Here is a 56,427-nt window from a genome sequence, read left to right as displayed (position 1 = left end):
TCATGTGCCGATGGCCGCGCCGGGCGACGTCGTCGGCAGCGACGGCTCGGTCAGCGCCGGCGCGCACCACCAGCAGCCGCCCTGCCGCCACTATCCGCTATGCGGCGGCTGCCAGCTCCAGCATCTCGACGACACCGCCTATGCGCGCTTCCTCGTGGATCGGATCGAAGGCGGGCTCAAGGCGCAAGGGCTGGCGACCGAGATCCGCGCCCCGATCCTGTCGCCGCCGCGCACCCGCCGCCGCGCGACGCTCCACGCCGAACGGCGCGGGCGGCAGGTGCATCTGGGCTTCACCCAGGGGTCGAGCCATCACCTCGTTGATCTCGACGAATGCTGGGTCCTGACGCCCGCGCTGTTCGCGGTGCTCGCGCCTTTGCGCGGGCTGCTCGCGGCGCAGCTCACCGAATCGCGGCGCATCGACGTCCACCTCGCCGAGGTCGACCAGGGCATCGATGTGGTGCTGCAGGGTCAGCTCCGCGACGGGCTTGCCGCCGCCGAGGCGATCACCGCCTTTTCACGCCGCCACAAGCTCGCGCGGCTCTCGATCGACGATGGCTTCGGCCCCGAGGCGCGCTGGGAGCCCGACCCGGTCACCATCACGCTCGGTGGCGTCGCAGTGCCGATGCCCGCCGGGGGCTTCCTCCAGGCGACGCGCGAGGGCGAGGCGACGCTGGTCGATACCGTCCGCGCGATCATCGGCGAACCGCGCACCGTCGCCGATCTGTTCGCGGGGCTCGGCACCTTCGCACTGGCGATGACCCCCGCCACCAAGGTCTATGCCGCCGAGGGCGCGCGCGAGGCGCTGCTAGCGCTCAAGGCGGGGGCAGGGCGCGTCCAGCGCCAGCTGTTCGCCGACCACCGCGACCTCTTCCGCCGCCCGCTCACCGCCGAAGAGCTCAATCGCTTCGATGCGATCATGCTCGATCCGCCCCGCGCCGGCGCGCACGAACAGACGCTCAACCTCGCCATGTGCAAGGTGCCGCACGTTGCCTATGTTTCGTGCAATCCCAGCAGCTTTGCGCGCGATGCAAAAAAGCTGTGCGAGGGCGGGTACAGCTTGGATTGGGTGCAGCCGGTCGGCCAATTCCGCTGGTCGACGCATGTCGAACTCGTGGGGTGCTTCACGCGCTGAGCGTCATCGGGGCCACACCCTCACACCGTTCGTGCTGAGCTTGTCGAAGCACCGTTCTTCTTTTCCTCCGGTGGCGAAAAAAGAACGGCACTTCGACAAGCTCAGTGCGAACGGATTTGATTAGGCGGGATAATCCGCCGCCACGAAATACAACCCCTCCGCCGGCGCATTGAGCCCCAGCGCCGCCCGATCGCGCGCCGCCAGCGCCTCGCCGATATCGTCGGGTGTCCATTTCTCCTGGCCCACCAGGGCCAGGCACCCCACCATCGACCGCACCTGATGATGCAGGAACGACCGCGCCGAAGCGAAGATTCGGATCAGCTCGCCTTCGCGCACCACCTCGAGCCGGTCGAGCGTGCGCAGCGGGCTGTCGGCCTGGCAATGCGTCGATCGGAAGGTCGTGAAGTCATGCCGCCCGATCAGCTGCCGCGCACCCGCCGCCATCGCCTCGGCATCGAGCGGATTGGCGATCCGCCACGCGCGGCCCAGTTCGAGCGTCAGCGGCGCGCGGCGCGAGCGGATGCGATATTCATAATGCCGCGCGGTGCAGGCGAACCGCGCATGCCAGTCGCCCGCGACCTCGACGCAATCGAGGACCGCCACCGGCTGTGGGCGCAGCACCGCGTTCAGCCCCTCCATCAGCCGGAACGCGCCGATCGGCCGCTCGACATCGACATGCGCGCGCATCGCCAGCGCATGCACCCCGGCATCGGTCCGCCCCGCGGCATAGACGAGCACATCCTCGCCCAGGATCCGCCGCGCGGCATCCTCGATCGCCTGCTGGACGCTGGGGCCGTGCGCCTGGTGCTGCCACCCCATGAACGGGCGGCCATCATATTCGATCGTCAGCGCGAACCGGGTCACGCCAGGATCGTGCCTACGGGGATGGGGAATCCGCGGAGCAGTTCGGCGGGGGTCATCGCACCGCGCCCCGCGCGCTGGATGAGGGTGGGGACGAGATAGCCCTCGGCGCACGCGACGGCGAAGCCCGGAGCATGATCGATGACCGCCCCCACTTCGTCATTCCCACAAAAGGGGGAATCGAGAGTCGCCAACGCTTCCGCTCCTGCAATGACTTCGGCCCCTTCAATCCCCGCCTGCGCGGGGATGACCGATGCTTGGAGCACCCGAACCCGCTCACCCCCCACTTCGAAAAACGCCCCAGGCGCCGGGTTGAACGCCCGCACCTGACGCTCGACTTCGACCGCGCGCAGCGAAAAATCCAGCCGGGCCTCGGCCTTGTCGATCTTGGGCGCATGCGTCGCGCCCTCGGCCTGCGCCACCGGCGGATATCCCGCCAGATCGGCCAGCACCTCGACCATCAGCCGCGCCCCCATCGCGCTAAGCTCGGCGGTCAGCGCGCCCGCGGTCTTGCCGTCGACCGGCGTCCGCCCCTCGAGCCGCACCGGTCCGGTATCGAGCCCGGCCTCCATCTGCATGATCCCGACTCCGGTCTCGGCATCGCCCGCCAGGATCGCGCGCTGGATCGGCGCCGCCCCGCGCCAGCGCGGCAGCAGCGAGGCATGAACGTTGAGGCACCCGTGCCGCGGCGCGTCGAGCACCGCGCGCGGCAGTATCAACCCATAGGCTGCGACCACCGCGACATCGGCACCGTGGCCGGCAAACACCGCCTGCGCTGCCGCATCGCGTAACGATACCGGGTGATGCACCGCGATTCCCCGCGCCTCGGCGCTCGCCTGCACCGGCGAGGGCGTGAGCGCCTTGCCTCGCCCGGCGCGGCGCGGGGGCTGGGTATAGGCGGCGACCACCTCATGCCCCGCGGCGACCACCGCATCGAGGATCGGAACGGCGAATTCGGGGGTGCCCATGAAGACGATACGCATGCTTCTCCTGAACCGCTTGGCAGGCGGGCATGCAACCCCCTATCTGTGGCTGCGATGGCATCTCCCGAAATCGACGCGCTCACCCAGGCGCTGGCGCGGCTTCCTGGCCTCGGACCGCGTTCGGCGCGGCGCGCGGTGCTGCATCTGCTCAAGCGCCGTGAAACCGCACTGGCGCCGCTGCTCGCCGCGCTCGACGCGGTCAACGAGCGGCTCGTCACCTGCTCGACCTGCGGCAATGTCGACACCAACGATCCGTGCGGCGTCTGTTCCGATCCGCGCCGCGACGGGCGCGCGCTGTGCGTGGTCGAGGAGGTCGCCGATCTCTGGGCGCTCGACCGCTCGCGGTTGTTCCCCGGCCGCTTCCACGTCCTCGGCGGCAAGCTTTCGGCGCTCGAAGGCATCCGTCCCGAGGACCTCGCGATCGATGCGCTGGTCCGCCGGATCGAGGCGGGGGGGATCGACGAGGTCGTGCTCGCGATGAACGCCACGCTCGAGGGGCAGACCACCGCGCATTATCTCGCCGAGCGGATCGAGCGCTTTCCGGTACGCATCACCCAGCTCGCGCATGGGCTGCCCGTGGGCGGCGAGCTCGATTATCTCGACGAGGGCACGCTGGCGCAGGCGTTGCGCGCACGCCGACCGGTCGCGTGACGCCGCCCCGGTGCTTGACCCCCCGCGCGCGCAGACTTAATTTGGCAACATGGCCATTCTCCCGATCATCGAAATTCCCGACCCGCGCTTGAAGCTGGTATCCGAACCCGTCGCCGACATCGACGACGGGGTGCGCAAGCTGGTCGCCGACATGTTCGAGACGATGTACGACGCCCCCGGAATCGGCCTCGCGGCGATCCAGGTCGCGGTGCCGAGCCGCGTGCTGGTGATCGACCTTCAGGAGGAGGACGAAGAGGGCAAGTCGGTGCGCAACCCGCTGGCGTTCATCAATCCCGAAATCCTCGAAGTCTCCGACGAGCTGCGCGTCTACAACGAAGGCTGCCTCTCGATCCCCGACCAATATGGCGAGGTCGAACGCCCCGCGCGCTGCCGCGTCCGCTGGCTCGACCCCGAAGGCGCGACCCACGAGGAGGAACTCGACGGCCTGCTCGCCACCTGCCTCCAGCACGAGATGGACCATCTCAACGGCGTGCTGTTCATCGATCACATGTCGCGGCTCAAACGCGACATGGTGCTCCGCAAACTGGCCAAGGCGCGCAAGGCGGCGGCTTGAGCGTGACGCCATGACGCGGTAGGTTCGCGCTTCGTTCACCCGGAGTGCCGCCGCTTATGGATCCTGTTTTCGCAATTTTGCTCGTGGTGGCGGCGTTGGTCGTTGGCGCGGTGCTCGGCTGGTTCCTCGGCAATCGCGGGCTCGAGAGCGTGCGCGCCGAACGCGACGCGCGCGAGGCCGAGTTCAAGAAGGCGATCACCGATCTCGCGCTGGCGTCGGACCGCGCCGAGCGCGTCGGCGTACTGGTCGCCGAAAACGAAACGCTGCGGATCGAGCGCGACAGCGCGCGGCTCGATCTGGCGACGCTCAAGGCCGACGCCCGCGCGTTCGAGGCGCGGCTCGAGGAGTTCAAGGCGGCCAAGGACGCAATGGCCAACCAGTTCGCCGACGTCGCCAACCGCTTGCTCGGCGATGCGCAAAAGGCCTTCCTTGCGCGCGCCGACGAGCGTTTCCATCAGGCGGGCGAAAACAACGAGATGAAGATCAAGGCGCTGCTCGCCCCGGTCGAACAGACGCTCAAACGCTATGAATCGGGGGTCGAGCGCGTCGAGAAGGAGCGGTCGGAAGCCTATGGCAACCTGACCGGGCTGATGGAAGCGATGCGGATCGGCCAGGAATCGGTGAAGAGCGAAGCCGCCAAGCTGGTCAACGCGCTGCGCGCCGCACCCAAGGCGCGCGGGCGCTGGGGCGAGCAGCAACTCAAGAACGTGCTCGAAACCTGCGGCCTCACCGAACACACCGATTTCCACATGGAAGTCTCGGTCGATGCCGAGGGCGGTCGGCTGCGCCCCGACGCGACGATCCGCGTTCCCGGCGATTCGCTGCTGGTGATCGACGCCAAGGTGTCGCTCAACGCCTATCAGGACGCCTATGGCGCGATCGACGAGATCGAACGCGCGCGCCACCTCACCGCGCATGTCGCCTCGATGAAGGCGCATGTGAACGCACTCGGCAGCAAGGCCTATCAGGGCCAGTTCGCCAACACCCCCGAATTCGTGATCATGTTCGTCCCCGGCGAGCATTTCGTATCGGCGGCGCTCGAGCACGAACCCGGCCTGTGGGACTTCGCCTTCGAAAAGCGCGTGCTGATCGCGACGCCGACCAATCTGATTGCGATCGCCCGCACGGTGTCGGCGGTGTGGCGGCAGGAGAAGCTTGCGGGTGAGGCGCGCGAGATCGCCAATCTGGGCCGCGAGCTCCACGCGCGGATCGTGACGATGGGCAACCATATCGCGCGGATGGGCAAGAATCTCGAAAGCGCGAACAGCGCGTACAACGCCTTCGTCGGCTCGATAGAAAGCCAGGTGATGACCTCGGCCAAGCGCTTCGAGACGCTCAACGTCGACACCGGCGACAAGGCGATCGATTCGCTGCCGATGGTGGAGAGCAGCCCGCGCCCGCTGTCGAAGCTCAAGACCGCGCTGATCGGGGCCGAGGCGGAGTAGGGGGGCAATCCTCCCCCGCCAGCGGGAGGGGGACCAGCGAAGCTGGTGGAGGTGGCAGATTACCAAGGGCCGCTCGTGTCCTCCCCCTCCGTCAGCCCTGCGGGCCGCCACCTCCCCCTGGCGGGGGAGGAACAAGTCGCTCACCGCCGCTGGTTCAGCACCTCATACGCCATCACCGCCGTCGCCACCGCGGCGTTCAAACTATCCGCCTTGCCCAGCATCGGCATCTTGACCCGCAAATCGCATTCCGCCGCATAGGCAGCGGGCAACCCCTGCGCTTCGTTCCCCGTCAGCAGGAAGGTCGGCGCGGCGTAGCGCGCTGCCTGGTAGTCGACCTCGGTATCGAGGCTGAGCGCCACCAATTGCCCCGGCCCACTCCGCAGCCACGGCAGGAACTCCCCCCACGCAGCCCGCGCGATCGGCACGGTAAACAGCGCCCCCATGCTCGCGCGCACCGCCTCGACCGAAAACGGATCGACGCACTCTTCGATCAGGATCAGTCCGCCCGCACCCACCGCGTCGGCGGTGCGCAGGATCGTCCCCAGATTGCCCGGATCGCGCAGCCGCTCGGCGACGAGCCAAAGGTCTGCGCGCGTCCGATCAAGGCTGTCGAGCGGGGTGAGGAATTCGGCGTAAACCCCTACGACCGATCCAGGGTTATCCTTTCCCGACAGCTTCGAGAGGATATCGGCATCGGTCTCGATCGCCTCGCCGCCATGCGCCTCGGTCGCCTCGACCAGCGCCACCACCAGCGGATGCTGTGCGCTGTCGGCGGCGTAGAAGACGAACTGCGGCAGGATCCCCGCCTCGCGCGCTTCGGTGAGGATCCGCAGCCCCTCGGCGAGGAACAGCCCTTCCTCGCGGCGGTGGCGCTTGTCGCGCAGCCCGCGGATACGCTTGACGAGCGGGTTGGAAAAGGCGGTGATCTGGCGGGGCATATTGTCTTTTAATCCCCCTCCCGCGTGCGGGAGGGGCTAGGGGAGGGGATGTCGGTTTCGCGTGACGCTATCAGCACATGCCCTCCCCCGACCCCTCCCGCAAGCGGGAGGGGAGGAATGACCTCAATCCTCGCCGAACCGCGCCTCGACCAGTTCGCAGAGCGCCGCCACCGCGCCCTCGGCCTGCTCGCCCTCGGCGCTGATCGTGATCGTGTCGCCCATCGCCGCGCCGAGCATCATCAGCCCCATGATCGAGGTGGCGGTGACGAATGATCCGTCCTTCTCGACGGTGATCTCGATCGGTTGCGCCGAGGCGAGCGTCACGAACTTGGCGCTCGCGCGCGCATGCAATCCGCGCCGGTTCGACACCAGCACGCTGCGCGAGACCGCGCTCAAGCCGCCGCCTCGCCCAGCACTTCGGACGCGACCGAGATATATTTGCGCCCCGCATCGCGCGCCGCCGCGACCGCTTCGGTAACCTTCATCGCCTTGCGTGCGCCGCCCAGCCGGATCAGCATCGGCAGGTTGATCCCCGCGATCACCTCGACCCGCCCGGTGTCGAGCAGCGAGATCGCCAGGTTCGAAGGGGTGCCGCCGAACAGGTCGGTCAGCAGGATCACGCCCTTGCCGTCGTCGACCTCGTCGATCGCGCGCGCGATGTCGGCGCGGCGTTCTTCCATGTCGTCGTCGGGGCCGATGCACACCGTGGCGATCCGCTCCTGCGCGCCGACGACATGCTCCATCGCGACGACGAATTCTACCGCGAGCCGCCCGTGGGTCACGAGTACCAAGCCGATCATCGAATGTTGTTCTTCCATAGCCTTCATGGCGTAACCGGGGCGATGGCGAGCGAGTCCTGCGGCGCCGACCCGAGGTCGCGATGCGTCACCGTGGGCGAAAATCCAGCTTTACGCAACTGTGACGCCATGCGTTCGGCGACATGCACCGATCGATGTCTCCCGCCGGTACAGCCAAAGGCGATGGTAACATACGCCTTTCCCTCGGCGCGGTAGCGCGGCAGCAGCAGTTCGAGCAGCGCGGCGATCGATCCGAACGCCTGAGCATAGGCCGGGTCCCCTATCACATACTCGGCGACGTCGGCATCACGCCCGGTCCCCGGGCGCAGCGTCGGCACCCAATGCGGATTGCGCAGGAATCGCATGTCGAACACCAGGTCTGCGTTGCGCGGCAGCCCGCGCGAATAGCCGAACGACAGGATCGACAGCGTCGGCTCGCCCAGGCCATCGCCCGAAAAGCCATCGCGGATCGTCTGCGCCAGCGCGTTGGCGGTCAGATCGGTGGTGTCGATCAGTCGGTTCGCCCAGTCGCGCAGCGGCGCGAGCAATTCGCGCTCGCGCGCGATTCCGTCGCTGGCGGGGCGATCCTGCGCCAGCGGGTGGCGGCGCCGCGTTTCCGAATAGCGCCGCTCGAGCTCGACCCCGCTGCAGTCGACGAACAACGTACCGACCGCAAAGCCATGGTCCTCGCTCAGCGTGCGGATTCGGCGCACGATCCGCTCGGCGTCGAAGCCGCGCGTCTGCGCACCGATCCCCAGCGCCAGCGGGCGGTCGTCCTGCTCGCTATGCGAGGGTATTTCGGTCGCGAGCAGCCGGTCGAGCAGCAACAGCGGCAGATTGTCGACGACTTCCCAGCCGAGATCCTCGAGCGTTCGCAGCGTCGTCGACTTGCCCGCCCCCGACATGCCGGTGACCAGCAGCAGGCGGCGTGGCCGCGACGCGGGGCTCATGCGCGGGTGGCCAGCAACCGACGGACTACCAGTTCGACCTTGATCGGTGCCGAAGGCTCGAGCGCGGGCAGCGCGAATTGGGGTACCGCGATGCCCGCGATCGGGCGGACGCTATCGCGCTCGGGCATCCGCTCGGGATTGGGATCGATCACGATCACCGCCGCCACCGGTGCCTCTGCAATGCAGGGCAGCTCGACCACGCCGATCCCGCGCACTTCGATCTGGCCACGGATCGTCTGCGGGGCGGCGGCGTACAGCACGCCGTCGCGGCGCAGCAGCAAGGTGTAGTCGTCGCTCACCAGCACCGCGCCGCGGTCGATCAGTCGCAGCGTCAGGTCGGACTTGCCCGCCCCCGATGGTCCCTCGATCAGCACCGCATGGCCGTCGATCGCGACGCAGGAGGCATGCAGCGTTTCGGACGATAACTGGCTCACCGCATGCTCCGCGCTCATGGGGCAGGCGGCCCCGGCAACCGTACCACGAACCGCGCGCCGCTCGCCTGATCCTCGCGCGATTCGACATGAATCGTGCCCAGATGTCCTTCGACAATCGTGCGCGCGATGGCAAGGCCGAGCCCCGAATGGCGGCCAAAGCCTTCACCCTCGGGGCGCACCGAATGGAAGCGGCGGAACACTGTCTCGCTCGCCTCGGCGGGAACCCCGGGGCCTTGATCCTCGACGCACACCACGACTGCCGCGTCGCCGGTGGTAACCGCGACGGTAACGATCCCGCGATCGGGCGAGAACGAGATAGCGTTTTCGATGAGGTTTTCGAACACGCGCTCGAGCCGCACGCCTTCGCCCTGAACCGTCAGCGCCACATCGGCGTCGCGATCGAAGCGCAGCTCCACCCCGCGCTCGATCCCGCGCGCGTGCCACCCCGCGACCATTGCCGCGAGCATCGCCCCCAGGTCGACCGGCTCGAACTTGGCGCGGCTCAGTTGCGCGTCGAGCCGCGAGGCCTCGGAAATGTCCGAGATAAGCCGGTCGAGCCGCAGCACGTCGTCGCGGACGATCGCCAGCAGCCGGCCTTGCAGGTCGGGATCTCGGACATTGCCCAGCCCCTCGACCGCCGATCGCAGCGACGCGAGCGGGTTTTTGAGCTCGTGCGCCAGATCGGCGGCGAACGCCTCGGTCGCGTCGATCCGCGCGCGCAACGCCAGGCTCATGTCCGACAGCGCACGCGCGAGCATCCCGATCTCGTCGCGGCGCGAGGGCAGGCGGGGTACCACCACTTCGCGCGCGCGCCCCAGCCGGACGCGCACCGCGGCGCGCGCCAGCAGCCGCAGCGGGCGGACGATCGTTCGCGCCAGGAACAGCGACAGCAGCACCGACACCAACGAAACGATCGCCAGCACCACCCCAAGCCGGAAGCGCTCGACCCGTACCACGCTGGTGATGTCGCGCGCGTTGACCGTCGTCAGCAGCGTGCCGCGCGACCCCAGCGGGGCGGCGGCGGTGATCACCGGGGTGCGATCGGGCGCGCGCCACAATGTCGAGGGGGCGGTGTGGTGTTGATAGGCGGCGCGCACGTCGGGCCAGTCGAAGCCGCGCGCGCGCGGGCGCTCGCGATAGAGCGGCGCGCGCGCCGCGCCGACGACGGTGTCGATCCCGGCGTCGAGCACGCGCGCCGCCTCGGTCTGCCAGCGATCCTTGTCGGGATCGCGCAGCAGGAAGTTGCGCACCCCGAGCGAGCGGCTGTCGCTGCGCTCGACCCCGTCGGCGGCAAAAGTGCGAATCCGCGTGCCCGTCTGCCGCGCGAGCCGGGTGACCAGTGCTTCCTCGTCCGACAGCCGCGTCGCCATCAGCGCCTGCGCGACCAGCCGTGCCTCGCGGCTCGCTTGTTCCATCCGGCTGTCGAGCAGCCGCAACCGGTACGAATCGAGGTAGAAGAAACCCCCCGCCAGCAGCGCCAGCGCGAAGATGTTCACGAACAGGATGCGCGGCGTGAGCGACAGCCGGCCCGACCAGCGAAGCGGAAACTCGCTCTCGTCAGTCGTCGGAAAAGCGATAGCCCGCTCCGTACAATGTCTCGATCGCGTCGAATTCGGGATCGACCTGTCGGAATTTGCGCCGCACGCGCTTGATGTGGCTGTCGATCGTCCGGTCGTCGACATAGATGTCGTCGTGATAGGCGGCATCCATCAGCTGGTTGCGCGTCTTCACGATGCCGGGCCGCTGCGCCAGCGTCTCGAGGATGAGGAACTCGGTCACCGTCAGCGTGACGTTGGCGCCCGCCCAGGTCACGCGGTGGCGCGCTGGGTCCATCGCCAGCCGCCCGCGCTCGATCACCGGCTGCGGCGGCGGCGCGGCTTCGCCATGTTCGCCGGGCACCGCGACTTCGGTGCGGCGCAGGATCGCACGGATCCGCGCGATCAACAGCCGCTGGCTGAACGGCTTGGCGATATAATCGTCGGCGCCCATCGCCAGGCCGAGTGCCTCGTCGAGCTCGTCATCCTTGCTCGTCAGGAAGATCACCGGCACCGCCGACTTCTCGCGCAGCCGCCGCAGCAGTTCGAGCCCGTCCATCTGCGGCATCTTGATGTCGAGCACGGCCAGGTCGGGGGGATTGTCGACCAGCGCCTTCAGCGCCGCCTCGCCGTCCGAATAGACGCGGGTGACGAACCCCTCGGCCTGCAGCGCGATCGAGACCGAGGTGAGGATGTTGCGATCGTCGTCGACGAGCGCGATCGATGCGGTGGTCATGCGTGGTTCCACGCGGTGGTACGGCCCATCGGTACGGCGTAGCCCAAACCCCCTCGCGGCTCAATTCCCCGCGCGGCGCGTTCAATTGACGGATAGCAGCGCAACCCATAAGCGCGCGCTAACAATATAACAGCTGCGACGAACATAGTCGTGGGAGAGGAATGATATGATAAATGAGCCGATCGCGCGCCACGATCTGGCGGCGCAGGGTATCGCTACCGACGCCGCACAGCATTGGAACCTTGGCAACGCTGCCTTGGTCGAACAGGCACTACGCCGCGGCGAGGGGCATTTGTCTGACCATGGCGCGCTGGTCGTCGAAACCGGTCGCCACACCGGGCGCTCGGCGCAGGACAAGTTCACCGTCCGCGATGCCGCCACCACCGACAGCATCTGGTGGGGCCCGAGCAACAAGCCGATGGAGCCCGATGCCTTCGCCCGGCTCAAGGCCGATTTCCTCGACCATCTGGCCGGCCAGGAAACGCTGTTCGTCCAGGATCTGTTCGGCGGATCGCAGCCCGAATATCGCGTGAACGTCCGCGTCATCAACACGCTGGCGTGGCACAACCTGTTCATCCGCACGATGCTGGTGCGGCCCGAAGCGCACGAACTCGCCGATTTCGTTCCGGGCTATACGATCATCGATCTTCCCGATTTCCGCGCCGATCCGCCGCGCCACGGTTGCCGCAGCGAGACCGTGATCGCGGTCAACATCACCGACCGGCTGATCCTGATCGGCGGCACGCGCTATGCCGGCGAGATGAAAAAGTCGGTGTTCGGGCTGCTCAACTATCTGCTCCCCGAACAGGGCGTGATGCCGATGCATTGCTCGGCCAATATCGGCCCCAAGGGCGACACCGCGGTATTTTTCGGGCTGTCGGGCACCGGCAAGACGACCTTGAGCGCCGATGCCAGCCGCACGCTGATCGGCGACGACGAACATGGCTGGTCGGATACGCATGTCTTCAATTTCGAAGGCGGCTGCTACGCCAAGACGATCCGCCTGTCGGCGCAGGCCGAGCCCGAGATCTACGCCACGACGCAGCGCTTCGGCACCGTGCTCGAAAACGTCGTGATGGACCCCGACACGCGGATCCTCGACCTCGACGACGCGACGCTCGCCGAGAACAGCCGCGCCGCCTATCCGATCGACTTCATCCCCAATGCCAGCGCCGACAATATGGGGCCGGTGCCGCGCAACATCGTGATGCTCACCGCCGATGCCTTTGGCGTGCTGCCGCCGATCGCCAGGCTAACCCCCGACCAGGCGATGTACCACTTCCTGTCGGGCTACACCGCCAAGGTCGCGGGCACCGAAATGGGCGTCACCGAGCCCGAGGCGACCTTCTCGACCTGCTTCGGCGCCCCCTTCATGCCGCGCCATCCTTCGGTCTACGGCAATCTGCTCAAGGAGCGGATCGCGCGCGGCCAGGTCGATTGCTGGCTGGTCAACACCGGCTGGACCGGCGGCAAATATGGCGTCGGCAGCCGCATGCCGATCAAGGCGACGCGCGCGCTGCTCAACGCCGCGCTCGACGGTAGCCTGAATGACGGCGACTTCCGCACCGACCCCAATTTCGGTTTCGCGGTTCCGGTATCGGTCCCCGGCGTCGACCCGGCGATCCTCGACCCGCGCGACACCTGGGCCGACAAGGCCGCCTATGACGAAACCGCCGCCAAGCTCGTCGACCTGTTCGTCGAGAACTTCGCGCCCTTCGAAGCCCATGTCGACGAAGGCGTCCGCGCCAGCGCGCCAAAGGCGGTGGTCCCGGCCTAAGCGCGCTCCGGGGGGTGACGAAGGGCGCCCCAACCGGAACCCAGCCCCGCACCCGCCGTTCCCCCGCACATGCCCGCATTCGACATCGCCGCCTGGAATATCCCCGAGCCGCTGCCCACGCTCGCGATCACTGCGCTCGCGGTCGTTGCGGCGTTGGTGCTCCACGCCATCGGCTTTCGCCTGCTGCGCCGCTTCACCTCGCGCACCCCGTCCTCGTCCGACGACGTGTTCGCCGAGGAGGCGCATCGCCCCTCGCGCTGGCTGGCCGTGGCGATCGCGCTGGCATTCGTCCGCCGCTTCGTCGATCTATCCCCCACCAGCGATGCACTGTGGAACCAGCTCGCGGGCCTCATCGTCCCCGGCATCCTCGGCTGGCTCGCGATCGCGATGGTCCGCGCGGTCGGCCGCACCGTCGAGCTCAACGCTGACATCAGCGTCGCCGACAATCTCCGCGCGCGCCGCCGCCGCACCCGCAGCGCGATCCTCGGGCGGATCGTCATCTTCCTCATCGGCTTCATCACCATCTGCCTGATGCTGCTGAGCATCCCGAGCATCCGCAACGTCGGGGTCACACTGATGGCGTCGGCGGGCATCGCCGGCCTCGCGGTCGGTGCCGCGGCGCAGCCCGCGCTCAAGAACCTCATCGCAGGCATCCAGATGGCCTTCACCGAACCGATCCGGATCGACGACGTCGTGATCGTCGACGGCGAATGGGGCAGGGTCGAGGAAATCCGCCTCACCTATGTCGTCATCGCGATCTGGGACGAGCGGCGGCTAGTGGTGCCCGTCTCGAAATTCCTCGAGGAATCGTTCCAGAACTGGACGCGCAACACCTCGAAGCTCCTGGGATCGGTATTCCTCTGGCTCGACCCCGCCACCGACATCCCCCGCCTGCGCGCCAAGGCCGAGCAAGTCATCGCTGCCAACCCGCGCTGGGACGGCCGCGCGCAGGGGCTGCAGGTAACCGACAGCAAGCCCGACGCGATCGAAGTCCGCATCCTCGCCACCGCCAAGGACGCCGGCACCACCTTCGACCTGCGCTGCGACATCCGCGAGGCGCTGCTGGCGTTCGTCCGCGACGAAATGCCCGAAGCGCTGCCGAGAACGCGCGCGCTGGTCGAGCCGATTTCGCCCCGCCCGGAACGGTGAGGGCAACGACCGACCGCCCCGATACCTCCCCTCCCTGGAAGGGAGGGGGCGGGGGTGGGTAGGTTCGAGGCACCCGGAACGCCCGCCACGCGCCGACCCACCCCCAACCCCTCCCTTCCAGGGAGGGGAGAAGCGGCAATCACCCCCGCCGCGTCACCATCCACCGGTCGATATTCCCCGCCAGCACCGTCAGCGGCACCCCGCCGCCGCCGACCACCGCATCGTTGAACGCCTTGAAGTCATAGCGCGTACCCAGATCGGCCTGCGCCTTGGTCCGCAGCCGGTTGATCTCGCTATGCCCGATCTTGTAGCCGCAGGCCTGGCCCGGCCACGCGCAATAGCGATCGACCTCGCTGGTCACTTCGCCCACCGACGATCCGTTGGTCCGTGCGAACCAGTCGATCGCATAGTCGCGTGTCCAGCGCTTGGTATGCAGCCCGGTATCGACCACCAGCCGGCACGCGCGGAACGCGATCGATTGCAGATAGCCCAGCCGCCCGACGGGATCGTCGTCATACACCCCCAATTCGTTGCCCAGTTGCTCGGCATACAGCGCCCAGCCTTCGCCCATCGCGCTGAACCCCATCAGCGAGCGCAGCAGCGGCAGCTTCTGCGCATATTCGCCCTGCCACACATGGCCGGGGATCGATTCGTGGAAGGTCAGCGTCGGCAGGCTGTATTTGGTGTGGAGCGCGGGGTCTTTCAGGTTGATCCAGAAACGCCCCGGCACCGATCCGTCGATCGTCCCCGCGCCGCCATAAGCGAGCGGCGCGCCTTCCTGCTCGGCGATCGCGATCCTTTTGACCTCGACGATCCCCTTCACCGGCGCGCCGAACGCGCGGGGCAGGCGGGTGCGGACATCGGCGATCGTCGCCTGGATCATCGCCATGATTTCCGCGCGTCCTGCGTCCCCCGCGGCGAACTGGAAGCGCGGGTCCTTGCCTAGCCCCGTCATCCGCTCGCCGACGCTGCCGTTGGTATAGCCAAGCGTTTTGAGGATGCCGTCCATCTCGCCCTGCAGACTTTTGAGCTCCTCCTGGCCCATCGCGTGAACTTCTTCCGGGGTCATCCGCGTCGTGGTCGCCGCGCGCAGCGTCCAGGCGTAATAATCGGGGCCGTCCTTGAACTTCCATACCCCGGCATCGGCATTGGCCGCCTTGCGATGCAGCTCGAGCTCGGCGATCTGGCGATCGAGCGCAGGCGCGACGTCGGCGGTTGCGATCTTCTCGGCGCGCGCCCCCCAGTCGCCGGGGATCGTCTTGGTGCGCCGTGCGAGCGACTCGACGATCAGCCAGTCCTTCGCCGGCCCCTCGCGCGTCATCTTGATCGAAGCCAGCGTCTTGTCCATCAGCACGTCCGACGCGATCACCCCGCGGCCCCGCGCATCGCGCAGCCGCTCGGTCTCGCCATCCAGATTGTCGGCGAACGCCGCCAGCCGCGACAGATAGGCGTCGGCATCGGCCTTGGTCGCGACCTTGTGCGTCGCGTCGAGGAACTTGGGCACGTCGAGATACGCGCCCATATTTTGCGCAACGACATAGGGTCCGTTGCGCCACCCGCCGACCGCCACCGCGCCGTAAGGAAAGGCGAAGCCGTCGATCGCGGTCGCATAGGCGGTGGTCGCCACCTCGATATCGGTCCGGATCCCCGGCGACAGCGCCGCGGTATCGACCGCGCGCAGACGGTCGAGCGCGCTCTTCGTCCACGCCGCGCTATGCAGCCTCCCCGCGCTCGATCGATCCGACGAGCGTGCCTTGAGCCCCGCGCGCGCGCCGGTGTCGATGCCAAGCCCCGTCGCGCTCTCGGGCGAGCGCAGCAGATATTCCTCGGCGATCGCGTCCATCAGCGCCTGTGCGCGTACGTCCGCGCTGGCTTGCGCGGCGCGCAGCGGCAAGGCGGTGAGCGCGGCGCTCGCGCCGGTCGCGAGCAATAATTGGCGGCGGTCGAGATTCATGCAGTCACTCCAGGACGATCGGTTCGATGATGAGGGTGGTATTCTGGACGCCGACGACGCGTGCGATCGCGCCCACCGGCAGCACCGGGCCGCGCGAGGGCCATTCGCCATCGGCGACGCGCACCCGTCCGCTGCCATCGGCACCCGACGACACGACGGTCACCGTCGCGCCGAGCATCCGCGCGCCGACATCGTTGAGCAAAGGATCGGCGCTGTCGGGTGAATAGTCGCGATACCAGCGCCGCCCGATCGCGATCGTCACCGCGCTCCACGCGGCAAGGCTCGCCAATTGGCCAGCCAGCGGCAGGTCGGGAAATAGCAGCACGAAGGCCCCGGTGATCGCCGCGGCGATCGCGACGAAGACCAGGAACACCCCGGGCACCAGCAGCTCGACCCCCGCCAGCAGCGCCCCGGCGGCGATCCACCACAGCCCCGGATTGTCCCAGTCCATTTGGGCTCAGTCTTCCGCCGCTTCGATCCGCGGGCGCGGCGGCGGGGCAGGGGGCGACGACGCACCGCCGACGATCTCCTTCGCCAGCTCGCCGATCCCGCCCAGCGTCCCCATCAATTGCGTCGCCTCGACCGGGAACAGGATCGTCTTGGCATTGGGGCTGGTCGCGAACTTGCCGATCGCCTCGACATATTTCTGCGCGATGAAATAGTTGAGCGATTGCGGGCTGCCCTGTTCGATGGCGATCGAGACCAATTCGGTCGCCTTGGCCTCGGCCTCGGCGGCGCGCTCGCGCGCTTCGGCATCGCGGAACGCCGATTCCTTGCGCCCCTCGGCCTCGAGGATGCGTGCCTGTTTCTGTCCCTCGGCGCGCAGGATTTCGCTCGCGCGCGTGCCTTCGGCCTCGAGGATGTTGGCGCGCTTCTCGCGCTCGGCCTTCATCTGGCGGCCCATCGCGTTGACGATGTCGGCGGGCGGGCGGATGTCCTTGATCTCGACGCGGGTGATCTTCACCCCCCACGGCGTCGTCGCCTGGTCGACCACGCTCAACAGCCGCGCGTTGATCTCGTCGCGCTTCGAAAGCGTCTCGTCGAGGTCCATCGATCCCATCACGGTGCGCAGGTTCGTCGTCGTCAGCTGCATCAGCGCCATGTACAGGTCCGACACCTCATACGCCGCCTTGGGCGCGTCGAGCACCTGGAAGAACACCACCCCGTCGGTCGAGATCATCGCATTGTCGCGGGTGATGATTTCCTGCCCCGGAATGTCGATCACCTGCTCCATCATGTTCACCTTGCGGCCGACGCGATAGAAGAAGGCGGGATACAGGTTGAACCCCGGCCGCGCGACGGTGGTGAAGCGCCCGAAATGCTCGATCGTATAGTTATAGCCCTGGCGGACGATCTTGATGCTCGCGAACAGATACGCCAGCACCAGTGCGACGATCACCGTCAACAGCCCTGCAATCACATCCATGCCGCCATCCCCGCTTGCCCGTTGCGGCGATGCTAGCAGGATCGCCGCGTCAGGCCAGCACAACCGGCCCAGCACCACCACCGGCACGCCACGCGCCCCCTAGCGCCAGCGCCCCCCCTTGGTTACATGGGCCGCCAACCTCTCCCCCGCGCAGGATTCGGCACCTCATGGACATTCCCCTCGGCCTCACCTTCGACGACGTCCTGCTGTACCCGGGGGCGTCGGACGTGGTGCCGAGCCAGGCCGATGCCCGCACCCGCGTTTCGCGCGAACTCAGCCTCAACATCCCGATCCTGTCGTCGGCGATGGATACCGTCACCGAATCGGACATGGCGATCGTCATGGCGCAGCTTGGCGGCATCGGCGTGCTCCACCGCAATCTGTCGGTCGCCGAACAGGTCGCGGCGGTGCGCCAGGTCAAGCGCTTCGAGAGCGGCATGGTCGTCAACCCGATCACCATCCACCCGCAGGCCCCACTCGCCGAAGCGCGCGCGCTGATGCAGCGCCACAAGATCAGCGGCATCCCGGTGGTCGAGGCCTCGGGCAAGCTCGTCGGCATCCTCACCAACCGCGACGTCCGCTTCGCCGAGAACCCCGCGCAGCCCGTCGCCGAGCTGATGACGCGCGACAACCTCGCCACCGTCTCGACCGCGGTGTCGCAGGAGGAAGCGCGCCGGCTGCTCCATCATCGCCGGATCGAGAAACTGCTGGTGGTCGACGACGCCTATCGCTGCGTCGGCCTCATCACCGTCAAGGACATCGAAAAGGCGGTGCTCTACCCCGACGCCACCAAGGACCGCACCGGCCGCCTGTGCGTCGCCGCCGCGACCACCGTCGGCGACAAGGGCTTCGACCGCACCGAACAGCTCGTCGATGCCGAGGTCGACCTGATCGTCATCGACACCGCGCATGGCCATAACCGCGACGTCGCGCGCGCGGTCGAGCGCGTCAAGAAGCTCTCGAACTCGGTCCAGGTCGTCGCGGGCAACGTCGCCACCGCCGAAGCCACCCGCGCGCTCATCGACGCCGGCGCCGACGGGATCAAGGTCGGCATCGGCCCCGGATCGATCTGCACCACCCGCGTCGTCGCCGGCGTCGGCGTGCCACAGCTCACCGCGGTCATGGAAAGCGCGCGCGAGGCGGCCAAGTCGGGCGTTCCCGTCATCGCCGATGGCGGCATCCGCACCTCGGGCGACATCGCCAAGGCGCTCGCCGCCGGCGCATCGACCGTCATGGTCGGCTCGCTGCTCGCGGGCACCGAGGAAGCCCCCGGCGAAACCTTCCTCTACCAGGGCCGCGCCTATAAATCCTATCGCGGCATGGGCAGCGTCGGCGCGATGGCGCGCGGCTCGGCCGACCGCTATTTCCAGCAGGACATCAAGGATCAGCTGAAGCTCGTCCCCGAGGGGATCGAGGGCCAGGTGCCCTACAAGGGCCCCGCGCGCGACGTGATCCACCAGCTGGTCGGCGGGGTGAAGGCGGCGATGGGCTATACCGGCGCCGCGACGCTCGAGGAGCTGCGCGAAAAGGCGCGTTTCGTGCGGATCACCGGCGCGGGCCTGCGCGAAAGCCATGTTCACGACGTCACGATCACCCGCGAGGCCCCGAACTACCCGACGCGGTAAGGCCTCCGGCTAAAGGTTGCCCACACCCCTCAACCGCTCGTGCTGAGCTTGTCGAAGCACTGTCCTTCTTCTGTGACCCGCGCGCAAAAGAAAAACGGTGCTTCGACAGGCTCAGCACGAACGGACTAGGGTTAGTCCCTGGACCTCACCCCGCCGGCTCGACCCGCGGCGCGAGCCAGCGCATCGTCACCGCGCCATTGCCCGATCCCACCTGCTCGGCGGCCACCCCCGCCTCGGTCAGCGCCGCCACCACCATATCGGCCTGCGCCCCCGATACCCCGATCGGCAGCTGCAGCCGCCGCGCCGCCCAGATCGCGGTGGCGATCGCGCGGCTACCCTCGGCATCGGGCGCGTCCTCACCGAAGCTGACGCCCCCCGGCACCGCGGGCGGCGGCACCAGCTCGACCGTCCAGCCCTCCGCCGCCCCCGCCACCCGCGCCTCGAGCGCGCGATACACTTCGAGCCCCGCGCCCGGCAGCGGCGTCGCGGTCACCACCGCGCGGCGATGGTCGCGGTCGACCAGCACCCGGTCGGTCGGCACCCCCGCCACCAGCGACAATTGCTCGCCGATCTGCGTCACCGCGCGCGCCTCGCGGGTGGCGCGCTCGCTCGCCTGCGCGCGCGCCAGCTGCGTCGCCTCGGCATCGCCCACCCCGACGCGGAACTGCTCGATCGTCAGCCCCACCGGCCGCCCCAGCGTCGCCTCGAGCTTCGCCTTCACGCTTCGCTCGGCCTGCGCGACGAAGCTCGGCGTCAGCACCGTCGCATCGACGCGCACCGGCTCGGCGGTATAGTCGATCTCGAGCTGGCTCACCCGCGCATTGTCGCCGAATTGCTGCGACACGATGTCGCGCGCCTGGCGCGAGGCATTGGTCTCCCACGCGATCTGGCGCAGCGTCAGCCCCAGCGGCACCGCCAGCGCCGCGAACACCGCCAGCATCGCCGCGGTCTGGAACAATGTCTGCCGCGGCGACAGCCTGGGGCCGAAGCCGTATAGCCGCGCCATGATCGCCGCCGACAGCGCGATCACCATGAAGTTGGTGAAGAACAGCAGCAGCGCGCCGAAGAACACCGTCCAGTTCGCGGTCGCGAGGCCAAAGCCGACGGTCGCCAGCGGCGGCATCAGCGCGGTGGCGATCGCCACCCCGACGATCGCGCCCTCGCGCCCGCGGATCATCGCATAGGCCCCCGCCAGCCCCGAAAACAGCGCCACCAGCAGGTCGAACAAATTGGGCCGGGTGCGCGCGGCCAGCTCGCTGGTAACCGTCTGCAGCGGCGACATCGACACGATCGCCGCGCAGAACAGGATCGCCATGATCGTGCCCAGCACCATCGCGACCAGCGCGCGCCGGATCTCGACCGCGTCGAACAGCGCGACGCCGAAGCCCAGCCCGATGATCGGCCCCATCAGCGGCGAGATCAGCATCGCGCCGATGATCACCGCGGGCGAGGACAGCAACAGCCCCAGCACCGCGATCCCCGCCGACATCAGGATCATGAAGGCATAGCGCCCGTCGAACGCCTCCTCGTCCTCCACCTTCTCCACCACCGATCGGTGATCGACGCTGGTGATGACGTGGTTGCGCCACCAATGGAGGAGCGGATGCGGGTCGGCGGCTTCGGTGGTCATGGGGGAGGGGGTAATGCGGAAGGCGGGGGAGGGCTAGGGGGGGAGGGGGCCCCGCACTTAGGCAGTAGGGCCCTATCCTTGAGCGCCGAGCATATCATGGTCGATTAACCGCCTAGGCCTTGCTTGTCCTCCGAATTTGGCAATGGCACGTTTACTCCTCTCAGTGCATGGTATCACGATGAGTACGGTGAACCCCGATATCCTTAAATGGGCGCGCGTGACCGCTGGGCTTGATTTGGAAACTGCTGCCCGCAAAATATCGCTAGGCGACGCGCGGGGCACTTCTGGGGCCGATCGTTTAGCTGCGTTGGAGGCAGGGGAAAACGCCGCAAGCCCGGCGTTGTTGAAGCGGATGGCGCGGCAGTATCATCGCCCTCTGCTAACATTTTATATGGCCGAGGCGCCCGCTCCTGCCGACATCGGCGAGGACTATCGAACGTTACCGGATCGTGGCGATCCGTCTAACGTTTTGCTTTCTACCCTTTTGCGCGATGTAAAAGCTCGGCAGGCGCTCGTTCGGGAAGCTTTAGAGGACGACGAAGAATACAATCCTATTGATCTCGTCGGTTTAGAAGCGGGCGTGCGAGATCCGAGTCAGTTGGCGCGCGCTATTAAGCAATCTATCGCTTTTGATCGTGACACATTCCGCAACAAATCGTCGATCGATGAGGCTTTTTCCTACCTACGGAACCTGATTGAAGCGAAAGGGATATTTGTTCTCCTGGCAGGCGATTGCGGTCATTGGTCGACAGCAATCGATGTCAGTATTTTTCGTGGTTTTGCTATAGCAGATGCGCTCGCGCCGTTCATAGTGGTCAACGACCAAGACGCTAAATCCGCTTGGTCGTTTACGTTGCTCCACGAGCTCGCTCACCTTTTGATTGGTGAAGGAGGAATCAGCGGCGGCTTACCTCAGGGAGGCGTTGAACGCCTTTGCAACGACGCGGCGGCAGCTACGCTGATATCGATGGTGGAGATTGAGCGCTTACAAATTACTGGCGATAGTGATGATGTAAGTGAAATTCGCGCTTTAGCGAACCGCGCTAAGGTCAGCAGGTCGATGATAGCATATCAACTTTATCGTGGAGGCCGGATTTCCACCGCCCAATGGGAAGGTTTACGCGACGAGTTTCGGGGCGACTGGCTTGCACACAAGGCAAGGGAAAAAGAGCGTAGTCGACAGACAGAAGGCGGCCCGAACTGGTATGTCGTCCGCCGACATCGCTTAGGTGCCGCGCTACTCGCCGTTGCCCGCCAAGGAATGGCTGATGGCTCGCTCACTCCGACCCGCGCGGCAAGGATGCTCGGAGTCAAACCAATGAATATATACCCACTTTTGGCGGGCCCACCGAGAGCCTTCGCCTGATGTTGTATCTTCTCGATGCAAATGCACTCATAACGGCGCATAACACATGGTACGGACTCAACCGGGTGCCAGAATTTTGGAAGTGGCTTCACTATCACGGGGCTATGAGTTCCCTGAAGATGCCAGCCGAAATTTACTCGGAGGTCGAGAGCGGGAATGATGAGCTAGCAGCTTGGATGAAGCAGTCTGAGACCAAACGTACTTTGCTACTGGACGAGGAGATTGACGCGCGCAATGTTCAAACTGTTCTCGCCCAATATGGTAAAACTCTGACCGAGGCCGATTTGATTACGATTGGGCAAGACCCATTCCTTATCGCTGCGGGTCTTGGGCACTCTGATAGGTGTATCGTGACGGCGGAAGTTTCCAAGCCTACAAGAAGCGGACCTCGTCGCCATGTTCCAGACGTTTGCAACGACTGTCAGATCAGATGGATACATCCTATCAAACTGATTGCGGACCTCAACTTCTCTACCACCTGGGATGACTTCGACAAGCTGCTATAATGGCGACGCCGGGGTATTGTCGGCACAACAGTGAAACGGGGCAAATGATCCCCGCCCTGCCTCAACCCCCAACCCCCTGTCCTACAAGCCCCCATTCGGCTACGCCCGAACCCATGCACCCCCTCCACACCCGCACCACGACCACCCCGTCGAACCCGCCCCACCATACCCCGCGCGCGCGAAGCCGCGCCGCCATCCGCACCCCCCGCCACCACCCGGAAGGGGCGAATCCGGGGGGTACGTACTGTAGCTTTTGTAGCCTTCCGACCCTTTCGGGCCGCCCCGCATGACGCCGCCGGCACGCGTCCAGGCCGCGATCGACCTGCTCGACCTCATCATCGCCGCGGCGCGCGAGGGCGGGGCGGCGGCCGATACGATCATCGCGCGCGGATTCGCCGCGCGGCGCTATGCCGGGTCGAAGGATCGGCGCGCGGTGCGCAACCTGGTCTATGACGCGATCCGGCTGTGCGGCGAGCTGCCGCGCGACGGGCGCGCGGCGATGCTCGCGCTGGCGCAGCGCCTCCCCGGCGTCGCCGCGGCGTTCGACGGGTCCACCTACGGCCCGCCCGCGATCAACCCCAATGAAAAGGCCGCCGTCCCCGGCGTCGCCCCCGCCTGGCTGGTCACCGCGCTCGCCGCGTCAGGGCTGGGCGAGGCCGAGCAGGAAGCGTTGCTCGAACGCGCGCCGCTCGACATCCGCGTCAACCGGCTGCTCGCCGCGCGCGACGATATCGCGATCGAGGGTGCGCAGCCGCTCGCCTTCGCCCCCGATGCGCTGCGGCTGCCCCCCGATACCTCGGTCGACAAGCATCCCGCCTATGATTCGGGGCTGATCGAGGTGCAGGATGCCGGCAGCCAGCTGGTGACGCTCGCCTGCGGCGTCGCGCCGGGGATGCGCGTGATCGATCTGTGCGCGGGGGCAGGGGGCAAGACGCTCGCGCTCGCCGCGGCGATGGCGAACCAGGGCGATCTGCTCGCCACCGATACCGATCGCGGGCGGCTGCAACGCCTGCCGCCGCGCGCCGAGCGCGCCGGGGTGACGATCGCGCGCACCTTGCTGCTCAATCCGGGGCATGAGGCAGAGATGCTCGCCGACGAGACCGCACGCGCCGATGTCGTGCTGATCGATGCGCCCTGTTCGGGCACCGGCACCTGGCGCCGCAATCCCGAGGCGCGCTGGCGGCTCACCGCCGATCGGCTGACCAAGCTCGAGGCGACGCAGGCACGCCTGCTCGATCTCGCGGCAACCTTGGTGCGGCCCGGCGGCGCGGTGGTGTATGTCGTCTGCTCGCTGCTCGATGCCGAGGGCGCCGACCAGGCCGCCGCCTTCCTCGAACGCCATCCCGGCTGGCAGGCGGCGGCGATCGACCTGCCCGCGGGCACCCGCCACGGCGCGGGGATGCGGCTGACGCCGGCATCGGATTCGACCGACGGCTTTTTTGTCGCGATGCTGCGCACCACATGATAGCCAGCTAGCTGTGTCTGTTTCGGAGAAGATCATGCGGTTCACCACCGTCACCATCGCCCTGTCGCTCGCAGCGGTCAGCATCTCGACCTCGCTCCACGGCCAGCGCCCCGACGACCAGATCGACGCGCGATCGGTGGCCTTGGTCGAACGCGCCAAGACGGCACGCGCCGCGGGCAATCTGACCGGCGCGAACGACCTGCTCGAAACCGCGCTCGTGGTCGATCCGCGCAACCGCGAAGCCTTCGTCGTGCTGGCGGAGGTCGCACGCGCGCAGAACCTCCCCGGCAAGGCGATCCGCCTGTACCGCGAGACGCTGTCGCTCGAGCCCAACGACGTCGCCGCACTGCGCGGCCAGGGCGAGGCGCTGGTGCAAAAGGGCGCGGTGGTGAAGGCGAAGGAAAATCTCGCCAAGATCCGCACGCTCTGCAAGGCCGAGTGCGGCGACGCGACGAGGCTGGCGGCGGTGATCGCGAAAGGCCCGCCGGTAACGGCAACCGCGGCAGCGACTACGACGGCCCCACCGGTGGCAGGCAAAAACTAATCCGTTCGTGCTGAGCTTGTCGAAGCACGCCCCGAACCTTCAAAGTGCGGTCCAGCCGAAAATGCGGGCCGCCCTTCGACAAGCTCAGGGCGAACGGGGCAGGGGGTTAGCCCAAGCCCCTATTTCCCCGCATCGATCACCCGCGCAATCGCACAAAACTCGCCTACGCTAACCGTCTCCGCCCGCCGCGTAGGATCGATCCCCAACCCCTCGACCGCCGCCAGCGCCCCCGGCATCCCCTTCAGGCTGGCGCGCAGCATCTTGCGCCGCTGCCCGAACGCCGCCGCGGTCAGCGTCTCGAGCGTGCGCAGCCGCACCCCATCGGGCTGGTCGCCGGGCACCACATGCACCACCGCCGACATCACCTTGGGCGGCGGGGTGAAGGCCGATCGATGCACCGGCATAGCGATTCGCGGGGTGCTGCGCCACTGCGCCAGCACCGCCAGCCGCCCATAGGCGTCGTCATTGGCCTGCGCCACGATCCGGTCGGCCACCTCGCGCTGGAACATCAGCGTCAGGCTCTCCCACCACGGCGTCCAGCCGGCCGACAGCCACCCGACGAACAACGCAGTGCCCACGTTGTAGGGCAGGTTGGCCACCACATGCGGCTTGCCCTCGAACAGCCCCGCATGGTCGATCGCCAGCGCATCGCCCTCGATGACGGTCAGCTGCCCCGGATACGCCTCGCCCAGTTCGGCGAGCGCCGGAATACACCGCCGGTCACGCTCGATCGCCGTCACCCGCGCCCCGGCGGCCAGCAGCGACCGGGTAAGCCCGCCCGGACCCGGCCCGACTTCGAGCACCTCGGCTCCCGAAAGATCGCCCGGTACCCGAGCAATCCGGTCGAGCAATTGCTGGTCGAACAGGAAATTCTGCCCCAGCGCCTTGCTCGCGGTCAGCCCATGCGCCCGGATCACCTCGCGCAGCGGCGGCAAGGCCACCGTCATGCGCTGCGGGTCAGACGACGCTCGGCAGCGCTCGCCGCCATCCGGATCGCCGCGATCATCGCGCCGGGCTCGGCACAGTCCTTCCCCGCAATCCCGAACGCGGTCCCATGGTCGGGCGAAGTCCGCACGATCGGCAGCCCCAAAGTGATGTTCACCCCCTCGTCGAAGTGCAGCGTCTTCAGCGGGATCAGCGCCTGGTCATGATAGCAGCAGATCGCCGCATCATACCCGGCGCGTGCCCTGGCATGGAACATCGTGTCGGCGGCAAGCGGCCCGACCGCGTCGATCCCCTCGGCGCGCAATTGCTCGATCGCCGGGGCGATGATCTCGATCTCCTCGCTGCCCAACGCCCCGTCCTCGCCGGCATGCGGGTTGAGTCCCGCAAAGGCGAGCCGCGGCCGTTCGATCCCGAAATTCTTGGTCAGCCCGCGCGCCGTCACCCGCGCTTTGGCGACGATCAGCTCGATCGACAGCAACCCGCGCACCGCCGACAGCGCGACATGTGTCGTCACCGGCACCACGCGCAGCGTCGGCCCGGCGAGCATCATCACCGTATTCTCGGGCGCCAGGCCGCACCGCTCGGCGATGAATTCGGTCTGCCCCGGATGCTGGAAGCCGATGCGATACAGCTGCGTCTTCGATACCGGCGCGGTCACCAGCGCACCCGCCGCCCCCGACCGTGCGAGGCCGACCGCGAGCTCAAGTGATTCAAGTGCACTGCGCGCGCCCTCGCCATCGGGGTTGCCGGGGGTCACCATGCCGGCATCGTGTACCGCGAGCACCGGCAGCGCGGTGTCAAATACGCTCGCCACCTCGTCGGGATAGGCGATGCGCGCCACGGGGCCGTCCCAGACCTGCTCGATCGATCGCGGGTCGCCCACCGCAAAGAACGGTGCGAGCCCGTGCAGTTGGCGATGCGCCCACGCCTTGGCGACGATTTCGGGGCCGATCCCCGCGGGATCGCCCAGCGGTACGACGAGCGGGCGGATCATCGCGCCGGGGGTCGCGGGGTTATTGATATTCGACGATCGCATCGCGGCGAAGATCGCGCAGCATCCGCTGGGCGCGCAAGTTCACGCGCTCTTGCTCGAGCCCCGCCTGGATCTGCTCGGGATTGGGCGCATTGGCGGTCGCTGGATCGTCACGACCGCACAGCACCAGCACGCGCACGCCCTCGGTCGGCGAACCGAACGGCGGCGTCGCCTGGCCGACCTGCAGGTTGATCATCAGGTCCTGCAACTGCGCGGGCAGCTCGCGAATGCGGATCGCGTCGTTGTCGACGACCTCGGCGCCAATCTGCTGCGCCACAGCATTGACGTTGCCGCAGCCCTGGATCTTCTGCGTCACCTGCGCGAACTCGGCGGCCCGCGCCTGGATCTGCTCCTGGGTGAGCGCGGTGGGGAACTTCACCGACATCTGCCGCAGGCTGAGCCGCGCGTCGCGAGGGTCGGCGGTCAGCACCTGCCGCTTGTCGACCATGTACAGGATCGAATAGCCGCCCGGGATCGCGATCGGGCCAGCAATCTGGCCGACCTGCATCGTCTTGGCGGCCGCCGCCAGCTGATCGGGGAGCACGGCGGGATTGATCCAGCCCAGATCGCCCTCGACCGCCTTGGTCGTCGCCTCGGAGAAGTTGCGCGCGAAATACTCGAACGGCGCGCCACCGCGCATCTGTTCGATCATCTTGCGACCGTTTTCGAGCACTTCAGCCGCGCGATCGGGGGTGGCGCTGAGGTAGATTTCCTTCAGATGCGCTTCCTCTGTCCCCTTGGCTGCCTCGAGGCGCGCGATGATCGCCTTCACCTCTTCCTCGCCGACACTGATGAAGGGCTCGACCTGGCGGCGGAGCAGCCGCGTCCAAGCGAGCTCGCCCTCGATCTGCCGCCGCAGCGACCGCTCGGACGAACCGATCTGTTCGAGAAACGCCTTCATCTGTTCGGGCGTGCGCTGGAAATTGCGCGAGACCCGCGTGAAGCTCTGTTCGATCTCGGCGGGTGCGACCTTGATGTCTTCGTTGGCCGCGGCCTGGATCTGCAGCGTCTCGTCGATGATCGCGCGCAGCACCTGCAGCCGCAGCTGGTCGCGCTCGGCATCGCTCACCTTTACGCCGCGAAGCCCGGTAATCATCGCCAGGCGCTGATCGACGTCGGTGCCGGTGATCACGGTTTCGTTGACGATCGCGGTCGCCTTGCGGATGTTGGGATCGACCTTGCCGAACACCTGCAGATTGCTCGGCAGGTTGAGGTTGGTTGCCGGCGTGTCCTGTCCGGCTCCCGCCTGCGGATCGCTCACCGTCTGCGCAGCGGCGATACCCGCGAGCATCGTGGCGGCGGCAAGTGCGCCGAGGCGCTTCATCTTCGTACCCAAATCCGGTTACCCCATCACGCGCCGAGGCGAATACCCGCCGGCGGCGTTGCCATGTCATTACGAGCCTGAACCTCACCTTAGCGCCCCAGGTTCGTCAATGCCAGCGTCAGCAGGAAGCTGTTGCCGCGGCGTGCATCGCCGATGTCGGTATAGTCACGTCGCCACGCAATGCCGAGCCGCAGGCAATCGTCCTCATATTCGACCCCGATCCGATGGCGGACGGGATCGAAGCCATCCGACAGCGACAGCGGGTCCTCGCTGCGGTCGGTGAGGTCGACCGTCGCCGAACCGAACACCGACCACAGCCGCGCGAACGCGACCCGGCCCGCAACGCGCGCCTCTTCGCGGTCGCGCAGATCCTCGAGTTCGATACCGATGTCGCGGTTCAGGCGGAGATAGCCGATCTGGGCATACGTCTGGCGCGATCCGATCGTCGCGTCGATCTCGTTGCGGCGAAGCGCGAACCCATCCTTGTCGATACGATAGCGATGGGTGAAGCTGACGAACTGTCGAAAGCGAATTTCGGTGCGACCGACGAAATCGGACCAGCGATCGTTGAGCCCGGTGCCGTCGGGGAACAAGGCGGACCGCTCGGTCAGACGATAGCTTTGCCCGACATTGGCATTGATCGCGATGCCAGGAAGGTCGAGCGCATAATCGAGCCCGTAGGTAAACCGCGTCGAATCCTCGAACCGGTCATAGCCGGGGAAGCGATTGAGCGCGAAGAGGTTCGAATCCTCGAGGTCGACCGCGCGTGCGTCTTCGTTTGGGATCGACAGATTTTCGACATGCGGCGCCACCACCATCTGTACGCGCGGCGTGAAGCGCTGTGTGCCCCCCAGCGCCTCGCCGATGAACGGCCATTTGACGTCGACCGCGGCGGCACCGATCGCGCGCGCCGAAAAGCCTTCGTCACCGCGATACGACACGACGCTGGTCAGCAGCGTGTCCTGCGTGTTGTACACATCGGCGCGGGCGAGCGCGCTGAATGTCACTTCCTGGCCGAGTGTCGTCACCCGGCGCAATTCCCACAGCGCCGAGGCAAAGGCGCGCTGCGTGTCCTGGCCTGATTTGCGACCGATCGCGAGGCTGTTGAGCTGGAAGGTGAAGCGGCCGCCGAGCAAGCTGTCTTCCATCCGCTTGCGATAATCGATCTCGGGCAGCGCCAGCGGCTGCGCGGTGCCGGTACCGTCAAGCCGGAGCGACTGCACCGCCCAGCCATTGATCGCGAAATAGCTGTCGGGGGTGATCCGCATCACCCCGACATTGCTGCGCAGCCGGTCGTCGCGGGATATATCGTAGCGTCGCAGGAAGGTGCGATCGGTGGCTACCCGGATCGATGCATAGGCGCTCCATTCGGGGGTGAATTGCGCACGGCCCGAAGCATCGACATAGCCGCGAAACGCGTTCTCGCTGGTGGCCGGCACGTCGGTGACGATCAGGTCGTCGCTGCGCCGGCTATAGGTGCCATAGGCATTGATGCGGAACGCGCCGAGGCTGTTGAGTTCGCGATAATCAGCCTGGAGCATCGGCAGCGATCCGGTGAACACCCGCGGGGTGATCGTCAGGTCGCGATTGGGCCCCATTTCGAAATGATAGGGCAGCGCGAATTCGAGCCCGTTGACCCGGCCATAGCGAATCTCGGGGGCGAGCACGCCTGCCGCGCTCTTGCCGCCGATCGTGTGCGAGAAGCTGGGCAGCGGCAGAGTGAGGCCGAGCAGGGTGATCCGCGCGCCCTTGTAGCGCACCCGGCTGCGGGCAGGGTCGTAGGTGACCTCGCGCGCATTGATCTTCCAGCTCGGTTCCTTGGGGCAGTTCGCGGCGGTGGTGACGGTGCAGGGCGTATAGGCTGCGCGCGTCACGCGGATGATACCGCCTTCCTCGCGCACGCCGCGTTCGGCGGCGAGCCTCCCGCCCTGTTCGAGCACCACCAGCATGTTCTGCACCACCCCGTCGCGCAGGCTGTCGGTCAATTCGATCCGGTCGCCATAGGCGATGTCGCCCTGCGGGTTGGTGACCGCGATATTGCCTTCGGCGACGACCTGTCCGGTGGTGCGGTTCCAGGTGACCTTGTCGGCGCGCAGCCGTTCGCCCTGGCGCGACAGTCGGACGTCCCCGCTGGCATCGACGACGTCGCCATCGGTGTTGTATTCGAGAAGGTCGGCGCTGAAATCGATTTCGTCATCGGTGCGCGGGTCGGCGCCGGTCTGCTCGGGGGCAGGCGGCGGGACCACGCGATCCTGCAGATCCTGCGCCTGCGCCGCGACCGCGAGGCCGAGGGATAGCGGCAGCGCGGCGGTACGCAACAGGGCCAGGCGCTTCACGATGGTCAGGGTCCCCTTTTGCCGCGAAATACAAGCGGCCAGCAGCGCCCTATCGCACCGCGCGCTGGCTTCCGCAATCGGCGCCTTTTGCGTGTCGCGCCGCCAGTCCCTAGATGGTGGCAACCCAGCGCACCCCGCGCCCGATGGAGAGAGCATTCGCGCATGCAGATCGACTTTACCGCCACCGCCCCCGAAACCGCCGAAGCGATCGCCTTGATCGTCGGGCGCGACGGCAAAGCCGCGCTCGATCGCTTCGATGAAGCGACGCGGTCGCTAATCGCCGGTGCGTTCGCCGCTGCGCGCTTCGACGGCGAAGCCGGGACGATCGCCGAAATTTTCGTGCCCAACGGGCGGGTTCTGTTGGTGGGGATCGGTTCGGGTGACGAGGTCGAGCACGAAAAGGCCGGCGGCGCGCTTGCCGGACGATTCCTCACGGCGGGTATCGCCGGCATCGTCGTCGATTTCGCGGGCACCGGCCCAAGCCCCGCAGCGGTCGCGCGCTTCGCGGGCGCGGCGGCGGCACGCGCCTGGCGGTTCGACGTCTATCGTACCAAGCAGCCCGAACGGCAGAAGCCGACGCTTGCCGCGATCACGATCGCCGGCGCCCCCGACGGCACCGATGCGGCGTGGGCCAAGGCCAAGGCGCTCAACGAGGGGCTCGAACTAACACGGACGCTCGTCTCGGAGCCGCCCAACATCCTGTACCCCGAAAGCTTCGTCGACCGCTGCCGCCACCTCGAGGAACTCGGCGTCACGCTGACGATCCTCGACGAAGCCGCGATGGCTGAGCATGGCATGGGCGCGCTGCTCGGCGTCAGCCAGGGTTCGGCGCGCGAGGCGCGGATCCTGGCGATGCACTGGAACGGCACCGACGGCACCGGCGATCCCGATATCGCGCTGGTCGGCAAGGGCGTGACCTTCGACACCGGCGGCATCTCGCTCAAGCCGGGGCCGGGCATGGAAGACATGAAGTGGGACATGGGCGGCGCGGGCGCGGTCGCGGGGGCGATGAAGGCGCTCGCTGCGCGCAAGGCCAAGGCGAACGTGATCGGCGTCGTCGGGCTGGTCGAGAACATGCCCGACGGCAATGCGCAGCGGCCGGGCGACGTCGTGACGTCGATGTCGGGGCAGACGATCGAGATACTCAACACCGATGCCGAAGGGCGGCTGGTGCTTGCCGATGTCATCACCTGGGTCCAGCACGCGCATCGCCCCAAGGCGATCGTCGACCTGGCGACGCTCACCGGCGCGATGATCATCAGCCTGGGCAGCGAGCATGGCGGATTGTTCGCCAACGACGATTCGCTCGCCGAGCAGATCCTGGCGGCGAGCCGGGCGTCGGGCGACGCGCTGTGGCGCTTCCCGATGTCGCCCGCCTACGACAAGCTGATCGATTCGCCGATCGCCGACATGAAGAATGTCGGGCCGCGCGGCGCGGGGTCGATCACCGCGGCGCAGTTCATCCAGCGCTTCGTCGATCCGGGCGTGCGCTGGGCGCATCTCGATATCGCGGGGATGGTGTGGTCGGACAAGCCGGGCAACACCTATGAGAAGGGTGCGACCGGCTTCGGCGTGCGCGTGCTCGACCGGCTGGTGCGCGACAATTTCGAAGGGTGATGCTTCGCTGCTGATAGCGGGCAAGGTTGGGCGGGGCAGGGTATGTCCCGCCCGAGGCCAACTCGGCGGGAAGGAAGGGTAGGGCGCGAATGCAGGTCGATTTCTATCATCTGACGCTCACGCCGCTCGCACGCGCGCTGCCGCAGATCGCGCAGAAGGTGCTTGGCAGCGGGCAGCGGCTGCTGATCGTGTCGGATAGCGAAGAACAGCGCGGCGCGATCGACCGGCTGCTGTGGACCTATGCCGCCGACAGCTTCCTGCCGCACGCCTGCGCGGGGTCGGGCGACGACACGGTGCAGCCGATCCTGATCGGGTTGGAGCCGGCACCCGCCAACGCCGCGCGGATGATCGCGCTGATCGACGGCACCTGGCGCGACGAGGCGCTGGCGTTCGAGCGCGCGTTCCATTTCTTCGACGACGACGCGATCCATCCCGCCCGCGCCGCGTGGAAGCGATTGGCCGAACGCGAGGGCGTCGAGCGGCGGTATTGGAAGCAGACCGAAAGCGGCTGGGAACAGGCCGCCTGAGCGCGCTTGCATCGCTACCTGTGCCCGACTAAGGCGCGGCCATTCCATTCACGCCTTATAGCAGGAGCCGAACGGCCATGGCCGCGACCCGCACGTTTTCGATCATCAAGCCCGATGCCACCCGCCGCAACCTGACCGGTGCGGTCACCAAGATGCTCGAGGAAGCCGGCCTGCGCGTCGTCGCTTCGAAGCGCATTCAGATGACCCGCGAACAGGCCGAAGGGTTTTACGCGGTCCACAAGGAGCGTCCGTTCTTCGGCGAGCTCGTCGAATTCATGATTTCGGGCCCGGTCGTCGTCCAGGTGCTCGAAGGTGAGAACGCGATGCAGCGCAACCGCGACATCATGGGCGCGACCAACCCAGCCAATGCCGAAGCCGGCACGATCCGCAAGGAACTGGCCGAGAGCATCGAAGCCAACACCGTCCACGGTTCGGACAGCGACGAGAACGCCGCGATCGAGATCGCATATTTCTTCAAGCCTGAAGAAATCGTTGGCTGAAACCGGCGATGTGACAACCGGACGCTGCCTGTGCGGCGGCGTCCGGGTCACCTTGCCCAAGCCCGTGCATGACGTTGGTGTATGTCACTGCCGTCAGTGCCGTACCTGGACCAGCGGACCATGGATGGCGCTTCAGGTGCCCGAGGCCGTTGTCGAGGGCGATGACATGGCGATTTTCCGGTCTTCAGGCTTTGCCGAGCGGGGATTTTGCCGGACATGCGGAAGCCATATTTTTCATAGGCCGATAGATGGCCCTGAACTGGCGGTTTCGGCGGGGCTGTTCCGCGACGACCGGCAATATGTCGACGGTGAAATTTTCGTCGATAGCCAGCCTGCGCATTATCGGTTCGAGGGCGTTGCCAATCGCCGCACCAGCACGTCGATGGCTTTCGAATGGTTGCCCAAGCTGATCGCGCGACGCGCAGGTAGTTGGTTCGTGCGGCGTTAGAACTCGGCTGCTACATCCATCAGCTTCGTCAGCCGCTTGGGCGCGACGCTGCGCCAGCTTCGGCCGAGCCAGTCGGCGATATGGTCCCAATCGGTGCGACCGGTATCGAGGCGGATCGCGATCCAGCCCGAGGGCGCGTAGAATTTGGGCAGATAATATAGCTCGGGGTCCTGGTCGACGACCGCCGCCTGCTCGTCGCCGCCGCTCGTCTTGACCAGCAACGCGATCGCGTCCTCGCCATGATGGTGGATCGAGACATAGGCGAAATATTTGCCCGTCTTCTCGCCGCCTACCCGCCAGCCGGGGGCGCCATGCGAGGGCCGCGCGTCGGTTTCGGGCAGCGCGAGCGCGAGTTCGCCGACCTTGGCGACGATCCAGTCAGGGTCGGCCTCGCGCGACACATAGTCGCTGAGGGTCCGAGCATATAGCTGATGCTCGGCGATCAGCACGCGCGCGGCCAGTGTATCGGTGGTGTCGCCGGGCTGGATCGCGACCGCGCACTGCCCCAGCACCGGCCCGTCGTCGAGCTCGGCGGTCACCAGATGCACGCTGCACCCGGCCTGCGCATCGCCCGCGTCGAGCGCGCGCTGGTGCGTATGCAATCCCTTGTATTTGGGCAGCAGCGAGGGATGGATGTTGAGCATCCGCCCCTCCCACTTGCGCACGAAGCCGGGCGTGAGGATGCGCATATAACCTGCCAGCGCGACATGATCGGCGCCGCTCGCGCGGATCGCTTCGTCCATCGCGGCGTCGTGGCCGTCGCGGTCCATTCCCTTGTGCGAAAGCGCAAAGGTGGCAACACCCTCTGCCGCCGCCAGCTTCAGTCCCGCCGCGTCGGGATTGTTCGATGCGACCAGCACCACCGCATAGGGGCAGGCGGGTGCGCGCGACGCATAGAGCAACGCCGCCATATTGGTGCCGCTGCCCGAAATCAGGATCGCGACGCGGGCCTTATCCCGCATGAGTCGCAGTCCACGCGGCGCGCGCGCTCCAGGTTTCGACCGATCCGGCGACAGTGCAGCCCTTGTCGCCCGCATCGATACGACCGATCCGGTGGACCACTTCGCCAGCGGCTTCGAGCTCGGCGCGAACCGCGTCGGCCTCATCCGCGGCGACGATCGCCACCATCCCGATCCCGCAGTTGAAGGTACGCGCGAGTTCCTCGGGCTCGATTCGCCCCTGCGCCTGCAGGAACGCCATCAGCCGCGGCAGCGGCCAGCTATCGGCGTCGATCATCGCGTGGCAGCCTTCGGGGAGCACCCGCGGGACGTTCTCGAGCAAGCCGCCGCCGGTGATATGCGCCAGCCCATGAATCCGGCGCGCGCGCAGTAGCGGCAACAGGCTGGCGACGTAGATCCGGGTCGGCGCCATCAGCGCGTCGATCAGCAGCACGTCCTGATCGAACAGCGACGGGCGATCCAGCTTCCACCCGCGATCGGCGGCGAGCCGGCGCACCAGCGAATAGCCGTTCGAATGCACCCCCGCCGAGCCGAGCCCGAGGATGACGTCGCCGGGCGCCACCGCGCTCCCGTCGAGCAACGCCTCGCGCTCGACCGCACCGACGCAGAAGCCCGCCAGGTCGTAATCGCCATCGGCATACATGCCCGGCATTTCGGCGGTTTCGCCGCCAATCAGCGCGCATCCGGCCTGGCGGCACCCTTCGGCGATCCCGGCGATCACGCGCTCTGCGACGGCGTTGTCGAGCTTTCCGCTCGCATAATAATCGAGGAAGAAGAGCGGCTCGGCACCCTGGACGATCAGATCGTTCGCGCACATCGCCACCAAATCGATCCCGACCCCGTCGTGGCGGTCATGCTCGATCGCGAGCTTCAGCTTGGTGCCGACGCCGTCGTTCGCCGCCACCAGCAGCGGATCGGTGAACCCCGCCGCCTTGAGGTCGAATACGCCCCCGAAGCCGCCCAACGACGCATCGGCACCCGGCCGCCGCGTCGCCCTGGCCAACGGCGCGATCGCGCGCACCAAGGCGTTGCCCGCGGCGATCGACACGCCTGCTTGTGCGTAGGTATAGGAGCCGCCGCTCCGATCGGAATCGCTCATCGAACAGCGCCTAGCCATATCGCCCTTGGATTTCCACGTCCGCTTCGCCAAAAGGGCGCCGATATGCGCAAGCCATCGATTTCCCTCGCTCTCCGCCTCGGTGCGGGCCTTGCCCTGATGGGGGCGGGCGGGTTCGCGCTTGCCCAGATCGAGGGCAGCCGCGGCGCGGCGCCGATCGACAGTTCGGGCAGCTTCGAAGTGTCGGGGGTCCCGGTCGACGTTGTTGCCGGCAATGCCGAGGCGGCACGGCTGGGCGGCTGGCGGCTGGCGCAGCGCAAGGGCTGGGCGCAGCTGTCGCAGCGACTGACCGGGCGCAACGGATCGCTATCCGATTCGGCGCTCGATTCGCTGGTGACCGGAATCATCGTCGAAAGCGAACAGATCGGCCCCAAGCGCTACATCGCCAAGCTCGGCATCCTGTTCAATCGCGCGCGCGCCGCGCAGATCCTGGGCGTGTCGAACAGCCTGGTGCGCTCGCCGCCGATGCTGGTGATGCCGATCCAATGGTCGGGCGGGGTCGGCACGACCTTCGAAGCCGCGACGCCGTGGCAGGCCGCGTGGGCCCGCTTCCGTACCGGCAACAGCTCGGTCGATTACATCCGCCCGGCGGGCAGTGGCCCCGATTCGCTGCTGCTCAATGCGGGGCAGCAGGAACGACCGGGCCGCGGCTGGTGGCGGACGATTCTCGATCAATATGGCGCCGACGATGTGCTGTTCCCCGAAGTGCGGCTGTATCGCCAATGGCCCGGCGGGCCAGTGATCGGCGCGTTCCGCGCGGGCTATGGCCCCGACAATCGCGAGCTCACGCGCTTCACCTTGCGCGTCGAGAACGGTGACGGCTTGCCCGCCTTGCTCGACGCCGGCGTGAAGCGGATGGACGAGGCCTATCAGGCCGGGCTCCGCAGCGGTATGCTGCAGCCCGACGCCTTGCTGCGAATCAGCCCGCCCGACCCCAACGCGGTCGTAGCGCCCACCGAAACGATCGCGCCGGTCGATCTCGAGGGGCTGTTCGAAACGCCCACCGCTACCGCGACGACGTTCAGCATCCAGTTCGATACGCCGTCGGCGGCGGCGGTCGCATCTTCGGAGGCGGCGCTGCGCGGCATTCCCGGCGTGCAGTCGGCGATCACGGGCAGCCTGGCGCTCGGCGGGGTATCGGTGATGCGCGTCAATTATGACGGCAGCGCCGAGGGGCTGGCGGCGGCGCTCGCTGCGCGCGGGTGGGAAGTCGACCAAAGCGGTACCACCTTGCGGATCCGGCGCGCGCCGGCAGCGGCCCCAGCGCCCGCGCCCGCGCCCGCGACACCCCCGGTCCCGGCGGAGGCGGCGGAGGACGAATGACCCAGCTTCGCCTGCCGCTCCAACGACCCGAGGGAGCGCGCAAGGACGAGTTCATCGTCGGCGACGCCAATGCCCGCGTCGTCCACCATCTCGAACATTGGGGCACCTGGCCGGTTATGGCGGCGTTGCTGGTCGGTCCGCGCAAGTCGGGCCGCAGCTTGTTGGCGCGGCTGTTCACGAAGCGCGCGGGCGGGCAGATGATCGACGACGCCGAGCGCGCGTCTGAAACCGCGATCTTCCACGCCTGGAACCTGGCGCAGGCCGATCACAAGCCGCTGCTGCTCGTTGCCGATTTCGCGCCCCCCGAATGGAGCGTGCGGCTTCCCGACCTGCGCTCGCGCCTTGCCGCCACCCCGGTATTGCGGATCGACGAACCCGATGACGGGCTGTTCGCGGCGATCCTGCGTCAGCAATTCGACCGGCACGAACTCGACGTCCGCGAGGAAGCGATCGCGTGGATGCTCAAGCGGGTCGAGCGCACCTATCTGGCGCTGACGCGGATCGTCGATGCGCTCGATAACGAGGCGATGGCGCGCGATACGCGGCGGATATCGCTGCCCTTGGCCCGATCGGCCTTGCAAGCCGCAGGGCTGCTGGTCCACATGCGCGGCGAACTGGACCTGGGCGATCGCCCGGTCGCCACACCGCGCGAGGAAGCATGACCCGGCCGGTACGCCCCAATTTCGAAACGCCCGGCGTCGACATCACCGACGATGATCCCTTCGTCGCGCGCACCGGCAGCCGCTATTTCAACCGCGAACTGTCGTGGCTGGCGTTCAACCGCCGGGTGATGGAGGAAGCGCGCAACCGCGCCCACCCGCTGCTCGAACGGCTGCGCTTCCTGTCGATCTCGGGATCGAACCTCGACGAATTCTTCATGGTCCGCGTCGCGGGGCTGAAGGGCCAGCAATTGCAGGAGGTCGAGCTCCGCTCGGTCGACGGGCTGACTCCCAGCCAGCAATTGAGCGCGATCGTCGCCGATGCGAGCAACCTGGCGGACGCGCAGCAATCGGTGTGGGACGATATCCGCGGCGACCTGACAAGCGCCGGGATCGAGGTGCTCGAGCCCGACACGATCGGCGGCGAATCGGGCGAGTGGCTCGAACGGCATTTCCGCGAACAGATCTTCCCGATTCTCACCCCGCAGGCGCTCGATCCAGCGCATCCCTTCCCGTTCATCCCCAACAAGGGGTCGAGCGTCATCTTCGACCTGGTGCGCAAGTCCGATGGGCAGGCGATCCGCGAACTAGTGCTGCTGGCATCGACGCTGCCGCGCTTCATCCGCCTTCCGACCGAACCCGCGCGGTACGTCACCGTCGATGCGATGCTCAAGCGGTTCGCGCCACTCCTGTTCCCCGGTTACGACATCAAGGCGGCGGCGTCGTTCCGCGTGCTGCGCGACAGCGATATCGAGCTCGAGGAAGAAGCCGAGGATCTGGTCCTGTACTTCCGCACCGCGATCAAGCGGCGGCGGCGCGGGCGGGTGATCCGGCTCGAGATGGAAACCGGCATCAGCCCCGAGCTCGAAGCGGTATTGAAGGAAGAACTGGGCGGCAGCGACGCCTTGCTCACCGAAACCGGTGGATTCCTCGGGATCGGCGATCTTGCCGCGCTGGTCGAGGAAGATCGCCCCGATCTCAAATTCCCGCCCTTCTCGCCGCGCTTCCCCGAGCGGATCCGCGAATATGGCGGGGATTGCTTCGCCGCGATCAAGGCGAAGGACATCGTCGTCCATCACCCGTACGAATCCTTCGACGTGGTGCTCGCGTTCCTCAAGCAGGCGGCGGGCGATCCCGACGTCGTCGCGATCAAGCAGACGCTCTACCGCGCCGGCAAGCAATCGGCGGTGGTCAACGCGCTGATCGCGGCGGCCGAGGCGGGCAAGTCGGTAACCGCCGTTGTCGAGCTCAAGGCGCGGTTCGACGAGGAGCAGAACTTGCTCTGGGCCTCGGCGCTCGAACGCGCAGGGGTCCAGGTGGTCTATGGCTTCATCGACTGGAAGACCCACGCCAAGGTGTCGATGGTGGTCCGGCGCGAGGGCAATGAATTCCGCACCTACTGCCATTTCGGCACGGGCAATTATCACCCGGTCACCGCCAAGATCTATACCGACCTCAGCTTCTTCACCGCCGATCCGCGGCTGGGGCGCGATGCTGCGAAAATCTTCAACTACATCACCGGCTATGTCGAACCCGTCGGGCTCGAACAACTGAGCATCAGCCCGCGCGACCTGCGCAATTCGCTGATCGAGCTGATCGATCGCGAGATATCCAATGCGCGGTCGGGCAAGCCCGGCGCGATCTGGGCGAAGATGAACTCGCTCGTCGACCCGGCGGTGATCGAGAAATTGTACGAAGCGAGCGGGGCAGGGGTCGAGATCGACCTGATCATCCGCGGCATTTGCTGCCTACGCCCCGGCGTCGTCGGCATGTCCGACCATATTCGGGTGAAGTCGGTGGTCGGGCGCTTCCTCGAGCACAGCCGCATCTGGGCATTCGGCAACGGCAAGGCGCTGCCTAATGACGGCGCGCGGCTGTATATTTCCTCGGCCGACTGGATGCCGCGCAACCTCGATCGGCGAGTCGAATATATGCTGCCGATCCTCAATCCGACCGTCCACGACCAGATTCTCGACCAGGTGATGGTCGCCAATCTGCTCGACACCGAACAAAGCTGGGAGCTGCAGCCCGATGGCCAATATGAGCGCGACGAACCCGGCACGCGGCCGTTCAACCTGCATCGCTACTTCATGACCAACCCATCGCTGTCGGGCCGCGGCGCCGCGTTGTCGGCGCGTGAGGCGGTGCCCAAATTGTCGCTGCGGCGCCGGCGGACCCCCGCCGGTGACGGCGGGGCGGCGTGAGCCTCTTCTTCCGCAAGCCGCACGCCGAGGCGCGCACCGAGCGCAAGCGCACCGCGATCATCGACATCGGATCGAACTCGATCCGCCTGGTCGTCTATGAAGGGCCGCCGCGGCTGCCAGCGACCTTGTTCAACGAAAAGGTGATGGCGGGGCTCGGGCGCGGGCTTGCCGAGACCGGGCGAATCTCGGATGAGGGGCTGGCGGTCGCCCGCCCGGCGCTCGCGCGCTTCGCGATGCTGGCGCGCGAGATGGACGTGACCGAAGTCCGCACCGTCGCCACCGCAGCGGTGCGCGACGCGAGCAACGGCGGCGAACTGATCGCGATGGCCGAGCGATCGGGGCTAAACGTCGAGATCCTGTCTGGCGAGGAAGAGGCGATGGCGGCGGGACATGGGGTCCTTTCGGCGATCCCCGATGCCGACGGCATCGTCGGCGATTTGGGTGGCGGCAGCCTCGAGCTGGTGCGCGTCCGCGGCGGCACAATCCATGAACGCGTGTCGTTCCCGCTCGGAGTGCTGCGTATCGGTGCGCTGCGCGATCAGGGCAAGGGTGTGCTCGATCGCAACATCGCGCAGCGGCTGCGCGATGCTGGTTGGGCGGGGAAGGGGGTGGACCTGCCACTGTATCTCGTCGGCGGATCGTGGCGTGCGCTGGCGCGGCTCGACATGTATCGCACCGGCTATCCGCTGCCGGTGATCCACGGATATACGATGAGCGCCGACACGATCGCGCGGATCATCCGGACGCTCGGCCACCTTTCCAAGGGGAAACTGCGCGCGATCCCCAATTTGTCGAGCGGGCGAATCCCGACGATGCGCGATGCGGCGTCGGTGCTGAGCTCGCTGATGCGGCATCTGGGGACCACCGAAGCCGTCGCCTCGGCCTATGGGCTACGCGAGGGGCTGCTGTTCCAAGGCCTCGATGCCGAAACCCAGGCGCAAGACCCGCTGATCGCCGCCACGCGTGCCGAGGGGCAACGGCTGGGCCGCTTCCCCGAACATGGCGACCTGCTCGATCGCTGGATCGCGCCCTTGTTCGGCGACGAGGACGAAGCGCTCGCGCGGTTGCGCCACGCCGCGTGTTTGCTCGCCGACGTCGCCTGGCTCGCCAATCCCGATTTCCGCGCCGAGCGCGGGCTCGAGGTCGCGCTGCACGGCAATTGGGTAGCGATCGATGCGCATGGCCGCGCGCTGCTGGCGCAGGCGTTGTTCACCTGTTTCGGCGGCGGCACCGAATCGCCCGATCCATTGGTACGCTTGGCCGATCCCGACTCGCTCGAAACTGCGATGCGCTGGGGTCTGGCGATGCGTCTGGGCCAACGGCTGAGCGGCGGCGTCGCATCGCCGCTGCATTCGAGCGCGCTGGTGCAGACCGCAACCGCGCTCGAACTACGGCTCGAAGACGGCGCTGGCGACCTTTACGGCGAAGCGGTCGAGCGCCGCCACAAGGCGCTCGCAGCGGTATTCGATTTGACCGCGGCGTGCATCAGGAGCGTGTCGGTCAACCGCAGCTCAGCTTCATGATCCGGCCGAGTTCGCCCACTTCGACGTTCAGCCGGTCGCTGCGAAAGTCCTGGGTCAGCATCGACCCGGTTTCGTAGCGGCGAACGGTATTCGCGCCCGACCGTTTTTGCGCCCGTTCAACGACAGCGGGTGTCGCGCGCTCGCCGATCAAGTCGATCATCTTGCTGACGTTGCATTCGGTGCCAGGCGCCACAGGCGCAACCGCGGTTGGCTGGACCGGCGCGCAACCGACGCAGCCGAGCACCAGCAAGAAGGTAAGCATACGGGTCATTCGGCATCCTCCGCCCGAGTCATCTTCAACTTGCCGCCTTTCACCGCGAACGCAAGATGCCCCTCGACCAGCGCCAACGCGTCGCGGCCGAATTGTTCGAACCGCCAACCCTCGAGGATCGAGAGCCCTTCGCGCTGGCCGCCCGCCAAGGCCTCTAGATCGTCGCTCCGCGCGAGCAGCTTCGAGGCGACGTTGATGTCGCGCGAGCGAATCTTGAGCAGCAGCTTTAGCAGGTCGGCGACCAGCGCGCCGTCCTTGCCCATGCCGTTCTTGCGATCATCGCGTCCGGGCATTTCGTCGGCAGGCATCGGCACCGCCGACTCGATCGCCGCCATCAGCCGCGCGCCGATGTCGTTGCCGCCCCAGGTCGTCGAAAGCCCGCGGACGCGCGAAAGGTCGCTTTGCTTGCGCGGCGGATTGCCCGCCAGATCGGCGATCGTCTCGTCCTTGACGATCCGTCCGCGCGGCAGATCCTTTGCCTGCGCCTCGATCTCGCGCCATTTCGCAAGTGCCTTGAGCCGGCCGAGCACTTCGGGCTTGCGGCTGGCGATCCGCACCCGGCGCCAGACGTCTTCGGGGTCGTTGAAGTAGTTCGACGGATCGGCGAGACGCTCCATCTCCTCGTCGAGCCAGAGTCCGCGGCCGGTCTTGCGAAGCTTTTCGAGCATCTTAGGGAAGATTTCGGCAAGGTGCGTCACGTCGGCGATCGCATAGTCGATCTGACGCGCGTCGAGCGGGCGGCGCGACCAGTCGGTGAAGCGCGCGCCCTTGTCGACGGTGATCCCCAGATAGCTGTCGACCAGGTTCGAATAGCCGATCTGCTCGCCTTGCCCCAGCGCCATCGCCGCGACCTGGGTGTCGAACAGCGGGTGCGGGGTCTTGCCGGTGAGGTTGTAGACGATCTCGATATCCTGCCCGCCGGCGTGGAAGACCTTCAGCACGTCCTGATTCTCGGTCAGCAGGTCGAGCAGCGGCTTCATGTCGATCCCGGGCTGCATCGGATCGATCGCCGCGGCTTCGTTCGCGTCGGCGATCTGGATCAGGCAGAGCTCGGGCCAATAGCTGTTTTCGCGCATGAACTCGGTATCGACCACCACATAGGGCGACTGCGCCAGGCGATGGCAGAGATTGGCGATGGCGGCGTTGTCGTCGATAAGACCATGAATGTGCATCGGGCCCCCATAGCGAGGTCTGCCGGGTTGACAAAGTGGGGGTGGAAGGGAAAGCGCGGCCACCACGGAATTATCCGTCACCCGGGCGAAAGCTGGGGTCTCGTGCCACCGGCGTCGTGCTCGCGGCGCGAGACCCCAGGCTTTGCCGGGGTGACGAAAAACGGAAGAACAGCCATGCACGCCTATCGCACGCACCGTTGCGGTGCCCTTCGCGCCGAAGATGTCGGACAGGAAGTTCGCGTATCGGGTTGGGTTCACAAGAAGCGCGACCATGGCGACCTGGTGTTCGTCGATCTGCGCGACCATTATGGCATCACCCAGATCGTCACCGAAGTCGACGGCCCAGCCTTCGCGGTGATCGAATCGCTGCGCAGCGAATCGGTGGTGACGATCACCGGCAAGGTCGTCGCGCGCTCGCCCGAGGCGGTGAACCCCAATCTGCCGACCGGCGCGATCGAAGTGCGGGCGGTCGATGCGACGGTGCAGAGCATGGCGCACGACCTGCCGCTGCCGGTATCGGCCGAAGCTGATTATCCCGAGGATATCCGCCTTCGCTATCGCTTCCTCGATCTGCGCCGCGAGCGGATCCACGCCAACATCATGCTGCGCTCGAACGTGATCGCTTCGCTGCGCAACCGGATGATCGGCCAGGGCTTCACCGAGTTCCAGACCCCGATCCTGACCGCGTCTTCCCCTGAGGGAGCGCGCGACTATCTGGTGCCGAGCCGCGTCCATCCGGGCAAGTTCTATGCGCTGCCGCAGGCGCCGCAGATGTTCAAGCAGCTGCTCATGGTCGCCGGCTTCGACCGCTATTTCCAGATCGCGCCGTGCTTTCGCGACGAGGACGCGCGCGCCGACCGCAGCCCAGGCGAGTTCTACCAGCTCGACTTCGAGATGAGCTTCGTCACGCAGGAAGACGTGTTCCAGGCGATCGAGCCGGTGCTCCACGGCGTGTTCGAGGAGTTCGCCGACTGGCAGGGCAGGGGCCGCCAGGTTTCGCCGCTCCCGTTCGCGCGCATTCCCTACCGCGAATCGATGCTGAAATATGGCAGCGACAAGCCCGATCTTCGCAACCCTATCGTCATCACCGACGTGACCGATCATTTCCGCGGGAGCGGCTTCGGACTGTTCGACCGGATCGTCGAAGGCGGCGGCGTCGTGCGCGCGATCCCTGCGCCGAACACCGCGGGCAAGAGCCGCAAATTCTTCGACGACCTCAACGACTGGGCGCGCAGCGAAGGCCATGCGGGGCTTGGCTACATCACCCAGAAGGGCGGCGAGTTTGGCGGTCCGATCGCCAAGAATCATGGCGAGGAAGCGACGCGCAAGCTCGTCGAGGCGCTCGGCCTCGGCCCCGACGACGGCATCGTCTTCGCTGCCGGCAAGGAATTGCAGGCGGCCAAGCTCGCAGGCGCGGCGCGCACCCGGATCGGTGAGGAGCTCGAGCTGATCGACCAGAACCGCTTCGAATTCTGCTGGATCGTCGACTTCCCGATGTTCGAATATGACGAAGACGCCAAGAAGGTCGATTTCAGCCACAACCCCTTCAGCATGCCGCAGGGCGAGATGGCCGCGCTCGAGGGCAAGGACCCGCTCGACATCCTGGCGTACCAGTATGACATCGTCTGCAACGGCGTTGAGCTGTCGTCGGGTGCGATCCGGAACCACAAGCCCGAGATCATGTACAAGGCGTTCGAGATCGCCGGCTATTCGCAGGAAGATGTCGATCGCGATTTCGCAGGGATGATCAACGCCTTCAAATGCGGCGCACCGCCGCATGGCGGCTCGGCGCCGGGGATCGACCGGATGGTAATGCTGCTGGCAGGCGAGCCTAACATCCGCGAGGTGGTGCTGTTCCCGATGAACCAGCGCGCCGAAGATTTGATGATGAGCGCGCCGTCGGCGGTGTCGCCCAAGCAGCTGCGCGAACTCAACATCCGCGTGGTCGAGCCAGCGCCCAAGCCGTGATCGCATCCCCCCTCCCGCTTGCGGGAGGGGGCGGGGGTGGGCATGCTGCGCGGCATGGCCAAACAGTCGAAAACCACACACGATGAATCGCCACCCAAGCGCAAGGGCGATTTGAACCTAGCCGACCACGAGCGCGGCAAGAAGTTCAAGGGCGACTATACCGATGCGCTGAACGCGGTGCAGGAGCGGCTATGGCAGCTTCAGGTCGCGCATATCGTCCACAAGCGCGCGGCGATCATCGTGCTCGAAGGCTGGGATGCCGCGGGCAAGGGCGGCATCATCAAGCGGCTGACGTCGAACTGGGATCCGCGCTTCTTCGAAGTGGTGCCGATCGCCGCGCCCTCGGCTGCCGAAAAGGCGCGCCATTTCCTCTGGCGCTTCTGGCAGCACCTGCCCGCGCACGGCCATATCTATATCGCCGATCGCAGCTGGTATGGCCGCGTGCTGGTCGAGCGCGTCGAGGGCTATGCCAGCGAACCCGAATGGCAGCGCGGCTATGGCGAGATCAACGCGTTCGAGGCGCAGCAGGCGGCGATCGGCACCACGATCGTCAAGCTGTTCGTCCATATCACGCAGGAAACGCAGGACCGCGAATTTGCCGAGCGGCTCGACGATCCGTGGAAGCAGTGGAAAACCGGCGCCGAGGATTATCGCAACCGCGCGCGGCGCGGCGATTATCTGGTGGCGATCGACGAGATGCTCGCGCGCACCTCGACCGAGCTGGCACCGTGGCAGATCATCGACGGCAACAACCGCAAGGCGGCGAGGATCGCCGCACTGATCGCGATCGCCGACGCGCTCGAGGCAAGGGTGCCGATGACGCCGCCCACGCTCGACCCCGATTTCGAGGGCATGGCGCGGGCGGCGTTGGCGAAACCTTAGTCGGCGAGTTTCACCGGTTCGATGTCGATCGGGGGGAGAGGGCTTTCCTCGACTTGCTCGGGCTGCTGGAACTCGAACTGGCCATCGTCTCCCATCACTCGAAGCTGTCCGTCCTCGAGTGAGAAATAAGAGCCGTGCAGCGTGAGCGATCCGTCGTCGATCGCCTTTTGGACGAACGGGAAGCTCTTGAGATTGGTCAGCGAGGTGCGGACCGCCTCATATTCCATCTCGCGCCCGGCATCATCGTTCTCGCCGCAACGCGACTTCACCGTCGCACGTGCCTCGTCGAGGATCGTCACCCAGCTTGCAATGAAGCCGCCTTCGCCGGGTTCGGCATCACGAAACGCGCCGCTGAGCGCCGCGGCGCAGCCGCCGCAGGCGCCGTGGCCCATCACGACGATCTCTTCGACCTTCAGTTTGGTCACCGCGAATTCGAGCGCTGCCGACACCCCATGAAAGCCCGCGCGGGTTTCGAATGGCGGCACGAGCGCAGCGACGTTGCGTACCACGAAGATCTCGCCGGGCAGCGTATCGAATATCTGCGCGGGTTCGACGCGGCTGTCCGAGCAGGCGATCACCATCACCTTAGGGCTTTGCCCTTCGCGCAGCTCGAGCCAACGGTCGCGCTGGCGGCGCAGGTCGGACGTGCGGAAGCGGTGATAGCCTTCTACCAGGTTCGCGAAATAGGTCATCGTTCTCCTCTCGAAATGGGTTGAGCGGGACTTACTCGAAGTTAGCCCTACCTAACAAATGGACGGGATACGCGGCGGTTCCCGGCATTGTTTTGCAGCCCGTTGGTGGCTATCTGGCCATCATGAACGACGGTATCGCGCTCGCAAACCCCGCAATTAGCCCGCCTCGTGCGCGCAAGCCCGACTGGATCCGGGTGAAAGCGCCGACCTCGACCGGCTTTGCCGAGACCAAGGCGCTGATGCGCCGCCTGAACTTGGCGACGGTTTGCGAGGAAGCGGCTTGCCCCAATATCGGCGAGTGCTGGACCAAGAAACACGCGACGGTGATGATCCTGGGGGACGTGTGCACCCGCGCCTGCGCCTTCTGCAACGTCAAGACCGGCATGCCGCGGATGGTCGATCCGCTCGAGCCGCAGCACACCGCCGACGCCGCCGCCGAACTGGGGCTGCAGCATATCGTCATCACCTCGGTCGATCGCGACGATCTGCCCGATGGCGGCGCGTCGCAGTTCGTGAAGGTGATCGAGGCGCTGCGACGGACCACCCCCGATACGACGATCGAAATCCTGACCCCCGATTTCCGCAACAAGGCGCAGGCGGCGGTCGAGGCGATCGTCACCGCGCGGCCCGACGTCTATAACCACAATCTGGAAACGGTGCCGCGGCTGTACCCGACGATCCGCCCGGGCGCGCGCTATTATGCCTCGCTGCGGTTGCTCGAAAGCGTCAAGCGCCACGACCCGACGATCTTCACCAAATCGGGGGTGATGATGGGGCTGGGCGAGCAGCGGCTCGAAGTCCACCAGGTGATGGACGACATGCGCTCGGCCGATGTCGATTTTCTGACGATGGGCCAATATCTCCAGCCGACCCCGCGCCACGCCAAGGTCGAGGATTTCGTGACCCCGCAGGCGTTCGATGCCTATGCCGCGATCGCACGCGCCAAGGGGTTCCTGCTGGTCGCCTCGTCACCGCTTACCCGCTCCAGCTACCATGCCGGCGAGGATTTCGCGCGGCTGCGTGCGGCGCGCGAGGCAAAGTTGGGGCGCGTGCGCGCCTGATGCCCAAGCATACCGAAACCCGCCATCTGCCCTACACCCCCGAGCAGATGTTCGACATGGTGGCCGATGTCGGCCGCTATCCCGAATTCCTGCCCTGGGTCAGCGCGATTCGGGTGCGATCGAGCAACGCCAGCGAGCTCGTCGCCGACATGATCGTTGGCTTCAAGGGGCTGCGCGAAACCTTCACTTCGAAGGTGCAGCTCGAACGCCCCGATCATATCCACGTCGCCTATCTCGACGGACCGATGAAGTATCTGAACAACGACTGGAAGTTCCGCGAGGACGGCAAGGGCGGTTGCCTGGTCGATTTCTGCGTCGATTTCCAGTTCAAGAACCGGATGTTCGAAATGCTCGCGGGGCAGGTGTTCGATCGCGCGTTGCGCAAGATGATCGGCGCGTTCGAGGATCGCGCGGCGGTGCTTTACGGCTCGACCGGCGCAGGCATCAACAGTTCGAGCGCGCAAAGCGCCGCCTGAAGCCGCACGCCGCCGCGCCCGGTATCGGGGAAATCACGCGAATCGGCCATGACCTCGCGCGGCTCGTCGCTGCGCTCGGCGACCGCGAACACGACCCGACCGACGGGCTTCTTCTCGGTTCCGCCGCCGGGACCAGCGACCCCGGTGATTGCGACGGCGATGTCGGCGCTCGATCGCTGGATCGCCGATTGCGCCATCTGCCACGCGACCGCGACCGATACCGCGCCGAAGGTGTCGAGTACGTCGCCGCTCACCCCCAGCATCATCTTCTTGGCCTCGTTCGAATAGGTGACGAAGCTCGCATCGAACACGTCGGACGATCCCGGCACCTCGGTCAGCGCCGCGGCGACCAGTCCACCGGTGCAGCTTTCGGCGAGCGCGATGCGGCGACCGATCGCGCGATTGGCCTCGATCACGCGGGTCGCGCTGTCGATCAGCTCCTGTGGCAGCAAGGTGTCGCGATGGGTCATCGGGTCGCTCCGGCGGGGCAGATGGTGATCGGCAGGCGGCGGCGCGCTTCGGCGCCATTGTCGCCCGCGAGCTGCAGGATAGTGGTGACCAGCGATGCCGCGTTGCGCGCGGGTAGGGGTTCGACCAGCGCGACGACACGCTCGATGCTGCCGCAGTCCTGCGCGCGGATTTGCTGGATCAGCAGCGGTGCCACCATCGCGGCGACCACCGGTTGCGCGAATTGCGAATCGAGGATCTGACGGACATCGGCGCCGGCGATGCGCGCGATGGCACTCCGCGCCAACGGCCAGGCACCCGCCGACTCGGTCTGGAACTTGGCGAGGAATGGCCCCGACTGACGGCGCAGCAGTGCGTTGGCGGGCAGATTGGCCGCGCAAGTCTGTCCGGTCTGGCGGATCACCTCGGGCGCCATGTAGAGGAACAATGCTTCGGCCTCGCGCTGGGGCACGCATTGCCGCGCGGTCTGCGCAACCGTGGCACCGGGGAGCGCAATAGCTGCAACCGCCGCGAAAAAATGCATGAGACGCATCAGGTTACTCCTGGTAGGCGAACGGTTGCGGTCGCCATCGCGGCGATGCCTTCACCCCGCCCGGTGAAGCCCAGGCGCTCGGTGGTGGTTGCCTTCACGCTGACGCACGTCACGGGCAGGTGCAAGAGCTCGCCGATCCGCGCGCGGATCCCATCGCGATGCGGGCCGATCTTGGGCGCCTCGCAGATCAGGGTCAGGTCGACGAAATCGATGATCCCCCCCTGTGCCGAAACGAGGCCAGCAGCGTGCTGGAGGAACTGTGCCGAATCGGCACCCTTCCACTGCGGATCGCTCGGCGGAAAATGCATCCCGATATCGCCCGCCGCGATCGTCCCCAGCAGCGCGTCGGTGATCGCGTGGAGCCCGACATCGGCATCGCTATGCCCCGACAATCCCTTGTCGTGCGGGATCAGTACGCCGCCGAGCCACAGTTCCTCGCCTGCTTCGAGCCGGTGGACGTCGTAGCCGCTGGCCGATCGGCTAATCAGCGCCGTGCCATGCGCCGCCTCGGCGGCGGCGAAATCGGCGGGGTGGGTAATCTTTTCGAGCATGCGATCTCCTTCGACGATGCAGACGCCATGACCGATCGCGCGCAGCATCTGCGCGTCGTCGGTCGCTTCGGCATCGGCAGGCCAGGCGCGGTGCGCCGCCATCAGTTCGGGCAGGCGAAATGCCTGGGGGGTCTGGATCCGCCACAATCCGTCGCGCGATACCGTGTCGCCGAGCAGGGCGCCGGCGCGCGCGAGCGTGTCGGCGATCGGCAGTGCAGGCACCGCGCCTGGATAGTCGCCGAGCGCCGCGACCAATGCGTCGATCACGCGGCTCGGCAGGAACGGGCGCGCGGCGTCGTGCACCAGCACCTGGTCGAAGCCCTGGGCGATCAGCGCATCGATGCCGTTGCGCACCGAATCGCGCCGAGTGGCGCCGCCAAGGACGAAGCGGACATCACCCAGCGCCGCGTGCAGATCCGCTTGCTGGCCATCGCCGATCGCTACCAGCACTGTTTCGATCGCGGGATGATCACGCAGCGCCGTATAGGAATGTACCAGCATCGGCTTGCCTGCGAGCATGGCGAATTGTTTCGGGCGTTCGCTGCCCGCCCGAATGCCCTGGCCGGCGGCGACGATCAGCGCGGCGGTGCGGTGGTTGGCCATCGCTGCCGCCTAGCGCAAGCCGGAGACCGCCGCCAGTCTTGCCATTAGCGGGCCTGCGCTGTACGGCTTGCCCGATTTTTAGGCACATCATGCAGACACCCAATCTCCATAATTTCCGGCCGATCGAGATCGGACCGGTGCGGATCGACAGCCCGGTGCTGCTGGCGCCGATGACCGGTGTCACCGACCGACCGTTCCGCACGCTGGTCCGCCGCTTCGGATCGGGGCTCAACGTTACCGAGATGATCGCCAGCCAGGCGATGATCCGCGAGACGCGCCAGTCGCTGCAGAAGGCTGATTGGGATGCGGTCGAAGAGCCGATCTCGATGCAGCTCGCGGGTTGCACCCCGTACGAGATGGCCGAGGCGGCGAAGCTCAACGAGGATCGCGGCGCGGCGATCATCGACATCAACATGGGCTGCCCGGTCAAGAAGATCGTCAACGGCGACGCCGGCTCGGCACTGATGCGCGACCTGCCCAACGCCGCCGCGATCATCGATGCCACGGTGAAGGCGGTGAAGGTGCCGGTGACGCTCAAGATGCGGATGGGCTGGTGCCATGACAGCCTCAACGCGCCAGAGCTCGCGCGGATCGCCGAGGATCTGGGGGTCAAGCTGATTACCGTCCATGGCCGCACGCGCAACCAGATGTACAAGGGCTCGGCCGATTGGGGCTTCATCCGCCGGGTGAAGGACGCGGTGTCGCTGCCGGTGATCGCCAATGGCGACATCTGCTCGATCGCCGATGCCGAAGCCGCGCTCGAACAATCGGGCGCCGACGGGCTGATGATCGGCCGCGGTGCCTATGGCCGGCCGTGGCTGCTGGGGCAGGTGATGCAGTGGTTCGCCACCGGCCGCGAAGTGCCCGATCCGTCGATCAGCGACCAATATGACATGATCGCCGAGCATTATGACGCGATGCTGAGCCATTACGGCATCGAAACCGGTGTGAATATGGCGCGCAAGCATATCGGTTGGTACACCCGCGGGCTGCACGGTTCGGCCGAGTTCCGTAATCGCGTCAATCAGATCGCCGACCCGCGTACCGTGCAGGCGATGCTCGCCGAATTCTACGCCCCCTGGCGATCGCGCGCCGCGGCGTGATGGCGGGGGCGGGTTCGCCTGCATTTGCCGATCTGTTCGCCGCGCTGCCGGTAGCGGTGCTGGTGCTCGATGCCGGTGACGGCGTGGTGTTCGCCAATGGCGCGTGCGAGCAACTGCTCAACCAGTCCGAGCGATCGATGCGCGGGCTGGGGTTTCACCAGATCCTCGACGTGCCCGAGGAATATGCCGCGCGGCGCGATCGCGGGCTCGCGCTGTTTGACACCGACCTCACGACGCAGCGCGGGCACCGGATCCGCGTCGACCTGATCGAGGCGATGCTCGGCGATCATCCAGGCTGGCGGATCGTGACGCTGCACGATCTGGCGGTAGCGCGGCGGCACAGCGCGGGAGATCGCGGGGCGGGCGCGCGGGCGGCAGTCGGCGCCGCGGCGATGCTCGCGCACGAGATCAAGAACCCGCTGTCGGGGATACGCGGCGCGGCGCAGCTACTCGGATCGGGCGGCGGTGACGGCGAACTGACCGAACTCATCACCACCGAGGTCGATCGGATCGCCGCGTTGATCGATCGGATGCAGGATTTCACCGACACCCGCACCCCCGCGCTCGAATCCGCGAATATCTATCCGTTGCTGGCGCATGCCCGCCGCGTCGCCAGCGCAGGCTTTGCGCGCGCCCTGGTAATCGAGGAACGCTTCGATCCCTCGCTGCCGCCGGTGATGCTCGACGGCGATCGTTTCCTCCAGGTGATGCTCAACCTGCTCAAGAACGCTGCCGAGGCGGTGGCGGGGCAGGACGATGCGCGGATCGTGATCGCCACCGCCTATCGCCACGGCATGTCGGCGAGCGCAGGCCCCGGTCGCCCGCGCCAGCCGCTGCCGATCGAGATCTGCGTGCTCGACAATGGCCCCGGCGCCCCCACCGACATCGCCGCGCACCTGTTCGAACCCTTCGTATCGGGCAAGCCCGAGGGGCAGGGGCTTGGACTGCCGCTGGTCGAGAAGCTGGTGCGCGATATGGGCGGGATCGTCGGCTATGCGCGCGAAGGGGAGCCCGAATGGACGGTGTTGCGGTTGCTGTTGCCACGGGCGCCCGAATGAATCCGGTCGGCAGCATCCTGGTGTGCGACGACGACGCCGCGATCCGCACGGTGATCGCGCAGGCGCTGCGGCGCGCAGGCCATCGCGTCGTCACCGTCGGCACGCTGGCGCTGTTGCGCAGTGAACTCGCAAGCGGGCTTCCCGACGTGGTCGTCACCGACGTCATTCTGCCCGACGGCAACGGCCTCGATTTCGCCGCGACGCTCACTGCCGAGCATCCGCGGCTGCCGGTGATCGTGCTGTCGGCGCAGAACACGCTGACCACCGCGGTGCGCGCGACCGAGGCGGGGGCGTTCGATTACCTGCCCAAGCCATTCGACCTCGACGTGCTTGCCGACACCGTCCGGAGCGCGTTGGCGCGGCGCGTCGGGCGACCGATCGACGCAATCGATGGCGAAGACCCCGGGGTGCCGCTGATCGGGCGTTCGCCGCCGATGCAGGAATTGTATCGCGTCATTGCGCGGGTGGTGGCGAACGACCTGACGGTGCTTATCTCGGGCGAATCGGGCACCGGCAAGGAGCTGGTGGCGCGCGCGATCCACGATCTTGGCCCGCGCCGGCACGCGCCGTTCATCGCGCTCAACATGGCGGCGATCCCGCGCGAGCTGATCGAGGCCGAGCTGTTCGGGCACGAGCGCGGCGCCTTCACCGGGGCAGCGGCGCGCGTCGCGGGCAAGTTCGAACAGGCCGCAGGCGGCACGCTGTTCCTCGACGAGATCGGCGACATGCCGATGGAGGCGCAGACAAGGCTGCTGCGCGTGCTGCAATCGGGCGAGTTCACCACCGTCGGCGGCGCGCGGACGATCCGCGCCGATGTCCGCATCGTCGCCGCGACCAACAAGGATCTGCAGCTGCAGGTGGGGCAGGGGCAGTTTCGCGAGGATCTGTTCTACCGGCTCAACGTGGTGCCCGTCGCACTGCCCTCGCTGCGCGAACGGCGGCAGGATATCGGGCTGCTTGCGCGCCACTTCCTCGATCGCGCCGCCGAGAATGGCCTGCCGCGCAAGGGGATCGATCGTGGTGCATTGCTGGCGCTCGAAGCCTATGACTGGCCGGGCAATGTCCGCGAGCTCGAGAATCTCATGCGGCGGGTGGCGGCGCTGGGCCGCGACGAAACAATCGGCGCCGACGAGATCCGATCGAACCTCGGCAAGGAACCGCCGACCAATGCCGAACCCGATCCCGACCTTGCCGCCGCGATCCACGCACGGCTCGAGCGCATGGCGCGCGACGAGCCGCGCGCGTTCGAGGACGGCACGCTGTACGACCGGATCGTCGCTGAGGTCGAACGCCCATTGATCGAGGCGGTACTGGCGCGGTGCGGCAACAACCAGCTGCGCGCGGCACGCGTGCTGGGGATCAATCGCAACACGCTGCGCAAGCGGCTCGACACGCTCGAGATCGATACCGCGCGGCGGACGGTGACCGAGTAGCGGCCACCCGATCGGCGAAGCGGCAGAATATGTGTTTTCTAGGCAACGCTCTCGTTGTACCGTTGCAACGATGGAGGCAATGATCGACCCCGGATATCATGCCGCGCCGAGCGACCAGCGCCGCGCGGTAACGCCGGTAATCGAATGGGCCGTCCTTGCGGGCGCCATCGCGATCGGCATCGCCACTTATTTCATCATCACCGGCAGTACCGCGAGCGCGCGGCCCTTGTCGCCGCCGGTGGTGGCGCTGCTGCTGATCGCCAACATGCTGCCGGGGGTAGGGCTGCTCGTGCTGCTCGGCCGCCGCATCGCCAAGGCGCGCGCCGCGCGTTCGCCGATCGGCGGCGGGGGCCAGCTCCACGTCCGATTGGTCGCGCTCTTTTCGGTCCTGGCCAGCGTGCCGCTGATCCTGGTGACGATTGTCGCGTCGCTGTTGTTCCAATATGGCGTCGAATTCTTCTATTCGGACCGCGCGCGCGACATGATCGAGCGCGCCGCGACGCTCGCCAACGAATCCTATACCGAGATGACCCAATGGGTCGACAAGGAGAATATCGCGGTCGGGACCGACGTCTATAACCTGCTGTCGCAGGGCTATGGCTTCGATACCCCCGAGTTCGTCGAGATTTACGGCCAGAGCGTGCTCCAGCGCAGCCTCGCCGAATCGATCGTCTTCAAGGTTACCCCCAAGGACGAGATCCTCACCTTCGCGCTGCTCGATCCGTATGAGAACGGCCTGGCGGGCCAGATCAAGATCGCCGATGTCAGGGCGATCCGCGCGGGCAAGCCGAGCGTCGTCAGCGTCAATGGCGAGCGGATCCAGTCGCTCGCCCCGGTGCCCAATACCGAATATCTGATCGCCTCGAGCCGCGTGGTCGGCGCACGCGAATTGATGCTGCGCAAACAGCGCGCCGAATCGGTGGTGGCCGACTATCGCGCGCTGCAGGCCCGGTCGCGTGAATTGCAGCTGTTGTTCAACCTGGCGCTGCTCGGCATCTCGCTGGTGATCGTCGCGGCGGCGGTGTTCGTCGCGCTCGCGGTCGCCGATCGATTGGTGCGCCCGGTCGGCGAGCTGGTGGGTGCCGCGCGGAGGGTCGCGAGCGGCGATCTCGATGTGCGCGTGGCGCAGCCCAAATCGCAGGACGAGGTCGGCACGCTCGCCAGCGCGTTCAACCAGATGACCGAGCGGCTGCAGCAGCAGACCAACGCGCTGGTCAACGCCAACGCGCAGATCGAGAGCCGGCGCGCGTTGATCGAAGCGGTGATGTCGGGGGTGAGTGCCGGCGTGATGTCGATCGGCGCCGATCGCACCGTCCGGCTGATCAACAGCTCGGCGATCGCATTATTGAAGGCGAGCGACAGCCCGGTGGGACGCCCGCTCGGCGACGTCGCGCCCGAACTCGCGGCATTGCTCGACAGCGACCAGCGCGAGGCGGTGGTGCAGCTCAACGCCGGCGGTGAGGCCAAGACGCTCGCGGTCAAGATCGCGCGCGACGACGATATGGGCCTGATTCTCACCTTCGACGACATCACCCAGCAATTGCTCGACCAGCGCCGTGCGGCTTGGTCCGACGTCGCGCGCCGGATCGCGCACGAGATCAAGAACCCGCTCACCCCGATCCAGCTCGCCGCCGAGCGGCTCCAGCGCCGCTATGGCAAGCAGATCGACCCCGAGGACGGCACTTTTGCGCGGCTGACCGAGACGATCGTCCGCCAAGTCGGCGATCTGCGCCGGATGGTAGATGAATTCTCGTCGTTCGCGCGGATGCCCAAGCCGGTGTTCGAGCGCGAATCTTTGGTCGATATCGCTCGCCAGGCGCTGTTCCTGCACGAGGTCGCGCATCCCGAGATCGGCTTCGAGCTCGACCAAGATGATGCGCCCGAGGCGCTGGTGTGCGATCGCCGCCAGCTCGGCCAGGCGCTGACCAACGTCATCAAGAACGCGGTTGAGGCGATCGAGGCGCGCACCGGCGACGACCTGCCCGCGGGCGAGATCGCTCTGTCGCTCCGCGTCGAGGCCGATGGCCGCGCGGTGATCGAGCTGACCGACAATGGCGTCGGGCTGCCGGTCGAGCGCGACCGGATCGTCGAGCCCTATATGTCGACCCGCAACCGCGGCACCGGGCTCGGCCTCGCGATCGTCAAGAAGATCGTCGAGGAGCATTTCGGCACGATGGAATTCTCCGATCGCGCCGCGGGCGGCACCCGCGTGACGATGAGCTTCGATGCCCAGCTGCTCGCCAAGCTCACCAGCGACGGCGCCAGCGACGACGAAGACGACGACCTGCCGATCATGCTTACCCGAAATCGGACCTGAATCATGAGTTTAGATATCCTCGTCGTCGACGACGAACGCGACATCCGCGAACTGGTGGCCGGCGTTTTGGAAGACGAAGGCTATGCCACGCGCACCGCCGCCGACAGCGATTCGGCGCTCGAGGCGATCGCCGCGCGGCGACCATCGCTGGTGCTGCTCGATGTGTGGCTGCACGGATCGAAGCTCGACGGGCTCGAACTGCTCGAAGAAATCAAGCGGCGCGACCCGACGGTGCCGGTGCTGGTAATTTCGGGCCACGGCAATCTCGACACCGCGGTCGCGGCGATCCGGCGCGGCGCGTCTGACTTCATCGAAAAGCCGTTCGAGGCCGAGCGGCTGGTGCTGATGGTCGAACGCGCGACCGAGACCGAGCGGCTCAAGCGCGAGATCGCGTCGCTGCGCGCCTCGGCGGGCCGCGAGACCGACCTGACGGGCAATTCGGGGGCCATCAACACCGTGCGCGCGACGCTGAAACGCGTCGCGGGGACCGGCAGCCGCGTGCTAATCTCGGGTGGGGCAGGGGTCGGCAAGGAAGTCGCCGCGCGGCTGTTGCACGGCTGGAGCCTGCGCGCCGCGGCGCCCTTCGTGATCGTCAGCGCGGCGCGGATGACCCCCGAGCGCGTCGACGAGGAATTGTTCGGGATCGAGGATGCCAATGACCTCGTCCGCCCCGGGCTGCTCGAACAGGCGCATGGCGGCACCCTGTTCCTCGACGAAATCGCCGACATGCCGATCGCGACGCAGGCGCGGATCTTGCGCGTGCTGACCGACCAGAGCTTCAGCCGGGTAGGGGGCACGCGCGTCGTCAAGGTCGATGTCCGCGTCGTATCGGCGACCGCGCGCAACC

53 protein-coding genes (2 of these 53 cut by a window edge) are annotated in these 56,427 nt (G+C 66.9%); 28 read left to right on the top strand and 25 right to left on the bottom strand.

What is annotated here, in order from left to right; translation table 11 throughout:
- On the top strand, positions 1-1,132 hold the 3' portion of the coding sequence (locus NMP03_RS04640; protein ID WP_256507358.1) for a class I SAM-dependent RNA methyltransferase. 68 nt of this gene lie to the left of the window's left edge; only the last 1,132 of its 1,200 coding nucleotides appear in the window; the start codon falls outside the window, past its left edge; it ends in the stop codon at positions 1,130-1,132.
- Positions 1,133-1,252: 120 nt separating this feature from the next.
- Here NMP03_RS04640 and truA read toward each other — a convergent pair whose 3' ends face one another.
- A complete protein-coding gene (truA, locus tag NMP03_RS04635; protein WP_256507357.1) occupies positions 1,253-1,996 on the bottom strand; it encodes a tRNA pseudouridine(38-40) synthase TruA in 744 nt (247 codons plus the stop codon).
- Positions 1,993-2,976: a methionyl-tRNA formyltransferase gene (gene fmt, locus NMP03_RS04630; protein WP_256507356.1), complete on the bottom strand. Its 984-nt coding sequence runs from the start codon at positions 2,974-2,976 to the stop codon at positions 1,993-1,995. The genes truA and fmt overlap by 4 nt, the downstream gene beginning before the upstream one ends.
- Positions 2,977-3,030: 54 nt before the next feature.
- Between fmt and recR the strand changes: the two genes are divergently transcribed.
- Genes recR through rmuC form a run of 3 tightly spaced genes read left to right on the top strand, consistent with a single transcriptional unit; the run spans position 3,031 to position 5,646 of the window.
- Positions 3,031-3,627 carry a recombination mediator RecR gene (recR, locus tag NMP03_RS04625; RefSeq protein WP_256507355.1) on the top strand — a complete coding sequence of 199 codons (597 nt, stop codon included), beginning with the start codon at positions 3,031-3,033 and terminating at the stop codon, positions 3,625-3,627.
- A 49-nt stretch (positions 3,628-3,676) separates the two neighbouring features.
- The gene (gene def / locus NMP03_RS04620) at positions 3,677-4,201 is read left to right on the top strand and encodes a peptide deformylase (protein WP_256507354.1); all 525 of its coding nucleotides are present in this window, start codon (positions 3,677-3,679) and stop codon (positions 4,199-4,201) included.
- 56 nt (positions 4,202-4,257) lie between these two features.
- The gene (gene rmuC, locus NMP03_RS04615; protein WP_256507353.1) at positions 4,258-5,646 is read left to right on the top strand and encodes a DNA recombination protein RmuC; all 1,389 of its coding nucleotides are present in this window, start codon (positions 4,258-4,260) and stop codon (positions 5,644-5,646) included.
- A 140-nt stretch (positions 5,647-5,786) separates the two neighbouring features.
- Here the strand turns inward: rmuC and NMP03_RS04610 are convergent, their stop codons facing one another.
- From NMP03_RS04610 to NMP03_RS04580, 7 genes are all read right to left on the bottom strand, one after another.
- Positions 5,787-6,584: a TrmH family RNA methyltransferase gene (locus tag NMP03_RS04610; protein WP_256507352.1), complete on the bottom strand. Its 798-nt coding sequence runs from the start codon at positions 6,582-6,584 to the stop codon at positions 5,787-5,789.
- Between the two features lie 123 nt (positions 6,585-6,707).
- Positions 6,708-6,980, bottom strand: a complete 273-nt coding sequence (locus tag NMP03_RS04605; RefSeq protein WP_256507351.1) for an HPr family phosphocarrier protein — start codon at positions 6,978-6,980, stop codon at positions 6,708-6,710.
- Positions 6,977-7,384 (bottom strand): PTS sugar transporter subunit IIA, encoded by a 408-nt coding sequence (locus NMP03_RS04600; protein WP_256508007.1) that lies wholly within the window; start codon positions 7,382-7,384, stop codon positions 6,977-6,979. The genes NMP03_RS04605 and NMP03_RS04600 overlap by 4 nt, the downstream gene beginning before the upstream one ends.
- A gap of 23 nt (positions 7,385-7,407) precedes the next feature.
- On the bottom strand, positions 7,408-8,331 hold the full coding sequence (gene rapZ / locus NMP03_RS04595) for an RNase adapter RapZ (protein WP_256507350.1): 924 nt from the start codon (positions 8,329-8,331) through the stop codon (positions 7,408-7,410).
- Positions 8,328-8,783 carry an HPr kinase/phosphorylase gene (locus NMP03_RS04590; protein ID WP_256507349.1) on the bottom strand — a complete coding sequence of 152 codons (456 nt, stop codon included), beginning with the start codon at positions 8,781-8,783 and terminating at the stop codon, positions 8,328-8,330. Before NMP03_RS04590 ends, rapZ begins: the two co-directional genes overlap by 4 nt.
- Positions 8,780-10,342, bottom strand: a complete 1,563-nt coding sequence (locus NMP03_RS04585) for an ATP-binding protein (protein ID WP_256508006.1) — start codon at positions 10,340-10,342, stop codon at positions 8,780-8,782. Before NMP03_RS04585 ends, NMP03_RS04590 begins: the two co-directional genes overlap by 4 nt.
- Positions 10,323-11,036, bottom strand: coding sequence for a response regulator transcription factor (locus NMP03_RS04580; protein WP_256507348.1), 714 nt, complete (start codon positions 11,034-11,036; stop codon positions 10,323-10,325). The genes NMP03_RS04585 and NMP03_RS04580 overlap by 20 nt, the downstream gene beginning before the upstream one ends.
- Before the next feature lie 166 nt (positions 11,037-11,202).
- Here NMP03_RS04580 and NMP03_RS04575 point away from each other — a divergent pair, with 166 nt between their 5' ends.
- Both NMP03_RS04575 and NMP03_RS04570 read left to right on the top strand, forming a co-directional pair.
- Positions 11,203-12,813: a phosphoenolpyruvate carboxykinase gene (locus NMP03_RS04575; RefSeq protein ID WP_256507347.1), complete on the top strand. Its 1,611-nt coding sequence runs from the start codon at positions 11,203-11,205 to the stop codon at positions 12,811-12,813.
- A gap of 69 nt (positions 12,814-12,882) precedes the next feature.
- A complete protein-coding gene (locus NMP03_RS04570; RefSeq protein ID WP_256507346.1) occupies positions 12,883-13,962 on the top strand; it encodes a mechanosensitive ion channel family protein in 1,080 nt (359 codons plus the stop codon).
- A gap of 139 nt (positions 13,963-14,101) precedes the next feature.
- Here the strand turns inward: NMP03_RS04570 and NMP03_RS04565 are convergent, their stop codons facing one another.
- From NMP03_RS04565 to NMP03_RS04555, 3 genes are read right to left on the bottom strand one after another with little or no spacing between them, the layout of a single operon-like run.
- Positions 14,102-15,916 (bottom strand): DUF885 domain-containing protein, encoded by a 1,815-nt coding sequence (locus tag NMP03_RS04565; protein WP_256507345.1) that lies wholly within the window; start codon positions 15,914-15,916, stop codon positions 14,102-14,104.
- Positions 15,917-15,920: 4 nt separating this feature from the next.
- Positions 15,921-16,367 (bottom strand): NfeD family protein, encoded by a 447-nt coding sequence (locus tag NMP03_RS04560; protein ID WP_256507344.1) that lies wholly within the window; start codon positions 16,365-16,367, stop codon positions 15,921-15,923.
- 6 nt (positions 16,368-16,373) lie between these two features.
- The gene (locus NMP03_RS04555; protein WP_256507343.1) at positions 16,374-17,342 is read right to left on the bottom strand and encodes an SPFH domain-containing protein; all 969 of its coding nucleotides are present in this window, start codon (positions 17,340-17,342) and stop codon (positions 16,374-16,376) included.
- Between the two features lie 167 nt (positions 17,343-17,509).
- Here NMP03_RS04555 and guaB point away from each other — a divergent pair, with 167 nt between their 5' ends.
- Complete coding sequence (gene guaB, locus NMP03_RS04550; RefSeq protein ID WP_256507342.1) at positions 17,510-18,967, top strand: IMP dehydrogenase; 1,458 nt, start codon at positions 17,510-17,512, stop codon at positions 18,965-18,967.
- Between the two features lie 145 nt (positions 18,968-19,112).
- Here the strand turns inward: guaB and NMP03_RS04545 are convergent, their stop codons facing one another.
- Positions 19,113-20,597, bottom strand: coding sequence for a DUF389 domain-containing protein (locus NMP03_RS04545; RefSeq protein WP_256507341.1), 1,485 nt, complete (start codon positions 20,595-20,597; stop codon positions 19,113-19,115).
- Positions 20,598-20,775: 178 nt separating this feature from the next.
- Between NMP03_RS04545 and NMP03_RS04540 the strand changes: the two genes are divergently transcribed.
- The 4 genes from NMP03_RS04540 (at position 20,776) to NMP03_RS04525 (ending at position 24,478) form a co-directional block, all read left to right on the top strand.
- On the top strand, positions 20,776-21,963 hold the full coding sequence (locus NMP03_RS04540; protein ID WP_256507340.1) for an ImmA/IrrE family metallo-endopeptidase: 1,188 nt from the start codon (positions 20,776-20,778) through the stop codon (positions 21,961-21,963).
- Positions 21,963-22,469, top strand: a complete 507-nt coding sequence (locus NMP03_RS04535; protein ID WP_256507339.1) for a DUF4411 family protein — start codon at positions 21,963-21,965, stop codon at positions 22,467-22,469. Before NMP03_RS04540 ends, NMP03_RS04535 begins: the two co-directional genes overlap by 1 nt.
- Before the next feature lie 286 nt (positions 22,470-22,755).
- Positions 22,756-23,934: an RsmB/NOP family class I SAM-dependent RNA methyltransferase gene (locus NMP03_RS04530; protein WP_256507338.1), complete on the top strand. Its 1,179-nt coding sequence runs from the start codon at positions 22,756-22,758 to the stop codon at positions 23,932-23,934.
- A gap of 34 nt (positions 23,935-23,968) precedes the next feature.
- On the top strand, positions 23,969-24,478 hold the full coding sequence (locus NMP03_RS04525; RefSeq protein WP_256507337.1) for a tetratricopeptide repeat protein: 510 nt from the start codon (positions 23,969-23,971) through the stop codon (positions 24,476-24,478).
- A gap of 119 nt (positions 24,479-24,597) precedes the next feature.
- Here the strand turns inward: NMP03_RS04525 and rsmA are convergent, their stop codons facing one another.
- The 4 genes from rsmA to NMP03_RS04505 form a co-directional block, all read right to left on the bottom strand.
- Positions 24,598-25,425, bottom strand: a complete 828-nt coding sequence (gene rsmA / locus NMP03_RS04520) for a 16S rRNA (adenine(1518)-N(6)/adenine(1519)-N(6))-dimethyltransferase RsmA (RefSeq protein WP_256507336.1) — start codon at positions 25,423-25,425, stop codon at positions 24,598-24,600.
- The gene (gene pdxA, locus NMP03_RS04515) at positions 25,422-26,459 is read right to left on the bottom strand and encodes a 4-hydroxythreonine-4-phosphate dehydrogenase PdxA (protein WP_256507335.1); all 1,038 of its coding nucleotides are present in this window, start codon (positions 26,457-26,459) and stop codon (positions 25,422-25,424) included. The genes rsmA and pdxA overlap by 4 nt, the downstream gene beginning before the upstream one ends.
- On the bottom strand, positions 26,437-27,780 hold the full coding sequence (locus NMP03_RS04510; protein WP_256507334.1) for a peptidylprolyl isomerase: 1,344 nt from the start codon (positions 27,778-27,780) through the stop codon (positions 26,437-26,439). Before NMP03_RS04510 ends, pdxA begins: the two co-directional genes overlap by 23 nt.
- Before the next feature lie 89 nt (positions 27,781-27,869).
- Positions 27,870-30,116: an LPS-assembly protein LptD gene (locus NMP03_RS04505; protein ID WP_256507333.1), complete on the bottom strand. Its 2,247-nt coding sequence runs from the start codon at positions 30,114-30,116 to the stop codon at positions 27,870-27,872.
- Between the two features lie 162 nt (positions 30,117-30,278).
- On the opposite strand from NMP03_RS04505, the gene NMP03_RS04500 reads away from it, so the two are divergent.
- The 4 genes from NMP03_RS04500 (at position 30,279) to NMP03_RS04485 (ending at position 33,208) form a co-directional block, all read left to right on the top strand.
- Positions 30,279-31,733 carry a leucyl aminopeptidase gene (locus NMP03_RS04500; protein ID WP_256507332.1) on the top strand — a complete coding sequence of 485 codons (1,455 nt, stop codon included), beginning with the start codon at positions 30,279-30,281 and terminating at the stop codon, positions 31,731-31,733.
- An 89-nt stretch (positions 31,734-31,822) separates the two neighbouring features.
- Positions 31,823-32,260, top strand: coding sequence for a DNA polymerase III subunit chi (locus tag NMP03_RS04495; RefSeq protein WP_256507331.1), 438 nt, complete (start codon positions 31,823-31,825; stop codon positions 32,258-32,260).
- A gap of 77 nt (positions 32,261-32,337) precedes the next feature.
- Complete coding sequence (gene ndk, locus NMP03_RS04490) at positions 32,338-32,760, top strand: nucleoside-diphosphate kinase (RefSeq protein WP_256507330.1); 423 nt, start codon at positions 32,338-32,340, stop codon at positions 32,758-32,760.
- 10 nt (positions 32,761-32,770) lie between these two features.
- A complete protein-coding gene (locus NMP03_RS04485) occupies positions 32,771-33,208 on the top strand; it encodes a GFA family protein (RefSeq protein ID WP_455153315.1) in 438 nt (145 codons plus the stop codon).
- Here NMP03_RS04485 and purN read toward each other — a convergent pair.
- Together purN and purM are read right to left on the bottom strand one after the other, a co-directional pair.
- On the bottom strand, positions 33,205-34,170 hold the full coding sequence (purN, locus tag NMP03_RS04480; protein WP_256507328.1) for a phosphoribosylglycinamide formyltransferase: 966 nt from the start codon (positions 34,168-34,170) through the stop codon (positions 33,205-33,207). The two genes, NMP03_RS04485 and purN, sit on opposite strands and share 4 nt — an antisense overlap.
- Positions 34,160-35,266, bottom strand: a complete 1,107-nt coding sequence (gene purM, locus NMP03_RS04475; protein ID WP_256507327.1) for a phosphoribosylformylglycinamidine cyclo-ligase — start codon at positions 35,264-35,266, stop codon at positions 34,160-34,162. Before purM ends, purN begins: the two co-directional genes overlap by 11 nt.
- 63 nt (positions 35,267-35,329) lie before the next feature.
- On the opposite strand from purM, the gene NMP03_RS04470 reads away from it, so the two are divergent.
- From NMP03_RS04470 to NMP03_RS04455, 4 genes are read left to right on the top strand one after another with little or no spacing between them, the layout of a single operon-like run.
- Positions 35,330-36,607 (top strand): heavy-metal-associated domain-containing protein, encoded by a 1,278-nt coding sequence (locus NMP03_RS04470; RefSeq protein WP_256507326.1) that lies wholly within the window; start codon positions 35,330-35,332, stop codon positions 36,605-36,607.
- Positions 36,604-37,269 carry an HdaA/DnaA family protein gene (locus tag NMP03_RS04465; RefSeq protein WP_256507325.1) on the top strand — a complete coding sequence of 222 codons (666 nt, stop codon included), beginning with the start codon at positions 36,604-36,606 and terminating at the stop codon, positions 37,267-37,269. The genes NMP03_RS04470 and NMP03_RS04465 overlap by 4 nt, the downstream gene beginning before the upstream one ends.
- Entirely contained in the window at positions 37,266-39,470 is a 2,205-nt protein-coding gene (locus NMP03_RS04460) for an RNA degradosome polyphosphate kinase (RefSeq protein ID WP_256507324.1), read from the top strand. Before NMP03_RS04465 ends, NMP03_RS04460 begins: the two co-directional genes overlap by 4 nt.
- Positions 39,467-40,993, top strand: coding sequence for a Ppx/GppA family phosphatase (locus NMP03_RS04455; protein WP_256507323.1), 1,527 nt, complete (start codon positions 39,467-39,469; stop codon positions 40,991-40,993). The genes NMP03_RS04460 and NMP03_RS04455 overlap by 4 nt, the downstream gene beginning before the upstream one ends.
- Here the strand turns inward: NMP03_RS04455 and NMP03_RS04450 are convergent.
- Both NMP03_RS04450 and rnd read right to left on the bottom strand, forming a co-directional pair.
- Positions 40,971-41,264 (bottom strand): I78 family peptidase inhibitor, encoded by a 294-nt coding sequence (locus NMP03_RS04450; protein ID WP_256507322.1) that lies wholly within the window; start codon positions 41,262-41,264, stop codon positions 40,971-40,973. The genes NMP03_RS04455 and NMP03_RS04450 overlap by 23 nt on opposite strands.
- Positions 41,261-42,436, bottom strand: coding sequence for a ribonuclease D (gene rnd / locus NMP03_RS04445; RefSeq protein ID WP_256507321.1), 1,176 nt, complete (start codon positions 42,434-42,436; stop codon positions 41,261-41,263). Before rnd ends, NMP03_RS04450 begins: the two co-directional genes overlap by 4 nt.
- Positions 42,437-42,610: 174 nt before the next feature.
- Here rnd and aspS point away from each other — a divergent pair, with 174 nt between their 5' ends.
- Positions 42,611-44,404, top strand: a complete 1,794-nt coding sequence (gene aspS / locus NMP03_RS04440; protein WP_256507320.1) for an aspartate--tRNA ligase — start codon at positions 42,611-42,613, stop codon at positions 44,402-44,404.
- Between the two features lie 54 nt (positions 44,405-44,458).
- Complete coding sequence (locus NMP03_RS04435; protein ID WP_406698418.1) at positions 44,459-45,286, top strand: polyphosphate kinase 2 family protein; 828 nt, start codon at positions 44,459-44,461, stop codon at positions 45,284-45,286.
- On the opposite strand, the gene NMP03_RS04430 is transcribed toward NMP03_RS04435, so the two are convergent.
- Positions 45,283-45,978: a carbonic anhydrase gene (locus NMP03_RS04430; RefSeq protein WP_256507318.1), complete on the bottom strand. Its 696-nt coding sequence runs from the start codon at positions 45,976-45,978 to the stop codon at positions 45,283-45,285. The genes NMP03_RS04435 and NMP03_RS04430 overlap by 4 nt on opposite strands.
- 122 nt (positions 45,979-46,100) lie before the next feature.
- Here NMP03_RS04430 and lipA point away from each other — a divergent pair, with 122 nt between their 5' ends.
- Both lipA and NMP03_RS04420 read left to right on the top strand, forming a co-directional pair.
- Positions 46,101-47,039: a lipoyl synthase gene (gene lipA / locus NMP03_RS04425; protein WP_256507317.1), complete on the top strand. Its 939-nt coding sequence runs from the start codon at positions 46,101-46,103 to the stop codon at positions 47,037-47,039.
- Complete coding sequence (locus NMP03_RS04420; RefSeq protein ID WP_256507316.1) at positions 47,039-47,515, top strand: type II toxin-antitoxin system RatA family toxin; 477 nt, start codon at positions 47,039-47,041, stop codon at positions 47,513-47,515. Before lipA ends, NMP03_RS04420 begins: the two co-directional genes overlap by 1 nt.
- On the opposite strand, the gene NMP03_RS04415 is transcribed toward NMP03_RS04420, so the two are convergent.
- The 3 genes from NMP03_RS04415 to NMP03_RS04405 are packed head-to-tail and all read right to left on the bottom strand — an operon-like array spanning position 47,461 to position 49,669.
- A complete protein-coding gene (locus NMP03_RS04415; RefSeq protein ID WP_256507315.1) occupies positions 47,461-47,985 on the bottom strand; it encodes a CinA family protein in 525 nt (174 codons plus the stop codon). The two genes, NMP03_RS04420 and NMP03_RS04415, sit on opposite strands and share 55 nt — an antisense overlap.
- Positions 47,982-48,515 carry a hypothetical protein gene (locus NMP03_RS04410; RefSeq protein ID WP_256507314.1) on the bottom strand — a complete coding sequence of 178 codons (534 nt, stop codon included), beginning with the start codon at positions 48,513-48,515 and terminating at the stop codon, positions 47,982-47,984. Before NMP03_RS04410 ends, NMP03_RS04415 begins: the two co-directional genes overlap by 4 nt.
- Complete coding sequence (locus NMP03_RS04405; protein ID WP_256507313.1) at positions 48,515-49,669, bottom strand: bifunctional 2-C-methyl-D-erythritol 4-phosphate cytidylyltransferase/2-C-methyl-D-erythritol 2,4-cyclodiphosphate synthase; 1,155 nt, start codon at positions 49,667-49,669, stop codon at positions 48,515-48,517. Before NMP03_RS04405 ends, NMP03_RS04410 begins: the two co-directional genes overlap by 1 nt.
- An 89-nt stretch (positions 49,670-49,758) precedes the next feature.
- Here NMP03_RS04405 and dusB point away from each other — a divergent pair, with 89 nt between their 5' ends.
- The 5 genes from dusB to ntrX form a co-directional block, all read left to right on the top strand.
- The gene (gene dusB / locus NMP03_RS04400) at positions 49,759-50,772 is read left to right on the top strand and encodes a tRNA dihydrouridine synthase DusB (protein WP_256507312.1); all 1,014 of its coding nucleotides are present in this window, start codon (positions 49,759-49,761) and stop codon (positions 50,770-50,772) included.
- The gene (locus NMP03_RS04395) at positions 50,772-51,830 is read left to right on the top strand and encodes a two-component system sensor histidine kinase NtrB (protein ID WP_256508005.1); all 1,059 of its coding nucleotides are present in this window, start codon (positions 50,772-50,774) and stop codon (positions 51,828-51,830) included. The genes dusB and NMP03_RS04395 overlap by 1 nt, the downstream gene beginning before the upstream one ends.
- Entirely contained in the window at positions 51,827-53,263 is a 1,437-nt protein-coding gene (ntrC, locus tag NMP03_RS04390; RefSeq protein ID WP_256507311.1) for a nitrogen regulation protein NR(I), read from the top strand. The genes NMP03_RS04395 and ntrC overlap by 4 nt, the downstream gene beginning before the upstream one ends.
- Before the next feature lie 79 nt (positions 53,264-53,342).
- Positions 53,343-55,580 (top strand): sensor histidine kinase NtrY-like, encoded by a 2,238-nt coding sequence (locus NMP03_RS04385; RefSeq protein ID WP_256507310.1) that lies wholly within the window; start codon positions 53,343-53,345, stop codon positions 55,578-55,580.
- A 3-nt stretch (positions 55,581-55,583) separates the two neighbouring features.
- Positions 55,584-56,427: the 5' portion of a nitrogen assimilation response regulator NtrX gene (gene ntrX, locus NMP03_RS04380; protein WP_256507309.1), read on the top strand. Its footprint extends 536 nt past the window's final position; the window shows 844 of its 1,380 coding nt (coding positions 1-844); the start codon lies at positions 55,584-55,586; its stop codon lies off the right edge, out of view.

The organism is Sphingomonas qomolangmaensis (assembly GCF_024496245.1).
GTDB lineage: Bacteria > Pseudomonadota > Alphaproteobacteria > Sphingomonadales > Sphingomonadaceae > Sphingomonas > Sphingomonas qomolangmaensis.
Note: the sequence above shows the minus strand (reverse complement) of the source record. Positions and strands in the feature narration are given on the sequence as shown.

Bases quoted from the DNA above. Each gene is read 5' to 3' on its own strand.
- NMP03_RS04580 (WP_256507348.1), bottom strand. From the start codon at position 11,036: ATGACCACCGCATCGATCGCGCTCGTCGACGACGATCGCAACATCCTC.
- NMP03_RS04545 (WP_256507341.1), bottom strand. From the start codon at position 20,597: ATGACCACCGAAGCCGCCGACCCGCATCCGCTCCTCCATTGGTGGCGC.
- NMP03_RS04575 (WP_256507347.1), top strand. From the start codon at position 11,203: ATGATAAATGAGCCGATCGCGCGCCACGATCTGGCGGCGCAGGGTATC.
- NMP03_RS04500 (WP_256507332.1), top strand. From the start codon at position 30,279: ATGCAGATCGACTTTACCGCCACCGCCCCCGAAACCGCCGAAGCGATC.
- rapZ (WP_256507350.1), bottom strand. From the start codon at position 8,331: ATGAGCCCCGCGTCGCGGCCACGCCGCCTGCTGCTGGTCACCGGCATG.
- NMP03_RS04590 (WP_256507349.1), bottom strand. From the start codon at position 8,783: ATGAGCGCGGAGCATGCGGTGAGCCAGTTATCGTCCGAAACGCTGCAT.
- NMP03_RS04395 (WP_256508005.1), top strand. From the start codon at position 50,772: ATGGCGGGGGCGGGTTCGCCTGCATTTGCCGATCTGTTCGCCGCGCTG.
- guaB (WP_256507342.1), top strand. From the start codon at position 17,510: ATGGACATTCCCCTCGGCCTCACCTTCGACGACGTCCTGCTGTACCCG.
- NMP03_RS04460 (WP_256507324.1), top strand. From the start codon at position 37,266: ATGACCCGGCCGGTACGCCCCAATTTCGAAACGCCCGGCGTCGACATC.
- purM (WP_256507327.1), bottom strand. From the start codon at position 35,266: ATGAGCGATTCCGATCGGAGCGGCGGCTCCTATACCTACGCACAAGCA.
- rmuC (WP_256507353.1), top strand. From the start codon at position 4,258: ATGGATCCTGTTTTCGCAATTTTGCTCGTGGTGGCGGCGTTGGTCGTT.
- NMP03_RS04600 (WP_256508007.1), bottom strand. From the start codon at position 7,384: ATGATCGGCTTGGTACTCGTGACCCACGGGCGGCTCGCGGTAGAATTC.
- NMP03_RS04385 (WP_256507310.1), top strand. From the start codon at position 53,343: ATGATCGACCCCGGATATCATGCCGCGCCGAGCGACCAGCGCCGCGCG.
- purN (WP_256507328.1), bottom strand. From the start codon at position 34,170: ATGCGGGATAAGGCCCGCGTCGCGATCCTGATTTCGGGCAGCGGCACC.
- ndk (WP_256507330.1), top strand. From the start codon at position 32,338: ATGGCCGCGACCCGCACGTTTTCGATCATCAAGCCCGATGCCACCCGC.
- NMP03_RS04535 (WP_256507339.1), top strand. From the start codon at position 21,963: ATGTTGTATCTTCTCGATGCAAATGCACTCATAACGGCGCATAACACA.
- NMP03_RS04610 (WP_256507352.1), bottom strand. From the start codon at position 6,584: ATGCCCCGCCAGATCACCGCCTTTTCCAACCCGCTCGTCAAGCGTATC.
- NMP03_RS04530 (WP_256507338.1), top strand. From the start codon at position 22,756: ATGACGCCGCCGGCACGCGTCCAGGCCGCGATCGACCTGCTCGACCTC.
- NMP03_RS04415 (WP_256507315.1), bottom strand. From the start codon at position 47,985: ATGACCCATCGCGACACCTTGCTGCCACAGGAGCTGATCGACAGCGCG.
- NMP03_RS04510 (WP_256507334.1), bottom strand. From the start codon at position 27,780: ATGAAGCGCCTCGGCGCACTTGCCGCCGCCACGATGCTCGCGGGTATC.
- recR (WP_256507355.1), top strand. From the start codon at position 3,031: ATGGCATCTCCCGAAATCGACGCGCTCACCCAGGCGCTGGCGCGGCTT.
- NMP03_RS04525 (WP_256507337.1), top strand. From the start codon at position 23,969: ATGCGGTTCACCACCGTCACCATCGCCCTGTCGCTCGCAGCGGTCAGC.
- NMP03_RS04495 (WP_256507331.1), top strand. From the start codon at position 31,823: ATGCAGGTCGATTTCTATCATCTGACGCTCACGCCGCTCGCACGCGCG.
- NMP03_RS04420 (WP_256507316.1), top strand. From the start codon at position 47,039: ATGCCCAAGCATACCGAAACCCGCCATCTGCCCTACACCCCCGAGCAG.
- rsmA (WP_256507336.1), bottom strand. From the start codon at position 25,425: ATGACGGTGGCCTTGCCGCCGCTGCGCGAGGTGATCCGGGCGCATGGG.
- NMP03_RS04570 (WP_256507346.1), top strand. From the start codon at position 12,883: ATGCCCGCATTCGACATCGCCGCCTGGAATATCCCCGAGCCGCTGCCC.
- fmt (WP_256507356.1), bottom strand. From the start codon at position 2,976: ATGCGTATCGTCTTCATGGGCACCCCCGAATTCGCCGTTCCGATCCTC.
- NMP03_RS04410 (WP_256507314.1), bottom strand. From the start codon at position 48,515: ATGCGTCTCATGCATTTTTTCGCGGCGGTTGCAGCTATTGCGCTCCCC.
- NMP03_RS04560 (WP_256507344.1), bottom strand. From the start codon at position 16,367: ATGGACTGGGACAATCCGGGGCTGTGGTGGATCGCCGCCGGGGCGCTG.
- lipA (WP_256507317.1), top strand. From the start codon at position 46,101: ATGAACGACGGTATCGCGCTCGCAAACCCCGCAATTAGCCCGCCTCGT.
- NMP03_RS04430 (WP_256507318.1), bottom strand. From the start codon at position 45,978: ATGACCTATTTCGCGAACCTGGTAGAAGGCTATCACCGCTTCCGCACG.
- pdxA (WP_256507335.1), bottom strand. From the start codon at position 26,459: ATGCGATCGTCGAATATCAATAACCCCGCGACCCCCGGCGCGATGATC.
- NMP03_RS04450 (WP_256507322.1), bottom strand. From the start codon at position 41,264: ATGACCCGTATGCTTACCTTCTTGCTGGTGCTCGGCTGCGTCGGTTGC.
- NMP03_RS04565 (WP_256507345.1), bottom strand. From the start codon at position 15,916: ATGAATCTCGACCGCCGCCAATTATTGCTCGCGACCGGCGCGAGCGCC.
- aspS (WP_256507320.1), top strand. From the start codon at position 42,611: ATGCACGCCTATCGCACGCACCGTTGCGGTGCCCTTCGCGCCGAAGAT.
- dusB (WP_256507312.1), top strand. From the start codon at position 49,759: ATGCAGACACCCAATCTCCATAATTTCCGGCCGATCGAGATCGGACCG.
- NMP03_RS04470 (WP_256507326.1), top strand. From the start codon at position 35,330: ATGCGCAAGCCATCGATTTCCCTCGCTCTCCGCCTCGGTGCGGGCCTT.
- NMP03_RS04465 (WP_256507325.1), top strand. From the start codon at position 36,604: ATGACCCAGCTTCGCCTGCCGCTCCAACGACCCGAGGGAGCGCGCAAG.
- NMP03_RS04435 (WP_406698418.1), top strand. From the start codon at position 44,459: ATGGCCAAACAGTCGAAAACCACACACGATGAATCGCCACCCAAGCGC.
- NMP03_RS04405 (WP_256507313.1), bottom strand. From the start codon at position 49,669: ATGGCCAACCACCGCACCGCCGCGCTGATCGTCGCCGCCGGCCAGGGC.
- rnd (WP_256507321.1), bottom strand. From the start codon at position 42,436: ATGCACATTCATGGTCTTATCGACGACAACGCCGCCATCGCCAATCTC.
- NMP03_RS04555 (WP_256507343.1), bottom strand. From the start codon at position 17,342: ATGGATGTGATTGCAGGGCTGTTGACGGTGATCGTCGCACTGGTGCTG.
- NMP03_RS04540 (WP_256507340.1), top strand. From the start codon at position 20,776: ATGAGTACGGTGAACCCCGATATCCTTAAATGGGCGCGCGTGACCGCT.
- ntrC (WP_256507311.1), top strand. From the start codon at position 51,827: ATGAATCCGGTCGGCAGCATCCTGGTGTGCGACGACGACGCCGCGATC.
- def (WP_256507354.1), top strand. From the start codon at position 3,677: ATGGCCATTCTCCCGATCATCGAAATTCCCGACCCGCGCTTGAAGCTG.